Origin of the sequence: Amycolatopsis suaedae (assembly GCF_004214935.1) — a bacterium.
In the GTDB taxonomy this organism is placed as follows: domain Bacteria; phylum Actinomycetota; class Actinomycetes; order Mycobacteriales; family Pseudonocardiaceae; genus Amycolatopsis; species Amycolatopsis suaedae.
In genome coordinates, this window is sequence record NZ_SFCC01000005.1 from 396,086 (window position 1) to 453,756 (window position 57,671).

At 75.0% G+C, this 57,671-nt stretch carries 9 protein-coding genes and 1 pseudogene (2 of these 10 running past the window's edge); 4 read left to right on the forward strand and 6 right to left on the reverse strand.

What is annotated here, in order from left to right; genetic code table 11:
* From EWH70_RS12530 to EWH70_RS12540, 3 genes and pseudogenes are all read right to left on the reverse strand, one after another.
* Positions 1 to 3,731: the 5' portion of a type I polyketide synthase gene (locus EWH70_RS12530; protein WP_130475490.1), read on the reverse strand. Its footprint begins 15,898 nt before the window's first position; the window shows 3,731 of its 19,629 coding nt (coding positions 1-3,731); the start codon lies at positions 3,729 to 3,731; its stop codon lies beyond the left edge, outside the window.
* A 55-nt stretch (positions 3,732 to 3,786) separates the two neighbouring features.
* Positions 3,787 to 10,140 (reverse strand): annotated as a pseudogene (locus tag EWH70_RS12535) (type I polyketide synthase); the annotation flags it as partial.
* A 38-nt stretch (positions 10,141 to 10,178) separates the two neighbouring features.
* The gene (locus tag EWH70_RS12540) at positions 10,179 to 14,756 is read right to left on the reverse strand and encodes a type I polyketide synthase (RefSeq protein WP_130475492.1); all 4,578 of its coding nucleotides are present in this window, start codon (positions 14,754 to 14,756) and stop codon (positions 10,179 to 10,181) included.
* Positions 14,757 to 15,378: 622 nt separating this feature from the next.
* Between EWH70_RS12540 and EWH70_RS12545 the strand changes: the two genes are divergently transcribed.
* Genes EWH70_RS12545 through EWH70_RS12560 form a run of 4 tightly spaced genes read left to right on the forward strand, consistent with a single transcriptional unit; the run spans position 15,379 to position 20,199 of the window.
* The gene (locus EWH70_RS12545) at positions 15,379 to 16,800 is read left to right on the forward strand and encodes a glycosyltransferase (protein ID WP_130475493.1); all 1,422 of its coding nucleotides are present in this window, start codon (positions 15,379 to 15,381) and stop codon (positions 16,798 to 16,800) included.
* Positions 16,797 to 17,852: a DegT/DnrJ/EryC1/StrS family aminotransferase gene (locus tag EWH70_RS12550; RefSeq protein WP_130475494.1), complete on the forward strand. Its 1,056-nt coding sequence runs from the start codon at positions 16,797 to 16,799 to the stop codon at positions 17,850 to 17,852. The genes EWH70_RS12545 and EWH70_RS12550 overlap by 4 nt, the downstream gene beginning before the upstream one ends.
* Before the next feature lie 2 nt (positions 17,853 to 17,854).
* Positions 17,855 to 19,033: a cytochrome P450 gene (locus EWH70_RS12555; protein ID WP_130475495.1), complete on the forward strand. Its 1,179-nt coding sequence runs from the start codon at positions 17,855 to 17,857 to the stop codon at positions 19,031 to 19,033.
* A gap of 23 nt (positions 19,034 to 19,056) precedes the next feature.
* Positions 19,057 to 20,199: a cytochrome P450 gene (locus EWH70_RS12560; protein WP_130475496.1), complete on the forward strand. Its 1,143-nt coding sequence runs from the start codon at positions 19,057 to 19,059 to the stop codon at positions 20,197 to 20,199.
* Between the two features lie 502 nt (positions 20,200 to 20,701).
* Here EWH70_RS12560 and EWH70_RS12565 read toward each other — a convergent pair.
* The 3 genes in view from EWH70_RS12565 to EWH70_RS12575 are tightly spaced (at most 29 nt apart) and all read right to left on the reverse strand, a layout consistent with a single transcriptional unit that may run on beyond the window.
* On the reverse strand, positions 20,702 to 26,452 hold the full coding sequence (locus EWH70_RS12565; protein ID WP_130475497.1) for a type I polyketide synthase: 5,751 nt from the start codon (positions 26,450 to 26,452) through the stop codon (positions 20,702 to 20,704).
* Positions 26,453 to 26,481: 29 nt separating this feature from the next.
* Entirely contained in the window at positions 26,482 to 37,677 is an 11,196-nt protein-coding gene (locus EWH70_RS12570; RefSeq protein ID WP_130475498.1) for a type I polyketide synthase, read from the reverse strand.
* A protein-coding gene (locus tag EWH70_RS12575; protein WP_130475499.1) for a type I polyketide synthase crosses the window boundary here: on the reverse strand, positions 37,674 to 57,671 show its 3' portion. 3,009 nt of this gene lie beyond the right edge of the window; 19,998 of the gene's 23,007 nt are visible here — the last part of the coding sequence; its start codon lies beyond the right edge, outside the window; its stop codon occupies positions 37,674 to 37,676. Before EWH70_RS12575 ends, EWH70_RS12570 begins: the two co-directional genes overlap by 4 nt.

Consider the following 57,671-nt stretch of genomic DNA (forward strand, 5'->3'; position numbering starts at 1 on the left):
CCGTCGGTCACCAGCACCAGCCGGGACCCGGCGCACCGCTCGTCGGTGACCCAGCGGCGCACCAGCGCCAGCACGCGGGCGGTCGCTTCGTGGACGGCAGGCACCGTCTCGGCAGGTCCGCCCCGGCCGCGAACGTCGACCAGGACGGCGTCGGGCAGCGGGTCGGGCAGGTCGCCCGTGCCGTCCCACCAGGCGGTCCCGGCCGGCGCCTGCCCCGGGGAACGTGGCGGCACCCAGTCCACCACGAACAACCCGTCCGGTCCGGTGGCCACCGGTTCCGCGGCGCGCAGCGCCACCCTGCCCACGGACAGCACCGGTGCCCCGGTGGCGTCCGTGGCGACCAGCGTGACACCGCCGTCGCCGTCCGGGGTGATCCGGACGCGTAGCTCGGCTGCACCCACGGCATACAGCGAGACGTCCTCCCAGCCGAACAGCAGCCGGCGCCTGCCCTCCGCCGGGACGATGAACGGCAGGGCGTGCATCGCGGCGTCCAGCAGTGCCGGGTGTACCCCGTAGGCCTCGGCGTCGCGGACCTGATCGGGAAGCGCGACCTCGGCGAACAGCTCGTCGCCGCGGCGCCACGCCGCACGCAGGCCCTGGAAGACCGGGCCGTAGTCGAAGCCGGGCTCGGCAGCACGCTCGTAGAAGCCGGTGACGTCCAGCGCCGTCGCGCCGGGCGGTGGCCACCGCGTCGCCACCGGGTCGGCGGGGCGCGCGTCCGGCGCCAGCTGACCGGTGGCGTGCCGGGTCCAGTCCTGGCCGGTCGCGTCGGCGGGGCGGGAGTACACCGCGACGGGCCGGGTGCCGTGCTGCTGTTCGGCCCCGACCCAGACGTGTACCTGGACCGCACCGGGCCCGTCGAGGACCAGCGGGGCGAGCAGGGTCAGCTCGGTGACCCGGCCGCAGCCGGCCTCGTCGCCCGCGCGGATCGCCAGTTCCAGCAGGGCGGTACCGGCGAGCAGCACCCGGCCGTCCACCACGTGATCGGCCAGCCACGGATGGGTGGCGACCGAGAGCAGGCCGGTGAACAGCACGCCGTTGGCGTCGGCCAGGGTCGCCCTGGCGGCGAGCAACGGGTGCCCGGCGACCTCCAGGCCCAGGCCGGTCGCGTCGGCGGCGCGGGCCCGCGCCGCCGGCCAGAACCGCTGGTGCTCGAACGGGTAGGTCGGCAGGTCCACTGTGGACGCCCCGGTGCCGGCGTAGAAGGCATGCCAGTCGACCGGGACGCCGGTGACCGTCAGCGTCGCCAGCGCGCGGACCGCGCTCTCCTCCTCCGGCCGCTCACCACGCAGTACCGGCACGGTCACCGCGTCCGGCAGGCAGGCCTGCACGGCCGCGCACAGGCTTCCGTCCGGTCCCAGTTCCAGGAAGCGGGCGACGGTGCTCATCCCGCCGACGGCGTCGGCGAACCGCACCGGCTCGCGTACCTGCCGCACCCAGTACTCCGCGGTACCGAACCGCGCCTCGGTGTCCACAGTGGACACGATGGGAATGTCCGCCTCGCGCGCGGTGATCCCGCCGATCGCCCGCGCGAACTCCGCCAGCATCGGCTCCATCAGCGGCGAGTGGAACGCGTGACTGGTCCGCAGCGTCTTCGCGTCGGCGAACCGGTCCGCCACCGCCAGGACGGCGTCCCGGTCACCGGAGAGCACGACCCGGTCCGGGCCGTTCACCGCGGCCACCACGACCCCTTCGGTGAGTAACGGCAGCACCTCGCTCTCGCTCGCCCGCACGGCGACCATCGCCCCGCCGGGCGGCAGGTTCCGCATCAGCCGGGCACGGGCCGACACCACCGCGCACGCGTCGGCCAGCGAGAGCACGCCGGCCACGTGCGCGGCGGCCAGCTCACCGATCGAGTGCCCCACCAGGAAGTCCGGCCGGACACCCCAGGACTCGAACAGGCGGAACAACGCCACCTCGAAGGCGAACAACGCGGGTTGTGCCCACCCGGTGTCCGCCAGTGCGGCCGGGTCCTCACCCCACATGACGTCCCGCGGCGCGGGGTCCAGCTCGGCCAGCACCGCGTCGAACGCCTCGGCGAAGACGGGGAACCGGCGGTGGAGTTCCCGGCCCATGCCCAGCCGCTGCGAACCCTGACCGGAGAAGACGAACGCCGTCCTGCCCGCCCGCACGGCACCACGCACGACGTCCGGGTCCGGCTCGTCCCGTGCGATGGCGGCCAGCGCCCGCTGGGCGCTCGCGCGGTCGGCGGCGAGCACGACCGCCCGCCGCTCGAACGCCGCACGCGCGGTGGCCAGCGAGTACCCGACGTCGCACAGTGAGCCGTCCACTGCCGCCAGGCGCGCCGCCTGGTCGCGCAGTGCCGGTTCGGTTCGCGCGGACAGCACCCATGGAACCACCCCGGGCGGCACACCGGGCTCCCGCTCCGACGCCGGCGGGGCCTGCTCGATCACCACGTGCGCGTTCGTCCCGCTGATGCCGAACGACGACACCGCCGCCCGCCGTGGCCGGTCCACCGCGGGCCACGGGACCTGCTCGGTCAGCAGTTCCACCGAACCGGCGGACCAGTCCACATGCGACGACGGGGTGTCCACGTGCAGGGTCCGCGGCGCGACGCCCTCCCGGACCGCCAGCACCGCCTTGATCACCCCGGCCACGCCTGCCGCGCCGAGCGTGTGCCCGAGGTTGGACTTGACCGAGCCGATCAGCAGCGGATGTGCCCGGTCCCCGCCGTAGGCGCGGATGGCCGCCTGCGCCTCGATGGGATCGCCCAGTCGGGTTCCGGTGCCGTGTGCCTCCAGCAGGTCGACGTCGCCGGGGAACAGCTCCGCGTCGGCCAGCGCCGCCCTGATCACCCGTTCCTGCGCCGGCCCGTTCGGCGCGGTCAGCCCGTTGGACGCGCCGTCGGAGTTGGTCGCGGACCCCCGCACCACCGCGAGGACCCGGTGGCCGTTGCGCCGCGCCTCCGACAGCCGCTCCAGCACCAGCACGCCCACGCCCTCCGACCAGCCGACGCCGTCGGCCGCCTCGGAGAACGCCTTGCACTGCCCGTCCGCGGCCAGCCCGCCGTGCCGGGCGAACTCCGCGAACTGCGCGGGCGTGGACAGCACGGTCACCCCGCCTGCCAGCGCCAGCGAGCACTCCCCCGCCCGCAGCGCCCGCACCGCGAGGTGCAGCGCCACCAGCGACGACGCGCAGGCCGTGTCCACCGACACCGCCGGGCCCTCCAGGCCGAGCGCGTAGGCCACCCGGCCGGACGCGAGGCCCGGCCTGCTGCCGATGCCCTGGTAGCCGCGGAACTCGTCGGGGTCGAGGAGGTCGCCGTAGTCGCTGTAGACCACGCCGGTGAACACCGCGGTCCGGCTGCCGCGCAACGAGTTCGGGTCGATCGAGGCCCGTTCCAGCGCCTCCCAGGACACCTCCAGCAGCAACCGGTGCTGGGCGTCGGTCGACATCGCCTCCCGTGGCGACATCCCGAAGAACGCGGGGTCGAAGTCGGCCGCCCCGTCGAGGAAACCGCCCACTCCCGGCTCGACGGGCTCCCAGCCGCGGTCCGCGGGGAACGGCGAGATCGCGTTCCCGCCGGAGGTCACCAGCCGCCACAGGTCCTCGGGTGAGGTGATCCCGCCGGGGTAGCGGCAGCCCATGCCCACGATGGCGATCGGCTCGCGGTCGCGGGCCTCCAGTTCCTCGACCCGCTGCCGGGCGCGGCGCAGGTCGACGGTGACCCGCCGGAGGTAGTCGACAACCTGGTCCGTGTCCTCACTCATGGCCTGCCACAACCCCGTTCGGTGTTACGTGGAAACGGAAAGCTCGACATCGTCCTCACGCCGGCCTGCTGTCGGACGGGTCGGCGAAGTTCTCGTCGATGAGCTGGAACAGCTCAGTGACGGACACGGAATTGATGTCGTCGTCGGACGGGCCCTCCCCGTGCCCGGTGCCATTGGCGCCGTCGCGCCGCAGCGCCGTGACGAGCTTTTCCAGGCGCAGCGCGGCGTCCTGCCGCTCCTGTCGCGGCAGCCCTGCCGAGAGCGCGGCCTCCAGCCGGTCGATGGCCTCGGGTACCGAGCCGCCGCCCGCCGGCTCCGTCTCCCCCACCAGCGTCGTGAGCAGGTGGCCGGCCAGCGCCGTCGTGGTCGGGTAGTCGAACACCAGCGTCGCCGACAGCTTGCGGCCGAGCGCGGCGCCGAGCTTGTTCCGCAGTTCCACGGCGGTCAACGAGTCGAATCCGAGTTCCTTGAACGGCCGGTCGGCCTCGATCGCGCCGGCGTCGGCGAATCCCAGCACCACCTGGATCTGCCGCCGGATCAGGTCGACCAGCACCTCCTGGCGTTCCGCCGGCGGCAGCGCGGGCAGCCGCTGGGCCAGCGCCACCGGCGCCGCCACGTCCGCGGTCGCCGTGCGCCTGCCCACGGCGGGGCAGATTCCCCGCAGGATCGACGGCAGGTCCTCCCGGGCCCGCAGTGCCGGGCGGTCCACGTCCATCACCACGGTCACCGCGGCGTCGGAGGTGACCGCGGCGTCGAACATCGCCAGCCCGTGGGCGAGCGCCAGCGGCCGCTGACCGGACCGCCTGACCCGCGCGTAGTCCACATCGGACATTCCACCGGTCATGCCGGTCGACTGGTCCCACAGGCCCCACGCCAGGGCCACGCCGGGCAGCCCCTCGGCGCGGCGGCGGTGACACAGGCCGTCGAGGAACGCGTTGGCCGCCGCGTAGTTGGCCTGTCCGGTCGTGCCGAGCACCCCGGCCACCGAGCTGTAGACCACGAAGCCGGCGAGGTCGAGGTTCCTGGTCGCCTCGTGCAGGTTCCAGGCGGCGTCGACCTTCGGGCGCAGCACCCTGGTCAGCTGATCGGGGGTCAGCGTCTCCACGACGCCGTCCTCCAGGATGCCCGCGGCGTGCACGACCGCCGTCAACCCGCCGCGGACCCCGAGGTCGTGGACCAGCTTCCCGACGTCGGCGGCGTCCGCGACGTCGCACGCGACGACCTCGACACGGCAGCCGTGACCGGCGAGTTCCTCGACCAGCTCGGCGGCCCCGGCCGCCGCCGGGCCACGGCGGCTGGCCAGCACCAGCCACCGGAACCCCTGCCCGGCCAGGTGCCGGGCCAGTTCCCGGCCCAGCCCGCTGGTGCCGCCGGTGACCAGCACCGCCCGGTCGCGGTCCCAGCCGCGGGGAACGGTCAGCACGATCTTGCCGGTGTGCCTGGCCTGGCTCATGAACCGGAACGCGGGCGCCGCCTGGCGGATGTTCCAGGCACGGGTGGGCAGCGGGCGCAGCGTGCCCGCGTCGAACAGCGACATCAGCTCGGTGAGCATCGCGGCGATCCGGTCGGGGTCGACCTCGGTCAGGTCGAACGCCCGGTAGCGCACGCCGGGCAGCTCCACCGCGGACCGGACGTCGTTCTTGCCCAGTTCGGTGAACCGGCCGCCGGGACCGAGCAGCCGCAGCGAGGCGTCGACGAACTCGCCGGTCAGCGAGTTCAGCACGACGTCCATCCGCGGGAACTTCTCCGCGAAGTCCAGCGTGCGGGAGGAGGCGATGTGGTCGTCGGCCAGTCCCAGCTCACGCAGGACGTCCCACTTGGACTCACTGGCCGTCGCGTACACCTCCGCGCCGAGGTGGCGCGCCAGCTGGATCGCGGCCATGCCCACGCCGCCTGCCCCGGCGTGGATCAGCACGCGCTCGCCCCCGGCCAGTCCCGCCACGTCGACGAGCCCGTACAGGGCGGACAGGAACGGCGCCGCGACACCGGCGGCGGTCTCGTCCGGCCAGCCGTCCGGCACGGTCACCGTGCACCGCTCGTCCACCACGGCCGTCGGCCCGAAGCCGCCGGTGACCAGGCCCAGCACCCGGTCGCCGACCTTGGCGCGGGTCGTCTCGGGGCCGGTCTCGACCACCACACCGGCGGCCTCGACACCGAGGGTGCCCTGCTCGCCGTGGTAGCGGGCGGCGGCGTCCCGCACCTTGCCGTAGCCCAGGGTCGCCAGCACGTCCAGGAAGTTGACCCCGGCTGCCGAGACGGCCAGCCGCACCTGCCTGCCGGTCAGCGGCCGCGCGCTGTCCGTTCCCGGCACGATGCCCAGCCCGTCGACGGTGCCGGGGGTGACCACGTCCAGCCGCCAGTCCCGGTCCAGCACCGGCACGGTCAGCGTCGCCGGGTCGGCGACCAGCCTGGGGACGTACACCTGGCCGTCGCGGACCAGCAACTGTGGTTCGTCACCGGCCAGCACGTACGGCAGCGCCAGCTCGACACCGGCGTCGACCTCCTGCGCCGGCACCTCCAGCAGCCCGAACGAGCCGGGATTCTCCGAGATCGCGCTGCGGACCATGCCCCACGCCGCCGCGGCGGCGAGATCGCTGCCGTCGGTGCCGCCGCTGAGCACCACGACCAGCCGGGAACCGGCGAACCGCTCCTCGCCCAGCCACCGCTGCAGCAACGTCAGCAGCCGCGCCGACACCTCGTGCACCGCGTCCGGGCCGTCGCCGTCGCCGTGGACACGGGCCAGCACGACGTCGGGCACCTCGTCCAGTCCGGCCAGTGCGCCGGCGTCTCCGGCCAGCAGCACGGAGGTCCGGCCGGACGCGGGTGCCGGGGTCGTGACCGGTTCCCAGTCCACCGTGTACAGCGAGCTGGGCTCGGTCACCGGCGCCGCGTCCGGGGCCGCCCGCAGGACCACCGCGTCGGCCGACACCACCACGGCGCCCGCCGGGTCGGCGGCCAGCAGCGACACCGTCGCGTCGCCGGTGCCGGTCAGCCGCACCCGCAGCGCCCGTGCCCCGGTCGCGTGCAGGGACACGCCCTGCCACGAGAACGGCAGTGCGCCGGCCGGGACGTCGAACCCGGCGACCAGGATCGCGTGGGTCGCCGCGTCGAGCAGGGCCGGGTGCAGGCCGAACCCGTCGGCGTCGGCGTCCTCGGGCAGGCTCGCCTCGGCGAAGACCTCGCCGTCGCGGGACCAGGCCCGGCGCAGCCCGCGGAACACCGGGCCGTACCCGTAGCCGGACTCGGCGACGGTCTCGTAGAAGCCGGACAGGTCGATCTCGGTGGCGCCGGGCGGGGGCCACTCCCCGGTGAACGCGGGGTCCGCATCGGACATTCCGGGGGCGAGTACGCCGGTGGCGTGCTCTGTCCACCGCTCGCCGTCCTCGCCGTCCGGCCGGGAGTGGACGGTGACCGCGCGGGTGCCGTCCTCGTCCGCGGCGTCCACCCGGACCTGGATCCGCACCCCGCCGCGCTCGGGCAGCGGCAGCGGCGCCGTCAGGGTCAGGTCCGCGACGCGGTCGCAGCCGACCTCGTCCCCGGCACGCACCAGCAGTTCGACGAAGCCGGTGGCGGACAGCAGCGCCTGGTCGCGCAGGCGGTGGTCGCCGATCCACGGGTGCGTCTCCAGCGACAGCCGCCCGGTTAGCACGACACCGCCCTCCCCGGCCAGCTCCACCGTGCCGGCGAGCAGCGGGTGGTTGGCCGCGGCCAGTCCCAGGCCGGCGGCGTCCCCCGCCCGGGTGTGCGGCGCCGGCCAGAACCGCTGCCGCTGGAACGGGTAGGTCGGCAGGTCCACCGGTGAGCCGCCGGCCAAAGCCGGTGTCCAGTCGACGGCGACGCCGTTGACCCACAGGTGCGCGGCCGACTCCAGCAGCCGCCGCATACCGCCGTCGTCGCGGCGCAGGGTCCCGGTGACCACGCCGGCGACACCGGCGTCGTCCAGCGTGTCCTCCGCGTAGCCGGTGAGCACCGGGTGCGGGCTCATCTCCACCAGGCAGCGGTGGCCGTCGGCGGCAAGCCGCTCCACCGTGCTCCGGAAGGCGACCGGCTCGCGCATGTTGCGGTACCAGTAGTCCGCGTCCAGCTCCGCGGTGCCGAGCGGGCCGCCGGTCACCGTGGAGTAGAACGGCACCTCACCTGCCCGCGGGCGCACCGGGGCGAGCAGTTCACCGAGGTCACCGGCGAGGCTCTCCACGGCCGCGCAGTGCGTGGCCCGGTCGGCGGGCATCAGCTTGGCCCGCAGGCCGTCGGCCACGCAGGAGCCGACCAGGCGCTCCACCTCGGCGGCGGGGCCGGAGACGGTGACCGCCGCGGGCGAGTTGACCGCCGCGACGGTCAGTCCGTCACCACAGAACGGGAACCGTCCCTCGACGTCCGCCAGCGGTGCCAGCACCGACGCCATCCGCCAGTCGCGCGGCAGCTTCTCGGTGATCAGCCTGCTCCGCCGCGCGACGACGAGCGCCCCGTCCTCCAGCGACAGCCCGCCGGCCACCACGGCCGCCGCGACCTCGCCCTGCGAATGCCCCACCACCGCGGCGGGACGCACGCCGTAGGAACGCCACACCGCCGCCAGCGACACCATCACCGTCCACAGCACCGGCTGCACCACGTCGACCCGGCTGAGCGAGTCCGGGTCGTCGCTGCCCAGCGCGTCGGTCACCGACCAGTCGAGATGCGGTGCCAGCGCCCGCGCGCACCCGGCCACCGACTCGGCGAACACCGGTGAGGTGTCCAGCAGTTCCCGCGCCATCCCGATCCACTCGGTGCCCTGTCCGGGGAAGACGAACACGATGCCGCCGGTCCGGCCCGCCGTGCCGGTGACCAGGCCGGGAACCGGCTCGCCCTCGGCGAGCGCGCCGAGCCTGGCGGTCAGCTCCGCTTCGGTCCCGCCGACGAGGACGGCCCGGTGGTCGAACACCGACCGCGTGGTGGCCAGCGAGAGCCCGACGTCCACCGGGTCGGCGCCGTCCACGGCGGACCGCAACCGGCCTGCCTGCGCACGCAGTGCGGCCTCCGACCGTGCGGAGAGGATCCACGGAGTCTGGGTTGCCCGCGCTCGCTCCGCCCGGTCCTGGCCGGGCCCGGCGGGCGCCTGCTCCAGGATGACGTGCGCGTTGGTCCCGCTCATGCCGAACGCCGAGACGCCTGCGCGGCGCGGCCGGTCCGCGTCCGGCAGCCGCACCGGCTCGGTCAGCAGCCGCACCCGGCCGGCGGACCAGTCCACGTGCGGGCTCGGCGGGTCGGCGTGCAGGGTGCGGGGCAGCTCGCCGTGCCGCAGTGCCTGCACGACCTTGATGACGCCGGTGATGCCCGCGGCGGCCTGGGTGTGGCCGATGTTGGACTTGCCCGATCCGAGCAGCAGCGGTTCCTCCCGGTCCTGGCCGTAGGTGGCCAGCAGCGCGTGTGCCTCGATCGGGTCGCCGAGCCGGGTTCCGGTGCCGTGTGCCTCCACGGCGTCCACATCGGACGGTTCGAGCCCGGCGTCGGCCAGCGCGGCGCGGATCACCCGCTGCTGGGCCTTGCCGCTGGGCGCGGTGAGCCCGTTGCTCGCGCCGTCGGAGTTGATGGCACTGCCGCGCACGACGGCCAGCACCGGGTGGCCGTTGGCCAGGGCGTCGGAAAGCCGTTCCAGCAGCACCAGCCCGACGCCCTCGGCGATGGCGAGACCGTCCGCGCCGTCGCCGAACGCGCGGCAGCGGGCCTCCGGGGACAGGCCGCGCTGCCTGCTGAACTCCAGCAGCAGCTGCGGGGTGGTCATCACGTTGGCGCCGCCCGCGATCGCCAGCGAGCACTCGCCACCACGCAGCGCCCGCACCGCGTCGTGCAGTGCCACCAGCGACGACGAGCACGCGGTGTCCACCGTGACCGCGGGCCCCTCCAGCCCGAGAATGTAGGACACCCGGCCGGCCAGGACACTGGCCGCGCCTCCGGTCAGGGTGTGCCCCTCCAGTCCCGGGCTCGCGGTGGCGATCTCGTTGTAGTCCAGGCCGTTGGTGCCGAGGTAGACGCCGGTGTCGCTGCCGCGCAGCCCGGCCGGGTCGATCCGGGCCCGCTCGAGCACCTCCCAGGCGCCCTCCAGCACCAGCCGCTGCTGCGGGTCCATGGCCAGCGCCTCGCGTGGCGAGATGCCGAAGAACTCCGCGTCGAAGTCGGCGATGCCGCTGAGGAACCCGCCTTCCTTGACGTAGGCGGTACCGGCCCGCTCGGGGTCCGGGTCGTAGAGGGCGTCGAGGTCCCAGCCGCGGTCGGCCGGCAGCGGCCCGATCGCGTCCGAACCGTCGGCCAGCAACGCCCAGAACTCCTCCGGGGAGCTGACCCCGCCGGGCAGCCGGCAGCTCATCGCCACCACCGCGATCGGTTCGCGTGCCGCCGCCAGTTCCTCACGCGCGTCGTTCAGCTCCGCGGTCACCCGGCGCAGGTAATCCCGCAGCTTCTGCTCGGTGCTGGTCAACTGACCCTCCTGCTGGTGATGCTGTCGATGAACTGGAACAGCTCGTCGTCGGAGACGTCGTCGATGGGCTTGGGCGCCTCGGGCTCGCCGGGGGCGAGGCCGAGCTGGGCCAGCAGGTGCGCGGCCATCGCGGCCGGGGTGGGCTCGTCGTAGACCAGCGTCACCGCGAGCGGGCGGCCGATCTCGGCGGACAGCCGGTTGCGCAGGTCCACACCGGTCACCGACTCGAAGCCGAGATCGCGGAACGCCCGGTCCGGGGCCGGCCAGTCGTCGCGGCCGTAGCCGAGGATGGCCGCGGTGTGCCGCAGCACGATGTCCAGCACCAGTTCCATCCGCCGCTCCGGCGACTCGGCGGCCAGCGTGGCCGCCAGGTCCGCGGACGCCTCGGGTTCCGCGGGCCGCACCGGCTCGGCCGGGACGCCGGTGAGCTTGTGCCGCCAGCGGGCGAGCGCGGGCAGCAGCTCGGTGAGCGTCACGTCCTCCGCTATGTCCAATGTGGACCGAACGGTGGTCAGGTCGCCGCGTTCCACCGCGGCCCAGAACCGCCCCTCGGCCGGGCTGGTGCTGCCGTCGGGCAGTGCCGTCCCGGTCTCCAGCCAGTAGCGCCGGTGCTGGAAGGGATAGGTGGGCAGGTCGACCACGCGGGCAGGGGGCAGCGCAGGCGCCCAGCTCACCGCCACGCCGCGCACGCAGGCCTCGGCGACCGAGGTGAGGAAGCGCGCCGGCCCGCCCTCGCCGCGGCGCAGGGTGCCGGCCACCACCACGTCGTGCCCGCCCGCGGTCTCCTGGATTCCCGGGGTGAGCACCGGATGCGGGCTCACCTCGACGAACACCCGGTGCCCTGCCTCGATCAGCCGGGTCACGGCGGCCCGCAGTTCGACCGGCTCGCGGAGGTTGCGGAACCAGTACCCGGCGTCCAGGGTCGCCGTGTCGACCGGTTCCCCGGTCACCGTGGACACGAACGTCGTGCCGGACGACCGCGGCCGGACCGGCGCGAGGACGTCGAGCACCTCGGCGCGGACCGGGTCCACCCTCGGCGAGTGCGAGGGATAGTCGATGGCCACCCGCCCGGCCCGCACGCCCTCCTCACGGCAGCGCGCGAGCAGGGTCTCCAGTTCCTCGGTGCCGCCGGCCAGCACGGTCGACGACGGGCCGAGCTCGGCGGCCACCGAGAGCCGGGCGTCCCAGCCGGGGATGCGCCGTTCGGCCTCCGCACGGGACAGCCCGACCGAGACCATGCCGCCGGTCCCGGACAGTTCTGCCGCGATCACCTTGCCGCGCAGGGCGACCACCCGCGCGGCGTCCCGCAACGACAGCCCACCCGCGACGCAGGCGGCGGCGATCTCGCCCTGCGAGTGCCCGACCACGGCCGCGGGCCGGACACCGTGGGCCTCCCACAGCCGCGCCAGGGAGACCATCACCGCCCACAGTGCCGGCTGCACGACGTCGGCGCGGGCGAGGGCGGCCTCGTCGGCGAGCACGTCGGTCAGCGACCAGTCGACGAACTCGGCCAGCGCCCGCGCGCACTCGCCGAGTCGCTCGGCGAACACCGGGGAGGAGTCGATCAGCTCGCCCGCCATGCCTGCCCACTGGGAACCCTGACCGGGGAACACCAGGACCGGCCCGGTGACGTCGGCCGCGCGGGTGCCGGTGACCAGGCCCGGTGCGGGGGTTCCCGCGGCGAGCGCGGCGAGGCCGGGCAGGACGTCGCGTTCGTCGCGGACGAGCAGTACCGCCCGGTGGTCGAAGGCGGACCGCGTGGTGGCCAGCGAGCGGGCGAGGGCGGCGGGGGCCGCCGGGCGGGCCGTCAGGTGTGCGTGCAGAGCCTGGGCCTGGGCGCGCAGCGCGGCGTCGTCACGCGCGGAGAGCAGCAGCGGCACCGGGTGCCGCGGCGAGCCGGTGCCGGTGACCGCGGCCCAGTCCACGTCGACGCCGTCGGTCCACAGCGTGCCGAGCAGGTCCTCCAGCGTGTGCCTGCCGGGGGTGTCGCGGCGGCAGGTGGCCAGTGCCCCGGTACCCAGCTGCTCCCGCAGGACCGGGTGCGGCCCGATCTCGATCACCCGGGTGCCTGCGGGCAGCGTGCCCACCACCTCGGCGAGGCGCATCGGCAGGCACATGTTGCGGGCCCAGTACCCGGCGTCCAGCTCGCCGCCGGGCAGCGGGCCGCCGGTGACCGTGGACAGGAACGGGACGGTGGTCCCGGCCGGGTCCAGCTCCCCGAGGCGACGCACCAGTTCCGGTCCCAGCGCGGCCAGGTCCGCGCTGTGCGACGGGTAGTCGATGGCGACCCGGTGGGTCCGCACGCCGTCCTCGGCCAGTTCCCGCTCGACCTCGTCGATCGCGGCATGCCCGCCGGACAGACAGATCCAGCCGCCAGACAGCCACCCCGCCACGGTGAGCCTGCCACCGGCCCGCCGCGCGGCGTCGTCGCCGGGCAGCGCGCAGACCAGCACGGTGCCGGTGCCCGCGGCCCGCTCGGCGATCAGCCGGGACCACACGCCGATGAGCCGGGCGCCCTGGCCGAGGGTGAGCGCGCCCGCGGTGACGGCGGCGGCGACCTCGCCGACGCTCTGCCCGAACACGACGTCGGGCACCACTCCCCACGCCGCCAGCGTCCGGGCCAGCGCCACCTGCACGGCGAACAACGCCGGCTGGATCACGTCGGTCCGGTCCAGCCCGCTGCCGGCGGCCAGCTCGTCGAGCACCGACCAGCCGACCACGCCGGCCAGCGCGTGGTCGACCTCGGTCACCGCCGCGCGGAACACCGGTTCGGCCAGCAGGTCGCGGCCCATGCCGATCCACTGGCTGCCGTGACCGGAGAAGCAGAACGCGACCCGGGGCCGTCCGCCCGGCCTGCCGGTGCGCACGGCGGGGTCCCCGGACGGGTCCGCCGCCGCGAACGCGCGGTACGGCCCGTCGCCCGCCCCGGCCGTCGACTCGCCCGCCGGATCCCGCAACGCGGCGCCGATCCGGGCACGCAGTGCGGATTCGCTGTCCCCGGACAGGGCGAGCAGCCTGCGCGGGCCAGCGGGTGCCTGTTCCAGAGCGACGTGGACGTTGGTGCCGCCGAACCCGAACCCGCTCACTCCGGCGTAGCGGTGACCCGGCGGCCAGGCACGCGGTGCGGTCACCACCTCGATCCGCTGACCGGCGAAGTCGATACCGGGGTTGGGCTCGTCGAAGTGCAGGCTGGCGGGCAGCACGCCGTGGTGCAGCGCGAGCGTGGTCTTGAGCACGCCGAGCACGCCCGCCGCCGGTTCCAGGTGGCCGAAGTTGGTTTTGGCCGATCCGACCAGCAGCGAGCCGGTGCGGCCGGGGGCGAAGACCTCGCCCAGCGCGGCTGCCTCGACCACGTCGCCGAGCGGCGTCCCGGTGCCGTGTGCCTCCACATAGGACACCCGCTCGGGCGGTATGCCGGCGTCCTGCCACGCGTCCCGCAGCACGTCGACCTGGGCACGCGGGTTGGGCGCGGTCAGCCCGTTGGAGGCGCCGTCGTTGTTGACCGCGCTGCCGCGTAGCACGGCGTAGATCCGGTCGCCGTCGCGCAGCGCGTCGGACAGCCTGCGCAGCACGACTACCCCGCAGCCCTCGCCACGGACGTAGCCGGCGGCGCCCGCGTCGAACGCCCGGCACTGCCCGGCCGGGTTCAGCCCGCCGAACTTCGTCATCGCGACCGTCGTGTGCGGGTGCAGCATCAGACTGACCCCGCCGGCCAGCGCGACGTCGGACTCGCCGCGCCGCAGGCTCGCCGCGGCCAGGTGCACGGCGGCGAGCGAGGAACTGCACGCGCTGCCGACCGATATCGCGGGCCCGCGCAGGCCGAGGGCGTAGGCGATCCGCGCGGGCACGATCGAGGTGTCCCAGCCGACGGCGGACTGCGGGCCGATGCTCGCCGGGTCGGCGCCGGTGGCCAGGTGGTACTCCTGCCACATCGTGCCGAAGAACACGCCGGTCCGGCTGCCCGCCAGCGTGTCCGGCACGATCCTGGCGTCCTCCAGCGCCGACCAGGCGACCTCCAGCGCGATCCGCTGCTGCGGGTCGGTCCGCTCGGCCTCGGCCGGTGAGATCCGGAAGAAGGCGGCGTCGAATCCGGCCACGTCGTCGAGGAAGGCGCCGCGGCGGGTGGTGGTCCGGCCGGGTGTGGCGATGTCGTCGTCGTACCAGCGCCGCGCGTCCCAGCGGCCCGCCGGTACCTCGCCGACGGCGTCGAACCCCACCAGCAACGCGTCCCACAGCGCGCCGGGCGAGCCGATGCCGCCGGGCAGCCGGCAGCCGAGCCCGACGATCGCGACCGGCTCCGCGGCGACCTGCCTACGCGGCCGCGGTACGGCTTCACCGACCCCGGCGAGGAACCCGGCCAGCGCGCCCGCCGTCGGGTGGCGCCACACCGCCCACGCCGGGACGTCGCGGCCCAGCCCGGCCGACAGGTCCGCCGCCAGCCGGGTCAGCCCGGCGGAGTCGACGCCCAGCTCCCGCAGCGGCACACCGGCCGGTACGGCGTCCGCCGCGATGCCGAGCACCTCCGCCACCGCGCCGCGTACCCGGTCGAGGTACTCGCCAGGTTCCCCAGGCACGCGCACCACCTCGTTCCTTCGGAGGGTTCGGATCTGGACCGTACGAACGGTGGACTGGACATTCCCCTAGAAGCTCCACCGACCGGCGGGAACGCACGACGGGACTAGGGGTTCTGGTGGCTTTCCGCGGCGCGGCGAAGTGCGGTGGTCCGGAGCGCGTCATTCGCGTTCCGGAAGACGAGACTCGCGTTCCCGGGCGCGAGACTCGCAGCGAGAACAGGGCTGGTCTCGCGATCTGGACCCGGCATGACAAGCGGTGGAACCAGGTGGGCGGGAACGTGCAACTCGCTGGTCCGGAACGGTCGACTCGCGGGTCGGGAGCGGAGGACTCGCGCGATCGGCCACTCACCTCGCCCTGCCCGACACCCGGTGTCCGGTGTGAAGGCCGAGTTTCTGTCGTCTCATGTGATGAAGGTGGCCTTCACGAACTCCCCGCCCGGCGTCGCGGCCTCACCAGTCACACCCGGCCCAGCCGTCACCACGAAAGAGACCCAGCAACCTCCCCCAATGTGGCGTTGGGGAACTTGAACTCCCCCAATGCCACATTGGGGGCACACAGCACCCGGCGAAGTGCTCAGGACACTAGGGGTTTCTCGGACCTCGGCGGTGGACGCTAGGAGCCATGGCGGAACCGACGGAGCCGGCGCGGCCCATCCTGTTCGCTTCCTACCCGGACAGCGGCCTGCTCAACCCGTTGCTGGTGCTGGCGGGCGAACTCGCGCGGCGTGGCGTGCCCGGGCTGGTGTTCGCCACCGACGAGCACCGCCGCGCGGACGTCGCGGACCTCTCCGCGGCGAGCGAGGTGGAGTTCCTCTCGCTGGGCGAGGAGGTGGCCGGCCTGTCCCCCACCGGCTGGGACGACGAGACCTACCGCGCGGTGATGAACGAGACGTCCCGGATCCGGTCGCTCCAGGCGTTCCTGCGCCAGTCCCAGGACCCGCACGCGATGGTCGCCAAGTACCAGGTGCTCGAGCGGGCCGTCGAGCGGACGCGGCCCGCGCTGATGGTCCTCGACGCGTTCTGTGGTTACGCCGTCGACCTCGCCCTCACCAAGGGCATCCCGTTCGTGCTCAGCGTCCCGTTCCTGGCGAGCAACATGGTCTCCGCCGCCGGCCTGGGCGGCCGGTCCTTCACCCCGCGTGGATTCCCGACGCCGCGGTCCGGCCTTCCGCTGCGGATGAACCTGCGCCAGCGCGTCACCAACCAGCTGTTCCGGCTGCGCACCATGGCCACGTTCGCCAGCCCGGCGATGCTGCGGCGGATGCGGTACGAGGACGCCGTCTGGGCGGAAATCGGTGTCACGCGGTCGATCCGCAACCCGATGGACAAGCTGGAACGGGCCGAACTGGCGTTGTGTTACTCGATCGCCGACCTGGACTACCCGTTCACCGTCCCGGACTGGCTGCGGCTCACCGGGCCGATGATCCCGCCGCTGCCCCAGGCCCCACCGGATCCCGGGCTCACCGCCTGGCTGGACGCCCACGAGTCGATCGTGTACCAGGCGTTCGGCACGCTCATGCGGTTCAGCCGGGACGAGGTCGAGGCACTGGTCGAGGTCGCCCGCCGCCTCGACGGCCGCCACCACGTCCTGTGGAAGCTGCCCGCGGGACAACAGCACCTGCTGCCACCGCGGGACACGTTGCCACCGAACCTGCGGGTGGAGAGCTGGCTGCCCTCCCAGCTCGACGTGCTGGCCCACCCGCACGTCCGGCTGTTCTTCAACCACGCCGGCAGCAACTCCTTCCACGAGGGCCTCTTCTTCGGCAAGCCGCAGGTGATGTGGCCGCTGTTCGTCGACTGCTACGACATCGCGGTGCGGGTCGAGGACCACGGGATCGGCCTGCGGCTGAACCGCACCGACACCGTCGAGCCGGACGACGCGACCGACAAGCTGACCCGGGTGCTGGCCGATCCGTCCTACCGGGAACGTGCCGAGCGGATGGCGGCACTCATGTCCGCGGCAGGCGGTCGCCACGCCGCCGCCGACCTTCTGCTGGAGCTGCCGGTGCTGGAGGGCTCCGGACAAGGAACGAGGATGTCATGACTTACAAGTACGTGGTCGCCAAACCCAGCCTCACCGGTCGTGAGCTCGAGTACGTCACCGACGGGATCAAGGACGGCTGGATATCGTCCAAGGGCCCGCATGTCACCGGGTTCGAGCGGGCGTTCGCGGACTACAACGGCGTCGCACACGGTGTGTCCTGCTCGTCCGGCACCACCGCGCTGATGCTGGCGCTGCGCGCGCTCGGCATCGGGCCCGGCGACGAGGTCATCGTCCCGGAGTTCACGATGGTCGCCACCGCCTGGGCGGTCACCTACGTCGGCGCGACGCCGGTGTTCGTCGACTGCCGGGACGACCTGAACATCGACACCGGCGCCATCGAGGCGAAGATCACCCCGCGCACCAAGGTGATCATGCCGGTGCACATCTACGGCCGCCGCTGCGACATGGACGGTGTGCTGCGGCTGGCCTACGAGTACAACCTGCGGGTGGTCGAGGACTCCGCGGAGGCACACGGTGTCCGCCCGGTCGGCGACATCGCCTGCTTCTCGCTGTACGGCAACAAGATCATCACCTCCGGTGAGGGCGGTATCTGTCTCACCGACGACCAACGCCTGGCCGACCAGCTCGTGCACCTGCGCTCGATGGGCTTCTCCCACAACCACGACTTCATCCACCGCAAGCTCGCCTACAGCGCCCGGATGACCGACATGCAGGCCGCGGTGGCGCAGGCGCAGGTCGAGCAACTCGACGACTTCCTCGCCGAGCGCAGGGAGATCGAGCGGCGCTACAACGAAGGTCTCGCCGACGTCGACGGGATCACCGTGCTGCCGCCACGCGACGTGCTGTGGGTCTACGACCTGCTCGCCGAGCGCCGCGACGAACTGCACGACCACCTGGCGCGGGCCGGTGTGGAGACGCGCCGGTTCTTCCGGCCGATGAGCCAGCAGCCCGGCTACCTCGACCCGGTCTGGCCCACCCTCAACGCAACCCGGCTCGCCGACCAGGGACTGTACCTGCCGGTCTACATCGGACTGACCGCGAGCGACCAGGACTACGTGATCGGGAAGGTCCGGGAATTCTACGGGAGCTGAGCATGACCAGTACCGACCAGGAAGCCGTCCCGTTCCCGTACCGCAGGCCCGGCGGAATGGCGCCGCCGCCCGAGTACGCCGGCTTCCGGGCCGGCGGCGCCCCCGTACGGTCGCACCTGCCCAGCGGTCACCCGGTGTGGCTGGTGCCCCGGCACGCGGACGTGCGCGCGGTGCTCACCGACCCGCGGATCAGCGCCAATCCGGCCAACGAGGGGTTCCCGAAGGTCGCAGTGACCGGCGGCGTGCCGACCCAGGACGAGATCCCCGGCTGGTTCGTCGGCCTCGACCCGCCCGACCACGACCGGTTCCGCAAGGTGCTCATCCCCGAGTTCACCGTCCGCCGGGTCCGCACCTGGCAGCCGACCATCCAGCGGGTCGTCGACGAGTGCGTCGACGCGTTGCTCGCCAAGGACGGCACCGCGGACCTGGTGGCCGACCTCGCGCTGGCCGTGCCGTCCCGGATCATCTCCGCGATCCTCGGGGTCCCCGAGGCCGACCGCGACTTCTTCGAGACCAGGACCCAGGTCCTGGTCAGCGTCGCGACCACCACCGAGGGCCAGCGCGCCGACGCCGCCCGGCAGCTGCTGCGGTACATCCGGCGGCTGGTGGGGATCAAGTCGAAGTGGCCGGGCGAGGACCTGATCAGCCGCATCCTGCGGACCGGGGTGCTCAGCGCGGACGAGCTGTCCGGGGCGGTGATGCTGCTGCTCATGGCCGGGCACGAGACGACCGCGAACAACATCGCGCTCGGCGTGATCACGCTGCTGGCCAACCCGGAGTGGATCGGCGACGAGCGCGCCGTGGACGAGCTGGTCCGGTACCACTCGGTCGGCGACATGCTGGCGATGCGCACGGCCGTCGCCGACGTGACGATCGGCGGCCGCCTGATCCGCGCGGGCGAGGGCATCATCCCGCTGCTGGCCTCGGCCAACCACGACGAGGCGGCGTTCGGCTGCCCGCACCGGTTCGACCCCGCCGCCAACGGCCGTAACCACGTGGGATTCGGCTACGGAGTGCACCAGTGCCTCGGCCAGAACCTGGTGCGTGCGGAGATGGCCTGCGTGCACCGCACCCTGTTCGACCGCATCCCCACCCTGCGTATCACCGCAGCGATCGAGGACCTGCCGTTCAAGTACGACGGCACCGTGTTCGGCCTGCACTCGCTGCCGGTCGCCTGGTAGCCGTTCACCGGAGGAGGAACCCGATGACGTCGACCGCGGACCGGGTGCTGATGACGTCCGACCTGTCATTCGACCAGCGCATGTGCCCCCACGTGCCGCCGAGGGAGGAACCGGTGCGCCGGATCCGTACCCCGGCCGGTGACGAGGCGTGGCTGGTGTCCGGCTATGCCGAGGTACGCGAGCTGCTCGGCGACAGCCGCCTCGGCCGTTCGCATCCGGCCCCGGACGAGCGGGCCTGCTACGCCGGGGAGCCGACCTATGACCAGGTGACCGCGGCCGACCACCAGACCGCCGACATGCTGCACTCGGTGCTGCGCTCGACGCTCAAGCCCTACTTCTCGGCCAGGCGGATGCTGGCGCTGCGCCCCGCGCTGCGGCAGATCGTCGACGACCAGCTGGACCGGCTGGAGGCCGCCGGGCAACCCGCGGACCTGCGTACCGGCTTCTCCACGCCGGTGATCCTGCGGGCACTGTGCGAGCTGCTGGGCGTGCCGGAGCCCGACCGGTCCCGCTGCGTCACGCTGATGGCCAAGGCCGGCGAGGGCGACCTGGCCGGGCTCGCGGGCTACCTCGCCGAACTGGTCGGGCGCCTGCGCGAGAACCCGGACGACTCGATGCTGTCCAGCCTGTGTGCGGCGGGCGCCACCGACGAACAGGTCGTCCAGCTGGCGATGGTGCTGCAGTTCGCCGGCGTGGGCGCGACCCGCAACCAGATCGACTACGGGGTCCTGCTGCTCAACGCGCACCCCGAGCAGCGTGCCGCGCTGGCCGCCGATCCCGAGGCCATGCCCCGGGCGGTGGAGGAGATCCTGCGGGTGTCCGGCAGCGCCAGCCTGCCCCGCTACGCCCGGGCCGACATCGAGATCGGCGGGGTGACCATCGCGGAGAACGACCTCGTGCTGCTGGATCTCACGCTGGCCAATGTGGACAGTGCGGGCTTCGACGACCCCGGCCGGTTCGACCCGGCCCGCTCCCCCAACCGGCACGTGACGTTCAGCCACGGCGTGTGGACCTGCCTCGGCGCGCCGCTGGCCCGGCTGATCCTGCGGACCGTGTTCGAGGTGTTGCTCGCCCGCCTGCCGGGCCTGCGCCCGGCCGGCGAGCTGGTGCCGCGCAGCGTCCCGCTGTCCGGCGGCCTGCCCGAGCGCTTCGACGTGACCTGGTAGCCCGTCCGGTCGCCGCCGTTCGCCGTGAAGGCCCCGGGTCGCGGGGTGGGTGGTCCCGAGCGCAGAACTCGCGGGCCGGAACGTAGAACTCGCGGTCCGGAATGCAGAACTCGCGTGCGTGAGCGCAGAACTCACCATGTGGACCGGGTTCTCACCTGGTGCCCGCCGCCCGCGTGAACGGCCCGTTCGCGCGAGTCGTACGTTCTGACGCGCGAGTCGTACGTTCTGGGGCGCGAGTCGTACGTTCTGGGGCGCGAGTCGTACGTTCTGGGGCGCGAGTTGCCCGTTCCGGACCCGCGAGTTGCACGTTCCGACCCGCCTGGTCCCACTGTCCGGCGCGCCGGGACCAGATCGCGAGACCCGGCCCTGTCCTCATGCCCGCGGCCCGTTCGCGCTAGTTGTCCCGTCCCAAGCACGTGAAGGCCACCTTCACCACGTCAGACGTCATGAAGGGGGCCTTCACCACCCTGGCCGGACCCAACCAGCGCCCCCAGCAACGGCATCAGCGGCCGCCGCGCAGCCAGTCCTCGAGCTGCGCGGCGGTCTGCCCGGCGAACTCCTGGGTCACCGAGAAGTGGTCGCCCTCGGCCGCCCGGACCAGGTCGCCCTCGGCGAGCAGTTCCCGCTGCTCCGGCGTGGGCTCGGCGGAACCGCCGCAGCGCAACAGGATCTTCGGCGCGGTGGTGGGGTAGCTGGGCATGTCGGGCAGCCGGTTGAGCCACAGCGCCATGGCCAGCAGCCGGGCACTGTCGACGACCATGTGGTGGTCCCTGAACTCCGTCATCACGTCCTGGAACATCGCCACGTAGTCGGTGCCGTCGGTGGCCGAGTGCCGCAGGCTGAGGGTGTCCAGCAGGGCGATGCCCTCCGGGCGGACGCCCCAGTGGTGCTCCAGCATTCCCGCCGCCGCGATCGCGATCACACCGGCTGTCGACTGTCCCAGCAGGACGAACGGTTCGCCGTCACTGGCTTCCAGGATGCTCTCGGCCATGACCCGGGTGGCGGCGTCTGCCGTGGCGGGCAGACGCTCGCCGGTGACGAAGCCCGGCAGCGGAAGCGCGACGACCTTCCGGCTGCCCTGGAACCGCTCGGCGAGCCTGACGTACTGGTGCGCCCCGCCGACCACGACCGGGGAGCTGATACAGATGAGCTGCGGGCTCGCGGCACCGTCGGCCAGGGTCACCGCGGCGGGCAGTTCGGCCAGCTCCGCCGGGTTCTCGAAGGTCGGCCGGAGCGCGGCGACGGCCTTGAGCATGGCGAGCGCCTCGGTGGGTTTGCCGTCGCGCAAGCCGTCGACGAACATCCGGCTGATGGTGTCGCCGCCGTCGCCAGCCGGGTCGCCGAGCTTTCCGGCGAGCTGGTCCCGCAGCCACCTGGCGAGCCGGGCCGGCGTCTGGTGGTCGAAGATCGCGGTCGTGGGCAGGCGCAGCCCGACGGTCTCGGACAGCTTGTTACGCAGCTGCACCGACAGCAGCGAGTCGAAGCCCATCTCCAGGAACTCGCGTTCCGGGTCGACCGCGGCGGCGTCGGAGTGACCGAGGACCGCGGCCGTGTACTCGGTGACCAGGCGGCTCAGGACGCGGTCGCGTTCGGCGGCGTCCTGGCCACGCAGCCGGTCGAGCAGGGTGGCCGCGGCGGTCTCGGTGTCGCCTGCCGCGGCCCGGCGGCCGGGTGGCAGCAGACCGTGGAACAGCGGCGGGACCTCGGTCCTGGCCCGCAGGCCGACGGACAACCGCAGCGCGACCACCCGCGGCTGCCCCGCCGCGACGGCCGTGTCGAACATGGCCATCCCCTGGGCGGCGCCGATCGGTGTCAGGCCGGCGATGGGCCGGGTTCCGCCGGTCATGCCCAGGTCGGCCCACGGGCCCCAGGCAATGGACACCGCGGGCAGTCCCAGGCTCCGCCGGTGGGCGGCGAGCGCGTCCAGGTAGGAGTTGGCGGCCGCGTAGTTGCCCTGCCCCTGGCCGCCCAGCACCCCCGCGACCGACGAGTACAGCACGAACCCCGCCAGGTCCCGCCCGGCGGTCGCCTCGTGCAGGTACCAGGCCGCGTCCGCCTTCGGCGCGAACACCCCCGCCAGCCGGTCCGGCGTGAGCGACTCCACCACGCCGTCGTCCAGGACGCCGGCCGCGTGGACCACCGCGGTCAGGTCGTCGATGCCGGCCACCAGCGCGTGCACGGCGTCCCGGTCGGCCACGTCGCAGGCCACCACCTCCGCGCCCAGTTCCAGCAGTTCGCCCGCGCTCTCGGCGGCCGGCCCGCGGCGTCCGGCCAGCACGACCCGCCGCTGGCCCCGCTCCAGCAGGTGCCGGGCCAGCAGGCCACCCAGCCCACCGGTGCCGCCGGTGATCAGCACCGTGCCGCCGGGGTCCCACGCCGGGGCGGGTTCGTCCGGTGTGGACAGTGGGGCGAGCCGGGGGACGTGGACCGTGCCGTCCCGCACGAGCAGGTGCGGTTCCCCCTCGGGGAACGCCTCGGGAAGCTCCTGCCCCGGGGCGAGGTCGACGAGCAGGAACCGGCCGGGATGCTCGGCCTGCGCCGACCGCACCAGTCCGCCAACGGCCGCCCCCGCCAGGTCGCCGCGGGTGACGAACACCAGCGTGGAGTCCCCGTGGCGTTCGTCGGCCAGCCACCGGCGCAGCAGTTCCAGGACCCGGCTGGTCGCCGCCAGCGCGGGGCCGTCGTCCACGGACACGAGCACGACGGGCGGGAGCACGTCCCCGGCGAGCAGGTCGTCGAGTGACCCGGCGCCGAGCTCGGCCCAGCCGTGCCGCGGGACGGGCTCGGCCGCCGGCGCGGGCACCCAGTCGAGCTGGAACAGCGAGTTCCGGCGGGCGCCGCCACCGCTGGACACGGCACGCAGCACGAGCGTGCCGACCGTGATCACCGGGTTGCCGAGCGGGTCGGTGGCGGACAGGGTGATCCCGTCGGGTCCGCCGCTCCAGCGCACCCGCAGCGTCGTCGCGCCGCTCGCGTGCAGGTTCACCCCGCGCCAGCTGAACGGCAGCAGGCCGCGGCCGGTCTCGGCGTCGATGAACGCTCCCGCCTGGACCGCGGCGTCCAGCAGTGCGGGGTGGATCCCGTATCCGGTGCCCGCCGCCCGGTCCGGTTCGGCAAGTGCGACCTCGGCGAAGTACTCCTCGCCCCGCCGCCACGCGGCACGCAGGACCTGGAACGCCGGGCCGTAGACGGGCCCGGTCTCGGCGAGCCGGTCGTAGAAGCCGTCGAGGTCCACCTCCTCCGCGCCGGCAGGGGGCCATTCCTCGGTGGCCGGCGCGGCGGGTTCGGCGGGTGCCAGGACGCCGGTGGCGTGCTGGAGCCAGTCGCCGTCCAGCGTGTCGGCGGGCCGGGAGTAGATGCCGACGTCGCGGTGATCGGAGTCGTCGGCCGCGCCGACCCGCACCTGGATCACGACGCGTTCACCGTCGGCCAGTGGCAGTGGCGCGGGGAAGGTCAGGTCCGCCAGCTGGTAGCGGCCGACCTGGTCGGCGGCGTGCAGGGCGAGTTCGACGAATCCCGTGCCGGGGAACAGGACCGCGCCGCCGACCGTGTGGTCGGCCAGCCACGGGTGGGTGTCCAGCGACAGCCGGCCGGTCAGCACCGCTCCCCCGCCGTCGGCCAGGGTGAGTGCCGCGCCGAGCAGCGGGTGCCGCGCCGGGTCGAGGCCGAGACCGGCGGCGTCGCCGCGGTTGGCGGGCCGGGGCCAGTAGCGGGCTCGCTGGAACGGATACGTCGGCAGGTCGGTCAGGGACGCGCCGGGGAAGAACGGGGTCCAGTCCACCGGGACACCGGCGACGTGCAGCGTCGCCAGCGCGCGTAGCGCGGCGGGTTCCTCCGGCTGGTCGCGGACCAGCAGCGGCACCGCGACGGCGCTCGCGTCGATCTCCTGTACCGCGGCGCAGAGCGTGGCGTCCGGTCCCAGTTCCAGGAACCGGGTGGCGCCGGACCGTGCGACCGCGTCGGCGAACCGCACCGGCTGGCGGACCTGCCGTACCCAGTAGCCCGGCGATCCGAACACCTCTTCGGTGTCCACAGTGGATTCCACGGCGATTTCCGGTTCACCCACGGTGATCCCGTCGATCGCCCGGGCGAACCCGGCCAGCATCGGCTCCATCAGCGGCGAGTGGAACGCGTGACTGGTCGCCAGTGTCCTGGTCCGGTCGAACCGCCCGGCCACCTCCTTGACGGCGGCCTCGGCCCCGGACAGCACCACGGCGTCCGGGCCGTTGACCGCGGCGATCGACACGCTGTCGGTGAGCCATGGCCGTACCTCGGCCTCGGACGCCCGGACCGCCACCATGGCCCCGCCCTCCGGCAGGGCCCGCATCAGCGACGCCCGGGCCCGCACCACGGAGCACGCATCGGCCAGCGACAACACACCCGCGACATGCGCTGCGGCCAGCTCCCCGATGGAGTGGCCGACCAGGACATCAGGCCGCACACCCCACGACTCCACGAGGCGGAACAACGCCACCTCAAGCGCGAACAACGCGGGCTGCACCCACCCGGTGTCCGCCACATCCTCACCCGACACCGGCACGCCCAGCTCGGCCACCACCGCGTCGAACGCCTCCGCGAACACCGGAAACCGCTCATACAGCTCCCGGCCCATCCCCAGCCGCTGCGAACCCTGACCCGAGAACACAAACGCGGTACGCCCGGCCCCGGCAACACCCCGCGCCACCTCGACCGTCGAATCACCAGCCAACAGCACGGCGCGGTGCTCGAACACCGACCGCCCCGTCACCAGCGAAAACCCCACATCCACCGGCGACGCGTCCACCTCGGCCAGGCGAGCGATCTGCTCACCCAGCGCCGCCTCCGACCGCGCCGACACCACCCACGGCACCAGCCCACCACCCGGCGCATCCCCACGCTGCTCGTCCGGCCCCTGCTCCAGCACCACGTGGGCGTTCGTGCCACTGATCCCGAAGGAGGACACACCGGCCCGGCGCGGGCGGTCCACAGCGGGCCACGGGACATTCTCCGTCGCCAGCTCGACCGCACCCGCCGACCAGTCCACATGCGACGACGGGCTGCTCACGTGCAGGGTCTTCGGGACCTCGCCGTGCCGCATCGCCTGCACCATCTTGATCACCCCGACCGCCCCGGCGGCGGCCTGCGTGTGGCCCAGGTTCGACTTCACCGAGCCCAGCAGCAGCGGGAACTCCCGGTCCTGGCCGTAGGTCGCCAGCAGGGCCTGTGCCTCGATCGGGTCACCCAGCGACGTTCCGGTGCCGTGTGCCTCCACCACGTCGACGTCCGCCGTGGACAGTCCGGCCGCGGCCAGCGCCGACCGGATCACCCGCTGCTGCGACGGGCCGTTCGGCGCGGTCAGCCCGTTGGACGCACCATCGGAGTTCACCGCCGAACCCCGCAGCACCGCCAGCACCCGGTGCCCGTTGCGCTCGGCATCCGACAACCGCTCCAGCACCAGCACACCCACACCCTCCGACCAGCCGGTGCCGTCGGCGTCGTCGGAGAACGCCTTGGACCTGCCGTCGGCGGCGAGCGCGCCCTGGCGGGTGAAGCCGGCGAACCGCAACGTCGTCGACATCACGGTCACCGCACCGGCCAGCGCGAGCGAGCACTCGCCGGCACGCAGCGCGTGCGCGGCCAGGTGCATCGCCACCAGCGACGACGAGCACGCGGTGTCGACGGTCAGCGCGGGCCCTTCGAGTCCGAGGGTGTAGGCCACCCGCCCGGCGAGCACGCTGGCGGCGAGACCGGTTCCGGCGTGGCCGTCGGTGTCCTCGTCGGACATCAGGATCAGGTTGCCGTAGTCCTGCCCGTCGGTGCCCGCGAACACCCCGGTCCGGCCGCCACGCAACGACGCCGGGTCGATCCCCGCCCGCTCGACCGCCTCCCAGGAGGTCTCCAGGAACAGCCGCTGCTGCGGGTCCATGGCCAGTGCCTCGGCCGGGGAGATGCCGAAGAACCCGGCGTCGAAGTCTGCGGCATCGTCCAGGAAACCGCCTTCGAGGGTGACGCTGTGCCCGCGGCCGTCGCCGCTGAGGGTCTCCAGGTCCCAGCCGCGGTCGGCCGGGAACGCCGAGATCGCGTCCCGGCCGTCCGCCACCAGCTCCCACAGGTCCTCCGGGCTGCGCACACCGCCGGGGAACCGGCAGGCCATGCCCACGATCGCCACCGGCTCCTGCCTGCCGGCCTCCACCTCGGCGAGCCGCCTGCGGGTCTCGTGGAGATCCGCGGTGACCCACTTGAGGTAGTCGACGAGCTTGCGGTCCTCCGCCATCTCGGTGCCCTTCCTTGCCTCCCGCCGGGTCAGCTGCTGCGTGACCGGCCGAGCTCGTTGTCGATGAAGTCGAGGATCTCGTCGGTGCTGGCCTGCTCGAACCGTTCCGCCACGCCGGTGCCGGCCGGCGCGTCCCACCGCTTCAGCAGCTGCCGCAGCCGGGAGGCGACGCCGGTGCGGGTGACGTCGTCCGGGTCACTGGCCGCCATCGCGGCCTCCAGCCGGTCCAGCTCGGCCAGCACCGCGGTGCCCTCGTCCGCCGCGGTGTCGCCGGCCAGTTCGGTGAACAGGTGCTCGGCGAGCGCGGCCGGGGTGGGGTAGTCGAAGACCATGGTCGACGGCATCCGCAGCCCGGTGGCGGCGCCGATGCGGTTACGCAGTTCCACGGCGGTGAGCGAGGTGAACCCGAGCGCCTGGAACTCCAGGTCCGGTCGGATCGCGCCGGCGTCGTGCGCGAGCACCGCGGCGGCCGACTCGCACACCAGGTCCACCAGCAGCCGTCGTTGCTCGTCGCCACGCAGCCCGGCGAGCCGGCCTGCGATGCCGGCACGTGCCGCGGCCGGGTCGGCGGCGACCCGCCTGCCGTTCCCGGCCAGTCCACGCAGGATCGGCGGCACCTCGGCACCGGCGGGCAGCGGGGTCCCGGCCAGTGGGACGACGAGGCCGTGCGCGGTGCCGATGGCCGCGTCGAACAACCGCAGCCCCTGCTCGGCGCCGATCCCGTCCTGGGAGCCGCCGGTCATGCCCAGGTCGGCCCACGCCCCCCACGCCAGGGACAGCGCGGGCAGTCCCCGGCGCCGCCGATGGGCGGCGAGCGCGTCCAGGTAGGCGTTGGCGGCCGCGTAGTTGCCCTGGCCGGGGCTGCCCAGCACGCCAGCCACCGAGGAGTACATGACGAACGCGGCCAGGTCATCGCGGTCCGCGGTGGCCTCGTGCAGGTACCAGGCGGCGTCCACCTTCGGCCGCAGTACGGTGTCGATCCGCTGCGGCGTCAGCGACTCCAGCACACCGTCGTCCAGCACACCGGCCGCGTGCACGACGGCGGTCAGGTGGTCGATCCCCGCCACCAGCTTGTGCACCGCGTCGCGGTCGGCGGCGTCGCAGGCGACCACCTCCGCGCCCAGCTCGGTGAGTTCCGCCGCGCCGGGGGCGTCGGCCCCGCGGCGGCTGGCGACCAGTACCCGCCTGCCCTGCCGCAGCAGGTGCCGGACGAGCAGCGCACCCAGCCCGCCGGTGCCGCCGGTGACCAGCACGGTCCCGCCGGGGTCCCAGGTACGTGGCATGGTCAGCACCAGCTTGCCGACGTGCCGGGCCTGGCTCATGAACCGGAACGCCTCGGCGGCGTGCCGCACGTCCCAGGACCGCACCGGCAGCGGGCGGATCGCCCCGCGCGCGAACAACTCCAGCAGCTCGCCGAGCATCGCACCGATTCGGTCGGGTCCCGCGTCGGCCAGGTCGAACGCCCGGTAGGTCACGCCGTCGGGCAGCCCGCCGTCGCGGATGTCGGTCTTGCCCATCTCCAGGAACCGGCCACCCGGGCCGAGCAGGCCGAGCGACGCGTCGACGAACTCGCCGGTCAGCGAGTTCAGCACGACGTCCACGCGCGGGAACTTCGCGGCGAACTCCAGGTCCCGCGACGACGCGATGTGGTCGTCGGACAGGCCCAGCTCCCGCAGGGTGTCCCATTTGGACTCGCTGGCCGTGGCGAACACCTCCGCGCCCAGCCGGCGGGCCAGCTGGATCGCCGCCATGCCGACGCCACCCGCGCCGGCGTGCACCAGCACCCGCTCCCCCGGCCGCAGCCCGGCCAGGTCGGTCCAGGCGTAGAACGCGGTCAGGAACACCAGCGGCACCGACGCGGCGACCTCGTCCGGCCAGTCCCCGGGCACGGTGGTCAGCACCCGCTCGTCCAGCACGACCGCGACCGAGCTCATCCCGCCTGCCACGATCCCCATGACCCGGTCCCCCGGGCGCAGGTTCCGCACGTCCGGGCCGACCCCGGTCACCACGCCGACCGCCTCGGCACCCAGCGCGCCCGCCTCGCCGGGGTACATCCCCAGCGCGCTCAGCACGTCCCGGAAGTTCAGCCCGGCGGCGAGCACACGAAGCCGGACCTGCCTGCCACGCAGTTCCGCGTCCGGTTCGGGACAGGGAACCGCGGCCAGTTCGGCCAGGCTGCCCCCGGAACCGGCGTCCAGCCGCCAGTCGCCCTCGGGCAGCTCCAGCGCCCCGGCCGGCAGGCGGGTCAGCCTGGCCACCCTGGCCACCCCGTCGCGCACCACGACCTGCGGTTCCTCGACCAGCAACGGCAGCGCCACCGCGACGTCCTCGTCGGACTCCACGTCGACCAGCGCGAACCGGCCGGGGTGCTCCGACTGCGCCGAGCGCACCAGGCCCCACACCGCGGCGGCGGCCAGATCGGCGTCCGGCGCGCCGCGGGTCACCAGCACCAGCAGGGAGTCCGCGAAGCGCTCGCCTGCCAGCCATTCCCGCAGCGCCTCCAGCACCCGCCCGGTCAGCTCGCGCACGCCGGCCGGGTCGTCACCGGCCCCCGCCACGGAGACACACACGACCCGGGGCACGTCACCCTCGGGCAGGCCGGCGGCCAGGTCGCGCACCGGCACGGGATCGGGCATCACCGCCGCCGCGGGCGCGTCCGTCCAGGTCAGCGTGAACAGCTCGGCCGAGTCCGGAGTGGACGGTGCGGCCGGCGTGCCGGTCATGGCGCGGTCCCGCAGTGCGCCGACGGAGAGCACCGGACGGCCCGCGACGTCGGCGGCCTCGATGGCCACCGCGTCACCGTCCCGTTCGACCAGGCGCACCCGCAGTGCCGCCGCACCGGAGGCGTGCAGGGTGACGTCCTCCCAGGCGAACGGCAGCCGCGGTGTCCCGTCGGCGGGCCGGGTCGCCAGCAACGCGTGCAGCACCGCGTCGAGCAGTGCCGGGTGCAGGCCGAACGAGCCCGCCTGGTCGGCCACCGCGGATGGCAGCTCGACCTCGGCGAACAGTTCCTCGCCGCGCCGCCACACGGCACGCAGCCCGTGGAAGGCAGGCCCGTAGCCGAATCCCGCGGCGGCGAACCGGTCGTAGCAGCCCGCCAGGCCGACCGGCTCGGCGTGTTCCGGTGGCCAGACCCCGGCGAAGCCCGGCTCGGCGGCCGGACCGTCCCCGGGCAGCAGCGCGCCGGTCACGTGCTGGGTCCACCGGCCGGTGCCGTCGGGCCGCGAGTGGACGGTGACGCTCCGCCGCCCGGTCTCGTCCGGGTCGGCGACCCGGACCTGGACCTGGACACCGCCGTTGTCCGGCAGCACCAGCGGCGTGAGCAGGGTCAGCTCCTCGACCCGGGCCAGGCCCACCTCGTCGCCCGCCCGCACGGCCAGTTCCAGCAGCGCCGTGGCGGGCACCAGCATCGCGCCGCCGACCCGGTGGTCGGCCAGCCACGGCTGCGCCGCCGCCGACAGGTGGCCTGCCAGCACCACGCCGTCGCCGTCGGCCAGCGGCACGGCCGCGCCGAGCAGCGGGTGCCCGGCGGCGACCAGCCCCAGACCGGCCGCGTCCCCGGGACGGTGCGTGGTGGCGGGCCAGAACCGCTCGTGCTGGAACGCGTACGTCGGCAGGTCGGCCAGGGCCGCTCCGGTGCCGGCGAAGAAGGCGTGCCAGTCGATGTCCACCCCGGCGACGTGCAGCGTGGCGAGCCCGCGCAGCAGGGCGTGTTCCTCGGGCAGGCCGGACCGCAGCGCGGGAACCGCGGCCGACTCCATCGGCAGCACCTCGTGCGCGACGGCACACAGCGGGCCGTCCGGCCCGATCTCCAGCACCGTGCGGACACCGGCGTCGACGGCCGAGCGCAGCGCGTCACCGAACCGGACCGTGCCGCGTACCTGCGACACCCAGTACCCGGCGGTGTACCCGTCCGCGCCGGCCTGCTCGCCGGTCACCGTCGACACGATGGGGATGTGTGGTTGCCCCGGCCGCAGGCCGTCGAGCGCGCGGGCGAGGTCGTCGAGGACCGGGTCCATCAGCGGCGAGTGGAACGCGTGGCTCACCACGAGCTTCCGGGTCCGGTAGCCCCGCTCGGACAGCGCCGCGGCGACCCGCGCGACCGGGCCCTCCTCGCCGGAGAGCACCACCGACTCCGGCCCGTTGACCGCGGCGAGCGTGACCCCGTCGACGAGCAGCGGGACTACCTCGGCCTCGGCCGCGCCGACCGCGACCATGGCACCACCGCGGGGCAACTCCCGCATGAGCCTCGCGCGGGCATCGACCACCGCGCAGGCGTCGGCGAGGCTGAGCACACCGGCGACGTGCGCGGCGGCGACCTCGCCCACGGAGTGCCCGATCACGAAATCGGGCACGACACCCCAGGACTCGACGAGCCGGTAGAGCGCGACCTCCAGCGCGAACAACGCGGGCTGTGCCCACCCGGTGTCGTCGAGCGGGCCGGGGTCCACGCCCCACATCACATCCCGCACCGGTTCGGCCAGCCCGCCCGTCACCGCGTCGAAGGCCTCGGCGAACGCCGGGTAGCGGGCGTACAGCTCGCGGCCCATGCCGAGCCGCTGCGATCCCTGCCCGGAGAAGACGAACGCCAGCCTGCCCTGGACGACCGAGCCCCTGGCCACCTCGACCGGTTCGCCGGCACCGGCCAGCAGGACCGCGCGGTGGTCGAACGCGGTGCGCGCGGTGGCGAGCGTGTACGCGGTGTCCACAACGGACGGCCCGGGGGTCAGCCTGCCGAGCTGTGCCCGCAGCGCCGCCTCGGTCCGCCCGGACACCACCAGCGGCACCAGCCCGGCGGGCGCCGGTGCCCGCTCCGGCGCGGGCGGGGCCTGTTCGAGGATCAGGTGCGCGTTGGTGCCGCTGACCCCGAACGAGGACACTCCGGCGCGGCGTGGCCGTCCGGCCTCGGGCCAGGCGGTCCGCTCGGTCAGCACGGTCACCGCGCCCTCGGTCCAGTCCACCTGGGACGAGAGGGTGTCCACGTGCAGGGTCCGGGGGGCCACGCCGTGCCGCATCGCCTGCACCATCTTGATCACCCCGGCGGCGCCCGCGGCGGCCTGGGTGTGGCCGAGGTTGGACTTCACCGATCCCAGCAGGACCGGGCGGTCGCGGTCCTGACCGTAGGTGGCGAGCAGGGCCTGCGCCTCGATCGGGTCGCCCAGCCGCGTCCCGGTCCCGTGTGCCTCCACGACGTCCACATCGGACGGTGCGAGCCCGGCGGCGGCGAGTGCCTGGCGGATGACCCGCTGCTGGGAAGGCCCGTTCGGCGCGGTCAGCCCGTTGGAGGCGCCGTCGGAGTTCACCGCCGAGCCACGCAGCACCGCCAGGATCCGGTGGCCGTTGCGTTCGGCGTCGGAAAGCCGTTCCAGCACCAGCACCCCGGCACCCTCCGACCAGCCGGTGCCGTCGGCGCTGTCGGAGAACGCCTTGCAGTGCCCGTCGGCGGCGAGGCCGCCCTGGCGGGCGAACTCCAGGAATGGCGCGGGCGAGGCGAGCACCGAGACGCCACCGGCGAGCGCGAGCGAGCACTCCCCCGCCCGCAGCGCCTGTGCCGCCAGGTGCATCGACACCAGCGCCGACGAGCACGCGGTGTCCACGGTGACCGCGGGGCCCTCCAGGCCGAGGCTGTAGGCCACCCGCCCGGAGACGATGGCGGCGATGGTGCCGGTCATCACGAAGCCCTCGGCCGCGGCGCCCAGCAGCTGGGCGTAGCCGACGTCGGTGGCGCCCAGGTAGACGCCGGTCGCGCTGCCCGCCAGCGACCGCGGGTCGACGCCGGCGCGTTCGATGGCCTCCCACGCGGTCTCCAGCACGACCCGCTGCTGCGCGTCCATCGCGACGGCCTCACGCGGGGAGACGCCGAAGAACTCGGCGTCGAAGTCTGCGGCGTCGTGCAGGAAACCGCCGCGGGCGGCGCCGGTGTCGTACGGGCCGAACTGCCAGCCGCGGTCGGCGGGGAAGCCGGTGATGCCGTGCCGCTCCTCGTACACCAGGTCCCACAGGTCCTCAGGGCTGCGCACCCCGCCGGGAAAGCGGCAGGCCATGCCGACGATGACGATCGGGTCCCCGGTGACGGCCGCGGTCGCGGGCAGCACGTCGGCCGCGCCGACCTCGCCGCCGAGACGGTCCAGCAGGTAGGCGGCCAGCACGGCCGGGTTGGGGTAGTCGAACACCAGGGTCGCCGGCAGGCGCAGACCGGTGACGTCGGCCAGCCGGTTGCGTAGCTCGATCGCGGTCAGCGAGTTGAAGCCCTGGTCCTGGAACTCCTGCCGGGGACCGATGGCGTCGGCCGAACCGTGGGCGAGCACCTGGGCGGCCTCGGCCCGCACCAGGTCGGTCAGCAACGCCTGCCGCTTGGCAGGCCGCAGGGCTGCCAGCCGGCCGGGGAGGTCCGCCGCCGAGGTGCCGGCGGTGTGCGAGGCCGCGGTCCGGCGGCCCGTGCGGACCAGGTCCCGCAGGACGGACGGCACCGCGGCGGCGGCCGGGCCGCCGCCCATCCCGGCGGTGGCGACCACCAGCGGGACACCGGCCGCGGTGGCGATGTCGAACATGGCCAGCCCGTGCCCGGTCTCGATCAGCGTCACGCCGGAGCCCGCGGTGCGCTCGCCGCTCATCCCCGCCTCGGTCGCCCACGGCCCCCAGGCGAGGGACACGGCGGGCAGGCCCAGTCCCCGCCGGTAGGCGGCGAGCGCGTCCAGGTAGGCGTTGGCCGCGGCGTAGCTGCCCTGCCCGGGGCTGCCGAAGACCCCGGCGGCCGAGGAGTACACCACGAACCCGGCCAGGCCGGGCCGGTCGGCGGTGGCTTCGTGCAGGTACCAGGCGGCGTCGGCCTTCGGCCGCAGCACCGTGTCCAGCCGCCGCGGCGTCAGCGACTCCAGCACACCGTCGTCGACCACACCGGCGGCGTGCACGACGGCGGTCAGGTCGCCGATCCCGGCCACCAGCGCGTGGACGGCGTCACGGTCGGACACGTCGCAGGCGAGGACCTCCGCGCCCAGCCCGGTCAGCTCGGCCGCGCCGGGGGCGTCCGGGCCGCGCCTGCTGACGAGCACGACCCGGCGCTGGCCCCGCTCGATCAGGTGCCGGGCGAGCACCCCGCCCAGGCCGCCGGTGCCGCCGGTGATCAGCACCGTGCCGTCGGGGTCCCACTCCCGGACGGCTTCCGGTTCCTCTCCGGAGCCGAGGCGGGCCAGCCTGGCCACCCGCGCCACGCCGTCGCGGACCATCACCTGCGGCTCGTCGTCCAGCAGCGGCAGGGCCAGCGCGACGTCCTCGTCGGACTCCACGTCGACCAGCGCGAACCGGCCGGGGTGCTCCGACTGCGCCGAGCGCACCAGGCCCCACACCGCCGCCGCGGCGAGATCACGGTCCTGGGCACCACGGGTGACCAGCACCAGCCGCGAGTCCGCGAACCGTTGCCCGGCAAGCCATTCCTGAACCAGTTCCAGCGCCCGGCCCGCCGCCTCGCGGACCCCGTCCGGGCCGGGGCCGGACCCGGCGACCGACACGCACACCCGCCCCGGAACGTCCCCGCCGGGAAGCTGGTCGAGCACCTCGGCGGTTCCGGCGGGTTCGGTGGTGGGTGCGGCGGGCCAGTCCATCCGGAACATGCCGTCGCGCACCCCGGGCCGGGCGGTGGCGTCGAACCGGCCCGGCGCCTCCCGCAGGGCCAGCGACTCGACCGTGATCACCGGCTCGCCCGCGGAGTCCACAGCGGACAGTGCGATACCGGTGCCGTCGCCGGTCCAGCGCACCCGCAGGACCGAGGCTCCGGCGGCGTGCAGGCTCACTCCCCGCCAGGAGAACGGCATGAGGTTGCGCCCGGCATTGGCCGGCAGGAACGCGCTGGCCTGCAACGCGGCGTCCAGCAGTGCGGGATGCAGGCCGAACGCCCCTGCCTCGTGGCTGCGCCCGTCCAGCTCGGGCAGCGCGACCTCGGCGAAGATCTCCCCGTCACGCTGCCGGACCGAGCGCAGTCCGTGGAAGACCGGGCCGTACACCAGCCCGGTGGCGGCGAGCCGGTCGTAGTGGCCGTCGATGTCCACCTCGTCCGCTCCGGCGGGCGGCCATTCGACGGGCCCGGCCGCGGGACGGCCGGCGCGGGAGGACAGCGTCCCCGCGGCGTGCAGCGTCCACTCGCCGTCGACCAGCTGGGCCGGCCGCGAGTACACCCGCACCTCACGGCCGCCGGCCTCGTCGGGCGCGCCGAGCCACACCTGGACCGCGACGTGATCGCGCTCGCCGAGGATCAGCGGCACAGACAGGGTCAGCTCCTCCACCCGGTCGCAGCCGACCTGGTCGGCCGCCCGCAGCACGAGTTCGAGGAACCCGGTTCCGGGCAGCAGCACCTCGCCGCCGACGACGTGGTCGGCCAGCCACGGGTGGGTGGCGACGGACAGCTTGCCGGTCAGCATGGCCGCACCGCCGCCCGCGGGCACGGCGGCCGCGCCGAGCAACGGGTGCTCGACCGGGACCAGCCCGAGACCGCCCGCGTCGGTCGTCCGCGAGCCGGTCACCGGCCAGAACCGCTCGCGCTGGAACGGATAGGTCGGTAGGTCCACAGTGGACGCGCCGGTGCCGGCGAAGAACGCCCGCCAGTCCACCGCGACCCCGGCCGCGTGCAGCTCGGCCAGCGCGTGCACCGCGGCAGGCTCCTCGTCGTGGTCGTCCCGCAGGACCGGCACCACGACCGCGTCCTCGGTGCCGGTCCCGGCGAGCGTGTCGTGCACCGCGGAGGACAGCGTGCCGCCCGGTCCGACCTCCACGAACACCCGCGCGCCCGACGCGGCCAGCGTCCGCACGCCGTCGCCGAACCGCACCGGCTCGCGTACCTGGGCCACCCAGTACCCGGCCGTGGCCAGCTCGCCGGTCACGGCCGTGCCGGTGCGGGCGGAGACGACCGGGATCTCCGGGGAATGCCACGTGATGCCGGCCAGCGCGGCCCGCAGATCGTCGAGCATCGGGTCCATCAGCGGCGAATGGAACGCGTGGCTCACCGGCAGGCGCCTGGTCCGGTGGCCGCGGGCCGCCAGCTGTTCGCTGAGTTCGGTCACGGCGGCCAGTTCGCCGGACAGCACCACGGCCTCCGGCCCGTTGACCGCCGCGACCGAGATCCGGTGTTCCTGACCGGCCAGCAGGTCGCCGACCTCGGCCTCGCCCGCGCCGACCGCCACCATCGCGCCGCCCGCGGGCAGCGCGCCCATGAGCCGGGCACGCGCGGACACCAGCACGCACGCGTCGGCGAGGGAGAACACGCCTGCCACGTGCGCCGCCGCGACTTCCCCGATGGAGTGCCCGAGCAGCAGGTCCGGCCGCACGCCCCAGGACCGCAGCAGCCGGTACAGCGCCACCTCGACGGCGAACAACGCCGGCTGGGTCCATGCCGTGTCGTCGAGCCGGGCCCGGTCGGTGCCCCACACGACGTCGCGCAGCGGCGTGCCGAGGTGACCGTCCAGCTCGGCGGCCACGGCGTCGAAGGCCTCGGCGAACACGCCGAACCGGCCGTACAGCTCGCGGCCCATACCGAGCCGCTGCGCTCCCTGCCCGGAGAACACGAACGCGGTGCGCCCGCCGGCCGCGACGCCCTCGACGACGTTCGCGTCGCGGCCGCCCCCGGCCAGCGCTGCCAGCGACGCGGCCGCGCCGGCGTGGCCGGTTGCCAGCACGACCGCCCGGTGCTCGAAGGCCGACCGGGTGACCGCCAGCGAGTAGCCGAGGTCCAGCGGTGTGCCGGGATCGGCACTGTCCACACCGGACGCGACGGCGGCCGCCTGGGCACGCAGTGCCGCGGCGCCACGGCCGGACAGGACCAGCGGCACCACCCGGGGCTCCACCGCGGCCGACTCGGCGCCGGCGGGCTCGGCGGGGGCTTCCTCCAGCACGACGTGGGTGTTGGTGCCGCTGGCCCCGAACGACGAGACCGCGGCCCGCCGCGGCCGTCCGGTATCCGGCCAGGGCGTGGGCTCGGTCAGCAGCGACACCGTCCCGGCCGACCAGTCGACGTGTGGCGAGGGCGTGCCGGCGTGCAGCGTCCGCGGTGCGACGCCGTGCCGCATCGCCAGCACCATCTTGATGATCCCGGCCACCCCGGCCGCCGACTGGGTGTGGCCGATGTTCGACTTGACCGAGCCGAGCAGCAGCGGCCGCTGCCGGTCCCTGCCGTAGGTGGCCAGCAGCGACCGCGCCTCGATCGGGTCGCCCAGCTTGGTCCCGGTTCCGTGTGCTTCCACCACGTCCACGTCCGCGGGGCCGAGCCGGGCGTCGGCGAGCGCGGCGGAGATGACCGCCCGCTGGGCGGGTCCGCTCGGCGCGGTCAGCCCGTTGGAGGCACCGTCGGCGTTGACCGCCGACCCGGCGAGCAACGCGAGCACCCGGTGGCCGTTGCGCCGCGCGTCGGACAGCCGCTCGACCACGAGCATGCCGGCGCCCTCGGCCCAGCCGGTGCCGTCGGCGCCCGCGCCGAACGCCTTGCACCGCCCGTCCGGCGACAGCGCGCCCTGCACGGCGAACTCGACGAAGACGGCCGGGGTCGACATCACCGTGACGCCGCCGGCCAGCGCCAGCGAGCACTCACCCGCCCGCAGCGCCCGGATCGCCAGGTGCAACGCGACCAGCGAGGACGAACACCCGGTGTCCACCGACATGCTGGGCCCGCGCAGGCCGAAGGTGTAGGCGAGGCGGCCGGACAGCAGGCTGCCCGACTGGGCGGTCGACCACTCCATGCCGTACGTGGGGGCCCGGTAGTCGCCGGTGCCGCCGCCGACGAACACCCCGGTGTCGCCGTCGCGCAGGGACACCGGGTCGATACCGGCGCGCTCCATCGCCTCCCAGCCCACCTCCAGCAGCAGTCGCTGCTGCGGGTCCATCACCAGGGCCTCGCGGGGTGAGATGCGGAAGACGCCCGGGTCGAAACCGGCGGCGTCGTCGAGGAACCCGCCCTCCCTTGGCACCACCGGGCCGCCCCGCTCCGGCCCGAACGCGTCCAGTGCGCTCAGGTCCCAGCCCCGGTCGCCCGGCATCGGGCCGATCGCGTCGACGCCGTCGTCGACAAGCCGCCACAGGTCCTCCGGCGAGCGGACGCCGCCGGGATAACGGCAGGCCATGCCGACGATCGCGATCGGTTCGGTCGCGGCCGCGGTGAGCTGCCGGTTGCGCTCACGCAGGCTGTCGACCTGCTTGAGCGCGGCCCGCAGCGCGCCGACGACCTGTTCGCTCGGTCCGGTCATCCCTGACCCCTTCCGTCGGGCCGGCCTGAGTTGCCGTCGAGATCGCCGTGCGCCGCCCGCACCAGGTCCTCGACGTCCATCGAGTCGACGTCCCGCGAGCCGTTCGTCCCGTTCGGTGCCCCACCGCCATCCGCCAGGGCCAGCAGCGGCTCCAGAACGCCGATGTCGCGCAACGCGGTCAGCGGCACCGAGGCGAGCAACGCACGCACGCGTTCCTCCTCGGCGTCGGTTTCGGACCGGCCGGGGACGAGCTGGTCGAGCAGGTGGCCGGTGAGCGCGGCGGGCGTCGAGTACTCGAACACCAGCGTGGCCGGCAGGTCGAGCCCGGTCACCGCGCCGAGCCGGTCACGAAGGTCCACCGCGGCCAGCGAGTCGAACCCGAGATCGGTGAACGCCCGGTCGGACTCGATCGCACCGGCACCGGCGTGGCCGAGCACGGTGGCGACCGCGTCCAGCACGATGCCGAGGACCACGCCGTGGCGGGCGGCTGCCGGTTGCGCCGCCAGGCGCCCGCGCAGCTCGTCGGCGACCACGTGCCGGTTCCGGCGGTCCCGTTCGGCGGCCTCCGCCACCGCACGTGCCTCGGGCAGGCCGGTCAGCAGCGGACTCGGCCGCCGCGCGGTGAACGCCGGGACGAACCGGTCCCACCCCACGTCGGCGACGACGACCGACGGCTCGCTGCCCGCCGCCACGCCACGGACCACCGGCAGGGCCAGTTCGGGCGCCATCGCGGGCAGCCCGCTCAGCCGCAGGTGGTTCTCGTCCACCTGGTCCGCACCGGCCCAGGCGCCCAGGGCGACGGCGGTGGCCCGCAGCCCCCTGGCGTGCCTGCGCAGCGCCAGCGCCTCCAGGTAGGCGCCTGCCGCCGCCTCGTCCCCTCGGCCTGCGGCACCCCAGACGCCGGCGACCGAACCGCACACGACGAACGCGTCGAGGTCCCGCTCGGCAACCAGCGCGTCGATCGTGGCCGCGGTGGCTACCGCGTTGTCCGCGTTCTCAGCGTTCTCCACGGACTCCGGTGCCAGGACGACAGCGGTCAGGTCGGGGATCGTGCCGAGCAGTGCGGCCAGGTCGTCCCCGGCCGCGACGGTGACCTCCACCCCGGTCACCGAACCGGCCAGGCCGGGATCGGTGAGCACCAGGCGTTGGGTACCGGCTCCGGCCAGCCAGCCGAGCAGGTGCTCGCCGACCGCCCCGCTGACCAGCACGGTTCCGTGCGGCGTCCACGGGTCCGCGGCCGGGCCGGGCTCGGCCCTGCTCAGCCTGCGGGCGAGCAGTCCTTGCCCGCGCACGGCGACCTGGTCCTCGCCGAGTCCGGCCAGTGCCGCGGTGAACGCCGTGGCCGCGGTGTCGTCGAGTGTCTCCGGCAGGTCGGCCAGGCCGCCCCAGCGGTCCGGGTCCTCCAGCGCGCACACGCGTCCCGCTCCCCACACGGCGGCCGCCGACGGGTCGGGTGGCGGATCGGCGGGGGTGGCCCGCACCGCGGCCCTGGTCACGCACCACAGCGGTGCGTCGATCCCGGCCCGCGTCATGGCCGCGAGGACGTCACCGGGTCCGGACGGCAGCAGCGACAGCACCCCGGCCGGCCCGGTTCCGGCGAGCAGTCCGGCGAGGTCGGCGCCGGGCTCCACCTCGACCGGCCGCACGGTTCCCCGTGGCGCCGCGACCGCGGCCCGCAGCCAGGCGTCGCTGGTCCAGCCGGCGGGCACCAGCGCCAGCCAGGTTCCGGTCAGCTCCGCGGTCGCGCCGGCCGGCACGGGCTCCCAGGTGATCCGGTAACGCCAGCGGTCCGCGGCGTCACGTTCCCTGCGCCCGCGCCGCCACGCGGACAGCGCGGGGACGACCTCCGCCAGCGCAGCCCCTTCGACGTCCAAAGTGGACGACAGTGCGTCCAGGTCGGCCCGCTCGACCGCGGCCCAGAACCCGGCGTCCGCCGGATCGGCGGGCGCGGCGGCGTCCGCGGGAACGTCCGGCCAGAACCGGGTGCGCTGGAAGGCGTAGGTCGGCAGGTCCGCGATGGGGCCGGGCCCGAAGAACGCGGACCAGTCCACCGGCACGCCACGGGCGTGCAGCCCGCCGAGCGCGGTGAGCACGGTCGTCTCCTCGTCCCGGTCCCCGCGCAGCAACGGCACCGCGGTCACGTCCCCGGCGTTCTGCCTCGCCAGCGCGCACAGCGCGCCGTCCGGGCCGAGCCCGGCCAGCGTCCGCACGCCGGCGGCGTGCAGCGTGCCGACGCCGTCGGCGAAGCGGACGGCCTCCCGTGCCTGCCGGACCCAGTACTCCGGCGAGCACAGCTCGTCGGCGGTGGCGTGCTTGCCGGTGAGGTTGGAGACCACCGGGATGCGCGGCGGGTGGTAGGTCAGCCCCGCGGCGACCGCCCGCAGGTCGTCGAGCACCGGGTCCATCAGCGGCGAGTGGAACGCGTGGCTGACCCGCAGCCGGGTGGTCCGCCTGCCGTCCGCGGTGACCCGGCCGGCGACCACCAGCACCGCGTCCTCCGGGCCGGCCAGCACCACCGCCTCCGGACCGTTGACGGCGGCGATGGACACCCGCTCGTCCAGCAGGCCGGCCACCTCGTCCTCGCCCGCCCGCACCGCGACCATCGCCCCGCCCGCGGGCAGTGCCTGCATCAGCGCGGCCCGGGCGGTCACCAGCGCGCACGCGTCGGCCACCGAGAGCACCCCGGCGACGTGCGCGGCGGCCAGTTCGCCCACCGAGTGACCGAGCAGGTGATCGGGCCGCACGCCCCAGGACTCCAGCAGCCGGAACAACGCGACCTCGACCGCGAACAACGCGGGCTGGGCGTATCCGGTCCGGTTCAGCGCGTCCGGGTCCTCACCCCACATGACCTCGCGCAGGCCGGGGTCGAGGTGGGCGAGCAGTTCGTCGAGCGCGCCGGCGAACACGTCGAACCGCCGGTACAGCTCGCGGCCCATGCCGGGGCGCTGCGCACCCTGCCCGGAGAACAGGAACGCCAGACCCGCGCCGTCGGCGGCGGTGTCCCTGGCGACCTCGACCAGACCGTCCGCTGTGGACAGCAGGACCGCGCGCCTGGACAGCGCGGCACGGCCGGTGGCCAGCGCGCGGCCGACGGCGGCCGGGCTGAGTTCCGGCCGTTCGGCGGCGAACGCCGTCAGGCGGTGCAGCTGCGCGTCCAGCGCGTCGCCGGTGCGGCCGGAGACGACCCAGGGCACGGCGCCGGAGCGCGGTTCCTCCGGGTGTGCGGGCGCGGCCGGGGCCTGCTCGACGATCACGTGTGCGTTGGTGCCGGACAGGCCGAAGGCCGACACGCCTGCCCGCCACGGCCGTCCGGTGCCGGGCCAGTCCCGCTGCTCGGTCAGCAGCGCGATCCGGCCGGCCGACCAGTCGATGTGGGGTGAGGGTTCCTCGGCGTGCAGGGTGCGCGGCAACGTCCCGTGCCGCAGGGCCAGCACCATCTTGATCACTCCGGCGACCCCGGCTGCGCCCTGCGTGTGGCCCAGGTTCGACTTGACCGAGCCGAGCAGCAGCGGCTCCTCGCGGTCCCTGCCGTAGACCTCCAGCAGGGCCTGTGCCTCGATCGGATCCCCCAGCGTGGTCCCGGTTCCGTGTGCCTCGACCGCGTCGACGTCGGCCGCGGTGATACCGGCGTCGGCCAGCGCGGCGCGGATCACCCGCTGCTGGGCGAGGCCGTTCGGCGCGGTGAGGCCGTTGGAGGCGCCGTCGGAGTTGACCGCGGACCCGCTGAGCACGGCGAGCACCGGCTGTCCGTCCCGCCGCGCGTCGGACAGCCGCCGCAGTGCCAGCACGCCGACGCCCTCCGCCCACGCGGTGCCGTCGGCACCGGCACCGAAGGACTTGCACCGTCCGTCCGGCGCGAGGCCGCCCTGCAGGCTGAACTCGACGAACGAGTCCGGACTGGACATCACCGACACGCCGCCTGCCAGCGCGAGCGAGCACTCCCCCGCCCGCAGCGCCCGCAGCGCCAGGTGCAGTGCGACCAGCGAGGCCGAGCAGGCGGTGTCCACGGTGACCGCGGGGCCTTCCAGCCCCAACGTGTAGGCCAGCCGCCCGGACATGACACTGGCGGTGTTGCCGGTCGCCACGTAGCCGCCGACACCGTCCCCTTCGGACGGACCGGCTGCCGCGGCGGCGCGGCGCAGCACGTCGACGTAGTCCTGGCCGTTGGTGCCGACGAACACCCCGGTCTCACTGCCCCGTAGCCCGGCCGGGTCGACACCGGCGCGTTCCAGTGCCTCCCACGCGGTCTCCAGCAGGAGCCGTTGCTGCGGGTCCATGGCCAGCGCCTCGCGGGGCGAGATGCCGAAGAAGTCCGCGTCGAAGTCGGCGACGCCGGTCAGGAACCCGCCCCGCTGGGTGGCCGAGCGCTCGGCCAGCCCGGCGAGATCCCAGCCGCGGTCGGCCGGGAACGGGGTGATCCCGTCCCCGCCGGCTGCCAGCAGCCGCCACAGCTCCTCCGGCGAGCTGATCCCGCCGGGGAAGCGGCAGCCGATGCCGACCACCGCGATCGGCTCGCTCGTCACACCGGACGTCCGCGCCGCGGGCGCCGGGGCGGACTCCCCGGCCAGCTCGGTGGCCAGGAAGGCGGCCAGGTCACGCGGTGTCGGGTGGTCGAACAGCAGCGACGCGGGCAGGCGCAGCCCGGTCGCGGCGGCGAGCGCGTTGCGTAGCTCCAAGGTGGTCAGTGAGTCGAAGCCGAGGTCGAGGAACGCGCGGTCGGCGTCGACCTCGGCGGCGTCGGCGTGGCCGAGCACCGCCGCCGCCTGGGCACGCAGCAGCTCCAGTACCCGCCGTTCCCGCTGGGCGGCCGGCAGGCCGGCCAGTTCGGTCAGCGGGCCGCCGCCTGCCACGGCGGGGACGGGGGCGGCGCCGGACAGGCCGGCGACCAGCGGGGCAGGCCTGCCCGCGGCGAGCACCGGCACGAGCCGGGCCCAGTCGACGTCGGCGATGGTGATCTCGGTGTCGCCATGCCCGATCGCCTCGGCCAGCGCGGCGAGCGCCCGGTCCGGCAGCAGCGGGGTGAGCCCGCCCCGGCGCATCCGGTCCGCGCCGGTTCCCGCGCCTGCGGCCATGCCGCCCTCGGCCCACGGGCCCCAGGCCACGGCGGTGGCCGGGAGTCCGTCTGCCCGCCGCCGGCGGGCCAGCGCGTCCAGCGCGGCGTTCGCGGCGGCGTAGTTGCCCTGCCCGGCGGCGCCGAGCGTCCCGGCGACCGAGGTGAACAGGACGAACGCGTCGAGGTCGATGCCGGCGGTGAGGTCGTGCAGGTTCTCCGCCGCGTCCAGTTTGGACCGCAGGACGGCGCGGAACGCAGCCGGTGCCAGCCCGTCTAGCACCCCGTCCTCGACCACGCCCGCCGCGTGGAACACGGCGGTGAGCGGCAGGTCGGCCGGAACCCCGGCGAGCACGGCGGCGAGTGCGTCGCGGTCGGCGGCGTCGCAGGCTGCGACGGTGACCCGGGCGCCCAGTCCGGTCAGCTCGGCGACCAGTTCCCCGGCGCCGGGGGCGGCGTCGCCGCGGCGGCTGGTCAGCACCAGGTGCTCGGCACCCGCACCGGCCAGCCACCGGGCGAGGTGGCCACCCAGGGCGCCGGTGCCGCCGACGACCAGCACGGTGCCGGACGGGCGGTAGCCGCCGACCGGCCCGCCGGCGGGCAGCGGTGCACGCACGATCCGGCGTGCGAGCAGGCCGGCGGGACCCGCCGACACCTGGTCCTCGCCGCTGTCTCCGGTGAGCACCGCGGCGAGCCCGCGCACGGCGTCCAGGTCGACGTCCCGGTCCTCCGCTGGCAGGTCCACGAGCCCGCCCCAGGTCTCGGGGTGTTCGAGCGCGGCGACCCTGCCCAGTCCCCAGACCGCTGCCGCCGCCGGGTCGGACCCGGCGTCCCGGGTGAGGCACCACAGCTTCGCGGGCACCCCGGCGTCGCCGAGGGCCTGCAGTGCGGTCGTGGTCGCGGCCAGCGCGGTGTCCGCGTCGGCGGCACCAAGGGCCAGCAGGGACAGGACTCCGGCGAAGCCGGTGCCCAGATCACGCAGCTGAGCGGCGATGGCGTCCCGGCCGGGCTCGCCGACGACCAGCCGGACAGCCTCACCGGCCACCGCGTCGAGCAGTCCGGTCAGCCAGGCGGGCTCGCCGGCGCCCTCGGGCAGCAGCACGAGCCACCGCCCGCCGGGGGCAGGCCGGGTGGGCGGGCTCAGCGGCTGCCAGTCGACCCGGTACCGCAGACCGTCCACAGCGGACTGAGCGGGCGGCTCCGGCCAGAAGCGGTCCCGCCGGAACGGGTAGGTCGGCAGGTCGAGCCGGCCGCTTCCGGCGAAGAAACCCGTCCAGTCGACGGTCACCCCGCGGGTGTGCAGCCCGGCCAGCGCGCCGAGCAGGACCGGCACCTCCGGGCGGTCCCGGCGCAGCACCGGGAGGAACCCGGTGCCCGCCTCGGTCAGCTGCTCGACGGTTTCCCTGGCCAGGCCGGACAGCGTGCCGTCGGCGCCCAGTTCCAGGAACGTGGTCACGCCCTTGCCGGACAGCCAGGACACGGCGTCGGCGAACCGGACCGGCCTGCGCACCTGGCCGACCCAGTAGTCCGGGTCGCACAGCTGCCCTGCCGTGGCGGGCTCGCCGGTCACCGTGGATACGACCGTCAGCCGCGGCTGCTGGTAGGTCACGCTCCTGGCGACCGCGGCGTAGTCGTCGAGCATGGGGTCCATCAGCGGCGAGTGGAAGGCGTGGCTCACCGGGAGCCGCCGGGTCCGGTGTCCCGCGGCCGTGAGCCGGGCGGCGAGGTCCAGCGTCGCGTCCTCGTCGCCGGCGACGACCACCGAGGACGGCGCGTTGAGCGAGGCGATGGCGACCCGGTCACCGTCGAGGCAGGCGAGCACCTCCTCCTCGCCTGCCCGCACCGCGACCATCGCCCCGCCTTCGGGCAGGGCCTGCATCAGCCGGGCCCGCGCGGCGACCAGCGTGCACGCGTCGGGCAGGGACAGCACGCCTGCCACGTGCGCGGCGGCCAGTTCACCGATGGAGTGCCCCGCCAGGTAGTCCGGCCGCACACCCCACGACTCGACGAGGCGGAACAGCGCCACCTCCAGCGCGAACAACGCGGGCTGGGTGTAGCCGGTCCGGTCCAGCGATGCGGCCTCGGCGCTGCCCGGCTCGGCGAACAGGACCTCCCGCAGCGGGCGGTCCAGCTCCGGGTCGAACCGGGCGAGCACCTCGTCCAGTGCCGTGGCGAACACGGTGAACCGGTCGTACAGCTCGCGGCCCATCCCCGGCCGCTGCGAGCCCTGCCCGCCGAACAGGAACGCGGTCCGCCCGCGCCCGGCTCGCGCGGTGAGCAGGCCGGCCGCCAGGCTGCCGTCACGCAGGGCGGCCAGCCCGTGCGTCAGCTCGTCGCGGTCGGCGGCGACGACCGCGGCCCGGTGCTCGAACGCCGACCGGGTGGTGGCCAGCGCGGCGGCGAACGTGCCGAGCGGCACGCCGGGGTTGTCGTCCAGATAGGACAGCAGCCGGCCGGCCTGTGCCCGCAGCGTGCCCTCGTCGCGTGCGGAGACCAGCACGGGAACGGGGCCGGGCACCGGCTCCGCCGGGTTCTCGGCGGGCCCGTCCGGTGCCTGTTCCAGGATCAGGTGCGCGTTGGTGCCGCTGAGCCCGAACGAGGACACCGCCGCGCGCCGCGGCCTGCCGGTCTCCGGCCACTCGGCCGGCTCGGTGAGCAGCTCGATCGACCCGGCCGTCCAGTCCACGTGTGTCGACGGCGTGTCCACGTGCAGGGTGCGGGGCAGCACACCGTGCCGCAGTGCCTGCACCATCTTGATCACGCCGGCGACCCCGGACGCCATCTGGGTGTGGCCGATGTTGGACTTCACCGAACCCAGCAGCAGCGGCCGCTCCCGGTCCTGACCGTAGGTCGCCAGCAACGCCTGCGCCTCGATCGGATCACCCAGCGCGGTACCGGTCCCGTGCCCCTCGACGGCGTCCACATCGGACGGGCCGAGCCCCGCCTCGGCGAGCGCGGCGGTGATGACCCGCTGCTGTGCGGGACCGTTGGGTGCGGTGAGGCCGTTCGAGGCGCCGTCGGAGTTGATGGCACTGCCCCGCAGCACCGCCAGTACCCGGTGCCCGTTGTCCCGGGCGTCGGAGAGCCGTTCGAGCAGGACGAGCCCGACCCCTTCGGCCAGCGTCATCCCGTCGGCGGTGTCGGCGTAGGCCTTGCACCGGCCGTCCCTGGCCAGTGCACGCTGGCGGCTGAATCCGATGAACGCGCCCGGCGTGGCCATGATGCTGACGCCGCCTGCGAGGGCGAGGTCGCTCTCCCCTGTGGCCAGCGACCGGGCGGCCAGGTGCAGGGCGACCAGCGACGACGAGCAGGCGGTGTCGAGCGTGATCGCCGGCCCTTCGAGACCGAACAGGTAGGCCAGCCTGCCGGAGAGCACGCTGGGCAGCGTGCCGGTGATCTGGTGGCCTTCGGCGTTGTCCACGGCGGACACGGCGGCGCCGTAGTCCTGGTAGCTGGCACCGACGAAGGTGCCGGTCCGACTGCCCCGCAGGCGGTGCGGGTCGATGCCGGCGCGCTCGAAGGCCTCCCAGGCGGTGGTCAGCAGCAACCGCTGCTGCGGGTCCATGAGCAGCGCTTCCCTCGGCGACACCCCGAAGAAGCCGGGGTCGAACTCGGCGGCGTCGTGCAGGAACCCGCCCTGCACCGAGTAGGTCCGGCCGGCGCGGTCCGGGTCGGGGTCGTGCAGCTCCCCGGCCTGCCAGCCGCGGTCGGCCGGGAACGGGGTGATCGCGTCCGTTCCCTCGCTGATCAGCTCCCACAGCTGTTCCGGTGAACTCACCCCGCCCGGGTACCGGCAGCTCATCGCGACGATCGCGATCGGCTCACCGGCGACCGCGCCGGACACCGGGGCGGTCACCACCGGCGCCGCCGCACCGGCCAGCTCGGCGAGCAGGAACTCGGCCAGCGCGACCGGGCTCGGGTGGTCGAACACCATCGTGGCGGGCAGGGTGAGGCCGGTGCCGGCGGCGATCCGGTTACGCAGGTCGACGGCGGTCACCGAGTCGAAACCGGCGTCGCGGAAGGCACCCCGCTCGGGCAGTGCCTCGGCGGTGCCGTGCCCGAGCACGGCGGCCGCCTCGGCCCGCACCAGGTCCAGTACCTCGCGTTCCCGCTCGGCCTGCGGCAGCTCACGCAGCCGCTCGGCCAGTTCGCCCAGCCGCCCGGTCGCGGCTGGCGACCGCTCGGCCTCGGCCAGCCCGCGCACGGCGGGGATCTCGGCGAACAGCCGGGTTTCCCGGGCCGCAGTGTAGACCGGGTGGTACTGCTCCCAGTCCACGTCGGCCACGGCGACCGTGGTCTCGTCGCCGTCGAGGACCCGGCCGAACGCGGTCAGCGCCAGCCCGGGGTCCATGAACTCCAGGCCGCTGCGGCGGATCTGGCTCGGGTCGACCCTGCCCAGTTCCAGGTCGTCCGCCCAGATTCCCCAGGACAGGGCGGTGGCGGTGAGACCGCGGGCCCGGCGCCGCTGTGCCAGGGCGTGCAGGTAGGCGTTGCCCGCGACGTAGGCGGCGTGCTGTCCGGTGCCCCACATCCCGGCCACGGACGAGAACAGGACGAACGCGTCGAGGTCGTCGGCGTCGAACGTGGCGTCCAGGTTGCGGGCACCGGCCACCTTCGCGTCCAGGACACCGGCGAAGGCACCCAGGTCGGAGTCGTCGATGGAGGCCAGCTCGATGACCGCGGCGGCGTGGATGACCGTGCGGATCTCGTGGCCGCCGGCACGCAGCCGGTCACGCAGCGCCGTGACGGCCGCCGGGTCGGTGACGTCGCACGCGACCACCTCGGCCGCCGTGCCGAGCGTGTCCAGCTCGGCCACCAGTTCCACGGCCCTCGGCGAGTCCGGGCCGCTCCTGCCGACCAGCACCAGCCGTTCGGCGCCACGGCCGGCGAGCCAGCGGGCGACGTGCGGGCCCAGCGTGCCCGTGCCGCCGGTGATCAGCGTGGTGCCGCGGGGCGTCCACCGCCGGACGGCCGCCGGGGCCGGGGCGGGCAGCACCCGCCGGGCGAGCAGGCCGGTGTCGCGTACGGCGAGCTGGTCCTCCCCGGTGGTGCCGGCGAGCGCGGTGGCCAGCCGCCGCGCGGCCGCCGGGCCGAGCGCGGGCGGCAGGTCGATCACGCCGCCCCAGCGCCGCGGGTGTTCCAGCGCCGCGGTCCAGGCGAGGCCGTGCACCATGGCCTGTACCGGGCTGGTCACCTCGTCGGAGTCGCCGGCCGCGACGGCACCCCGGGTCAGGCACCACAGCGGCGCCCCGACCCCGGCGTCGCCGAGCGCCTGCACGAGCGTGATCGTCGTGGCGAGGCCGGCGGGCAGCACCGGGTGGTGCGTGCCGGGCCGCTCGTCGAGCCCCAGCAGCGAGACGATCCCCGTCACCTCGGTTCCGGCCAGCTGCCCGGCCAGTGCCGCCCGGTCGGCCGCCACGACCTCCAGGCGCCGCACCTCGGCGCCGTGTCCGGTGAGCGCGGCCTCGACGTCGGCACCGTCGGCGCCCTCCGGTGTGACCAGCAGCCAGGTACCGGTCAGCGTGACGGCCGGGCCCGCCGCCACCGGTGTCCAGCCTGCCCGGTACCGCCAGGAGTCCACTGTGGACTCAGCGGCCCGGTCGCGGCGCCAGGCCGACAGGGCGGGCAGCACGGCGGCCAGCGCCTGCTCGTCGACCCGCAGGTCGGCGGCGAGCGTGGCGGGGTCGGCTTCCTCGATGGCCGTCCACGTGCCGTCGGCCGGGGCGGTGTCCCCTGGCGACGGGGGCATGACCCAGTAGGAGTCGCGCTGGAAGGCGTAGGTCGGCAGGTCCAGCACCCGGCCGCCGGCCACCGCGGTGGCCCAGTCGGCCGGGACACCGCGGACGAACACCTCCGCCAGCGAGGTCAGCACGCGGTCGAGGCCGCCGTCGTCGCGGCGCAGCGTCCCGGCGACGACGACCGGCTCGCCCGCGCGGAGCTGCTCGTCGGCGGTCTCCTGAACGGCGAACGTCAGCACGGGGTGCGGGCTCACCTCGACGAAGGCGCGGTGCCCCCCGGCGAGCAGGGCGCGGATCGCGGACTCGAACGCGACCGTCCGGCGCAGGTTGCGGTACCAGTACCCGGCGTCCATGCCGGTGGTGTCCAGCAGGTCGCCGGTCAGGGTGGAGTAGAGCGGGATCTCGGCCGCCGCCGGGTTCAGCGGGGCCAGCTCCGCGAGCAGTTCGTCCTCCAGCTCGCCCACCTGCGCGGAGTGCGAGGCGTAGTCCACCGCGACCCGCCGGACCCGTACCCCGGCGGCGGACAGCTCGGCGAACAGGGCGTCCAGTGCCTCCGGCGCACCCGACACGACCACCGAGCCGGGGCTGTTCACCGCGGCCACCGACACCTGGTCGCCGTAGGGGCGCAGCCGGTCCTCGGCCTCGGCGGCCGGCAACGCGACCGACATCATCCCGCCCGCCCCGGCGAGCCGGCGCGCGATGGCCTGGCTGCGCAGCGCCACCACCCGGGCACCGTCCTCGAGGGACAGTGCGCCGGCGACGACGGCGGCCGCGATCTCGCCCTGGGAGTGCCCGACGACGGCGTCCGGCCGCACGCCGCAGGAACGCCACAGCGCGGCCAGCGAGACCATCACCGCGAACGACACCGGCTGCACCACGTCCACCCGATCCAGCGACGGGGCGTCCCCGGCCTGCCGCAGGACGTCGGTCAGGGACCAGTCCACGAACTCGCCCAGCGCGGCCGCGCACTCGGCGATCCGCTCGGCGAACACCGGCGACTCGGCCAGCAGCCGGGCGCCCATCCCGGTCCACTGGGCACCCTGGCCGGGGAAGACGAACACGGTCGGGCCGTCGATGTCGGCGGTGCCGGTGACGACGCCCTGGCCGGGGCCGTCCCCGGCCAGCCCGGCCAGTCCCCCGGCCAGCTCCGCCCCCGAGGTGCCGAGCACGACGGCCCGGTTCTCGAACAGCGAACGGGTGGTGACCAGCGAACGGGCGACGTCGAGCGGGGCGGGCTCCTGGCTGTCCACAAAGGACAACAGCGAGGCCGCCTGTGCACGCAACGCGGCCGGGCCACGCCCGGACAGGACCCACGGGACGACGATCGGCTCCACCGGTGGCGGCGCGACGGCCGGTTCGGCAGGCGGGGCCTCCTCCAGGATCAGGTGGGCGTTGGTGCCGCTGATGCCGAACGAGGAGACCGCGCACCGCCGCGGCCGGTCACCCGCCGGCCAGGCGACCGGTTCGGCGAGCAGTGCCACCGTGCCGTCGCTCCAGTCGATGTGCGAGGACGGGCGGTCGACGTGCAGCGTGCTGGGCAGCATGCCGCGGCGCAGCGCCATCACCATCTTGATCACGCTGGCCACCCCGGCGGCGGACTGGGTGTGGCCGATGTTGGACTTGACCGACCCGAGCCACAGCGGCCGCCGTGGATCGCGGCCGTCCCCGTAGGTCGCCTGCAGTGCGCCCGCTTCGATCGGGTCGCCGAGCGCGGTGCCCGTGCCGTGTGCCTCCACCGCGTCGATGTCGGCCGTGGACAGGTGGGCGTTGGCCAGCGCCTGCCGGATGACCCGCTGCTGGGACTGGCCGTTGGGTGCGGTGAGGCCGTTGGAGGCGCCGTCGGAGTTGATCGCCGCGCCGCGGACGAGGGCCAGCACCGGATGGCCGTTGCGCCGCGCGTCGGACAGCCGCTCCAGCACCACGATGCCGACGCCCTCGGACAGCGCCATGCCGTCGGCGTCGTCGGAGAACGCCTTCGACCGGCCGTCGGCGGCGAGTGCGCGCTGGCGGCTGAAGGCGACGAACGGGTCGGGTGTCGTCATCACGGTCACGCCGCCCGCGACGGCGAGCGAGCTCTCCCCGTCCCGCAGCGACCGGGCGGCCAGGTGCAGGGCCACCAGCGAGGACGAACACGCCGTGTCCACGGTGACCGCGGGCCCGCGCAGGCCGAACACGTAGGCCAGCCTGCCGGACAGCACGCTCGGGATCGTGCCGGTGATCCCGTGCCCCTCGCCGCCCTCACCGCCGCCGCCTCCGCCGTACGGGGTGTAGCTGGAACCGATGAAGGTGCCGGTCAGGCTGTCGCGCAGGGAGGCGGGGTCGATCCCGGCGCGCTCGAAACACTCCCAGGTGGTCTCCAGCAGCAGGCGCTGCTGGGGCTCCATGGCCAGTGCCTCACGCGGGGAGATGCCGAAGAACCCGGGGTCGAACCGGTCGGCGTCGTGGACGAACCCGCCGCGGGTGGTGTAAGTGGCGCCGGGCCGGTCCGGGTCGGGGTCGTGGACGTAGCCGCCCTGCCAGCCGCGGCCTGCCGGGAACTCGGAGGTGGCGTCGACGCCGTCCGCGACCAGGCCCCACAGCTGCTCGGGGGTGCGGACGTCGCCGGGGAAGCGGCAGCTCATCGCGACGATCGCGATCGGGTCGTCGGACGCCGGGGCGGCGGCGACCGGCGCGGTCGCCGCGGGGCTCGCGCCAAGCAGTTCGGTCCGCAGGAACCGGGCCAGCGTCAGCGGGTCGGGGTGGTCGAACACCAGCGTGGCAGGCAGCGGCCTGCCGGTCAGCGCGCGCAGCCGTCCGCGCAGCTCGACCGCGGTCAGCGAGTCGAACCCGGCGTCGCGGAACGCACGCCGCTCGGGCAGCCCGTCCGGCCGGTCGTGGCCGAGTACCGCCGCCGCCTCGGCCCGTACCAGCCCGACCAGCAGCCGTTCCTGCTCCGCCTCGGTCAGCCCGGCCAGCCTACCGGCGAGTTCGGAGGTGGCGGCGGGCGCCTGGTCCTCGGCCAGCGCGGCCACCTCGGGCAGGTCGCCGATCAGCGGGCTGGGCCGGGCCGCGGTGAAGACCGGCGCGTAGCGGGCCCAGTCGACACCGGCGACGGTGACCGTGGCCTCGCCTCCCGTCACCGCTTGCCACAGCGCCGCCAGCGCGGCCGCCGGGGACAGCTCGACCAGCCCGCGCCGGGTGAGCTCGGCGGAGATCGCGCCCTCGGTGGCCATCCCGGCTCCGGCCCACGGGCCGTAGGCGACCGACGTCGCGGCGAGGCCCCTGGCCCGCCGCTGCTCGGCCAGCGCGTCCAGGTAGGCGTTGGCCGCGCCGTAACCGGCGTGCGCGGCGCTGCCGAGCACCCCGGCGATCGAGCCGAACAACACGAACAGGTCCAGCTCGCGGTCATCGAGCAGGGCGTCCAGGTTGGCCGCGCCGACCGCCTTGGCCGCCAGGTCGGCGGCGAGGTCGGCCGGCCCGGTCTCGGTGAGCGGCCGCAGTTCGCTGACGCCGGCTGCGTGCACGACGCCGGTCAGCTCGTCCGCGGGAACGGCGTCGAGCACGGCACGCAGTGCCTCGCGGTCGGCGACGTCGCACGCGACGACGTCCACCTCGGCACCCAGCTCCGTCAGCTCGGCGCTCAGCTCGGCCGCGCCGGGGGCGTCCGGGCCACGCCGGCTGGTGAGGACCAGGCGCCGCGCCCCGGCTCCGGCGAGCCAGCGGGCGACCTCGGCGCCGAGGCCGCCGGTACCGCCGGTGACCAGCACGGTTCCACGGACCACCGGGTCGGTGGCGGGTTCGCCTGCCGGGTGGCGGACCAGGCGGCGGCCGAACACGGCGGGCGTGCGGATCGCGAGCTGGTCCTCGCCGTCGCGGCCGGCCAGCACGCCGGCCAGCCGGGCGGCGTCGGCCGGACCGGGGACGGGTGGCAGGTCGATCAGGCCGCCCCACCGGCGTGGGTGTTCCAGCGCCGCCGCGCGGCCCAGTCCCCACACCGCCGCCTGGTGCGGCGCCGGTGGCGGGTCGTCCGGCCCGGTGCTCACCGCGCCCCGCGTCACCGTCCACAGTGGAATTTCGAGGTCGTTCTCGGCGAGCGTGCGGACCAGGGCCGCCGTCGCCGCCGGCCCGGCCGTCAGCTCCGGGTGCTCGCCGAGCGCGACCGTGGACAGCACGCCGGTCACGTCCCCGGTCAGCAGCTCGCCCGCGGTTGCCGGATCGGCCTCGCGGACCTCCGCACCGTGCGCCCGCAGCGCCTCGGCCAGCCAGGCGTCCGCCTCCGCGGTGTGCCCGACGAGCAGCCAGGTGCCGTCCAGCCGGGGTGCGGCAGGCACCCGCACGGGCCGCCAGGTGACCCGGTACCGCGACGCGTCCGCCGGGCCGGCGGCCGGGACGGCACGCGGCCAGAAGACCTCGCGCTGGAAGGGATAGGTGGGCAGGTCCAGCACCCGGGCACCGGAACCGGCGAAGTAGGCGGCCCAGTCCACCGCCGCGCCACGCACGTGCAGCCGGGCCAGCGCACCGGTCAGCGCGGACTCCTCGTCCCGGCCGGTCCGCAGGCTCGCCACGACGGTGACGTCCTCGCCGAGGGTGTCGGCGATCATGGCGGACAGCGCCCCGCCGGGGCCGACCTCGACGAAGGTGTCGGCGCCCAGCCCGGCCAGCGTGGTCACGGCGTCGGCGAACCGGACGGTCCGGCGGGCGTGCTCGACCCAGTACTCCGGCGAGCACAGTTGCTCGTCGGTGGCGAGGGCACCGGTCAGCGTGGAGACGACGGGCAGTACCGGCGGGGAGTAGCTCAGCCCCTCGGCCACCTCGCGCAGGTCGGCGAGCACGGCGTCCATGCGCGGCGAGTGGAAGGCGTGGCTGACCGCCAGACGCCGGGTGCGGCGTCCCCGTGCGGCGAACGACTCCGCGAGGGCGGTCACCGGCTCCTCGTCGCCGGACACCACCACGGCGTGCGGGCCGTTGACCGCGGCGAGTTCCACGCCGGGCCCCAACTCGGGCAGCACCTCGGCCTCGGTGGCCTCCACCGCCACCATCGCGCCGCCCGCGGGCAGCGCCTGCATGAGCCTGCCCCGGGCGGCGACGAGCGCGGCCGCGTCCTCTACGGTCAGCACACCGGCGACGTGGGCGGCGGCCAGCTCGCCGACCGAGTGTCCCACGAGGTGTCCTGGCCGGATCCCCCACGCCTCCAGCTGCCGGAACAGCGCCACCTCCAGTGCGAACAGGGCGGGCTGGGTCCAGCGGGTCTCGTTGATCAGCTCGTCGCCGCCGAACACGACGTCGGCGAGCGGGGCGTCCAGGTGCGGAGCCAGCGCGTCCGCGACGGCGTCGAACGCCGCGGCGAAGACGGGGAACCGCCGGTAGAGCTCGCGGCCCATGCCGGGCCGCTGGCTGCCCTGGCCGGCGAACACCATGGCGGGCCGGTCGCCGGTGACCGCCTCGTCGCGCACCACCGCGGCGTCCGGGCGGTCGTCGGCGAGGGCACCGAGCGCGCGGCGCAGGATCTCGGGGTCGCCGGTCACCACGGCCGCACGATGTTCGAACGGGGACCGGGTGGTCGCCAGGGAGAAGGCGAGGTCGGTCAGCCCGGCACCGGCCAGCGGCAGCAGCCGGGCGGCCTGGTCGCGCAACGCACCGGGCGTCCGGCCGGACAGCACCAGCGGCACCACGTCCCGGGGCTGTTCCGGCCCGGGTTCGGCCGCGGTCTCCGGCGGCACCTCCAGGATGGTGTGCGCGTTGGTGCCGCTGAACCCGAACGAGGACACCGCGGCACGCCGTGGCCTGCCGGCGTCCGGCCACGCGGCAGGCTCGGTCACCAGGTCGACCGCGCCTGCCGTCCAGTCCACCTGGCCGGAGGCGGTGCTCGCGTGCAACGTCGGCGGAACCTCGCCGTGCCGCATCGCGAGCACCATCTTGATCACGCCGGCGACCCCGGCGGCGGCCTGGGTGTGGCCGATGTTCGACTTCACCGAACCCAGCAGCAGCGGCCGCTCCCGGTCCTGACCGTAGGTCGCCAGCAACGCCTGCGCCTCGATCGGATCACCCAGCGCAGTACCGGTCCCGTGCCCCTCCACGACGTCCACATCGGACGGACCCAGCCCGGCCGCGGCGAGCGCCTGCCGGATCACCCGCTGCTGGGACAGCCCGTTGGGCGCGGTCAACCCGTTGGACGCGCCGTCGGAGTTCACCGCGGAACCCCGGACCACGGCGAGGATCCGGTGCCCGTTGCGCTCGGCGTCGGACCGCCGCTCCAGCACCAGCACGCCGACGCCCTCGGCCCAGCCGACCCCGTCGGCGGCGTCGGAGTACGCCTTGCACCGGCCGTCCGCGGACAGGCCACGCTGCCGGGAGAACTCCACGAACGCCGCGGGGGTCGACATCACCGTCACACCACCGGCCAGCGCCAGCGAGCACTCCCCCGCACGCAGTGCCTGGATCGCCCAGTGCATCGCGACCAGCGACGACGAACACGCGGTGTCCACCGTGACCGACGGCCCCTCCAGGCCGAGCACGTAGGACACCCGCCCGGACACGACGCTGGACGAGGTGCCGGTGCCGACGTGGCCCTCGAACTCCCCGCCCCGCAGCAGCGCGCTGTAGTCGGCGTACATGACGCCGGCGAACACCCCGGTCCGGCTGCCGCGCAGGCGCTGCGGGTCGATACCGGCGCGTTCGACCGCCTCCCAGGACGCCTCCAGCAGCAGCCGCTGCTGGGCGTCGGTGGCCAGCGCCTCCCTCGGGCTCATGCCGAAGAACGCCGGGTCGAACTCGCCCGCGTCGTGCAGGAACCCGCCGGAGCGGGTGTAGGAGGTGCCGGTGTGCTCGGGATCGGGATGGTAGAGCGCGTCGAGATCCCAGCCGCGGTCGGCGGGGAACCCGGTGATGGCGTCGCGGCCCTCGCTGACCAGCCGCCACAGGTCCTCGGGCGACCGCACGCCGCCCGGGTAGTGGCAGCTCATCCCGACGATCACGATCGGGTCGTCGGCGTCGGCGGTGCCGGTCGCGGTGACCGGGGTGGCGGCGCCCGCACCGGTCAGCTCGGTCAGCACGTGGCCGGCGAGCGCGGCCACGGTCGGGTAATCGAAGACCAGGGTGGCCGGCAACCGCAGGCCGGTGGCGGCCGCCAGCCGGTTACGCAGTTCGACGGCGGTCAGCGAGTCGAAGCCGAGGTCGGCCATGGCGCGGTCCGGGTCGACCGCGCGCGGGTCGGGATGCCCGAGTACCGCGGCCGCCTCCTCGCGGACCACGTCGAGCACGGCGTCGCGGTGCCGGGCCGGGTCGAGCCGGGCGAGCCGGTGCGCGAGCCCGCCACCGGCTCCCGGGCCGGTGGCCGCCGCGCGGCGGGCGGGACCGCGGACCAGGCCACGCAGCACGGCCGGGATCGCGTCGGCGGACCGGGTCGCGGCGAGATCGAACCGCACCGGTGCGACCACCGGCTCGCCGCAGGCCAGCGCGGCGTCGAACAGCTCGACCCCGCGGGCCACCGGCAACGGGGGCGTGCCGAGGCGGCGCAGCCGCTGCCCGCTCGCCTCGTCGAGCCGGGCGGTCATCCCCGCTTCGTCCGACCACGGCCCCCAGGCCAGCGACGTGCCGGGCAGCCCCTCGGCGCGGCGGCGCACCGCCAGTGCGTCCAGGAACGCGTTCCCGGCGGCGTAGTTGCCCTGCCCCGCGGCACCGACCAGGCCGGCCACCGAGGAGAAGGTCACGAACGCCGACAGCTCCAGGTGCCTGGTCAGTTCGTGCAGGTGCCATGCCGCGTCGACCTTGGGGCGCAGCACCGCGGTCAGCGCCGCCGGGGTGAGCGAGGAGACCACGCCGTCGGCGAGGACCCCGGCCGCGTGCACGACGCCGGTCACCGGCCGCGACGCCGGAACGGCCGACAGCGCCTCGGCGAGCGCGACCCGGTCGGCGACGTCGCAGGCGACCAGCTCGGGCTCCGCGCCCAGCGCACGCAGTTCGGCGGCGAGGCCGGCCGCGCCGGACGCGGCCGCTCCCCTGCGGCTGAGCAGGAGCAGGTGCCGCACGCCGTGGCGGGCGGCGAGGTGCCGGGCCAGGACGGCGCCGAGCCCGGTGGTGCCGCCGGTGATCACGACCGTGCCCGCGCCGGTCCACGGGGAGACGCCGGTGTCCGGCCCGCCGGGGCGAAGGCGGGCCAGCCGGGGGGCCAGCGGGATGCCCGCGCGGATCGCGAGCTGCGGTTCGGCGACGCCGAGCGCGCCGGGGACCCAGCCGACGTGGTCGCCGTTGTCCGGGTCGAGGTCGAGCAGGCCGAACCGGCCGGGGTGCTCGGCCTGCGCGGCGCGGACCAGGCCCCACACCGCGGCGCCGGCCGGGTCCGGCTCCTCGTCCCCCGCGGGGACGGCGCCGCGGGTGAGGAACACCAGGCGGGCGTCGGGAAAGCGTTCGTCGGCCAGCCAGTCCTGGATCCGGGACAGTGCCCCGGCGGTCAGGCCGTGGGCGGCGCCGACCCGGTCACCGCTGGCGGCGACCGGGCACAGTACCACCTCGGGTGCGGGACCGGCGGCCAGCGCGTCCAGGTCGGCGTAGGTCGCGCAGTCGGCGGCCGTGGCGAGCCCGACGGGGTCCGGGCCGAGCACGACCACCGGGCCGGTGGCCGGTTCGGCAGGGACCTCCACCCAGTCGAGGCGGAACAGGTCCCGTTCCGGCGGCGTGCTCGCCGCGGCGCCGTCGGGCGCCCGCAGCAGCAGCGAGCCGATCGACAGCACCGGCGCCCCGGTGGGGTCGCTGAGTTCGACGGCGACCGCGTCACCGGCCGGGGTGAGCCGCACCCGGGCGGCCCGGGCACCGCCCGCGTGCAGCCGCACGTCCTCCCAGGCGAACGGCAGTCCGCCACGCACGCCGCCGGCCAGCGCGGCGGTCTGCAACGCGGCGTCCAGCAACGCCGGGTGCACCCCGAACGCGGCGGCGTCCTCGGCCACCGGGGCGGGCAGGGCGACCTCGGCGAACACCTCCGCGTCCCGCCGCCAGGCCGCGGTCAGGCCCCGGAAGGCCGGTCCGTAGTCGAAACCCTCCTCGGCCAGGCCGTCGTAGAGGCCGGTCAGGTCCACCGGCTCGGCGTCCTCCGGCGGCCACCGCACGCCGTCCGGCTCCGGCCGTGGTCCCCCGGTCGCGAGGACGCCGGTGGCGTGCCGGGTCCACTCGTGGTCGTCGGCGTCGTCGGGACGGGAGAAGATGCCCAGGGCACGCTCACCGTCCGCGTCCGG

What these genes read in the sequence shown, in the direction of transcription:
- EWH70_RS12565 (WP_130475497.1), bottom strand. Translation starts at nt 26,452, where the DNA reads ATGGCGGAGGACCGCAAGCTCGTCGACTACCTCAAGTGGGTCACCGCG.
- EWH70_RS12555 (WP_130475495.1), top strand. Translation starts at nt 17,855, where the DNA reads ATGACCAGTACCGACCAGGAAGCCGTCCCGTTCCCGTACCGCAGGCCC.
- EWH70_RS12560 (WP_130475496.1), top strand. Translation starts at nt 19,057, where the DNA reads ATGACGTCGACCGCGGACCGGGTGCTGATGACGTCCGACCTGTCATTC.
- EWH70_RS12550 (WP_130475494.1), top strand. Translation starts at nt 16,797, where the DNA reads ATGACTTACAAGTACGTGGTCGCCAAACCCAGCCTCACCGGTCGTGAG.
- EWH70_RS12570 (WP_130475498.1), bottom strand. Translation starts at nt 37,677, where the DNA reads ATGACCGGACCGAGCGAACAGGTCGTCGGCGCGCTGCGGGCCGCGCTC.
- EWH70_RS12545 (WP_130475493.1), top strand. Translation starts at nt 15,379, where the DNA reads ATGGCGGAACCGACGGAGCCGGCGCGGCCCATCCTGTTCGCTTCCTAC.